The 57,671-nt window shown below is 30.2% G+C and carries 57 protein-coding genes (2 of these 57 running past the window's edge); 24 read left to right on the top strand and 33 right to left on the bottom strand.

Translation table 11 applies throughout. The features are described 5' to 3' along the window. Together H0I30_RS02395 and H0I30_RS02390 are read right to left on the bottom strand one after the other, a co-directional pair. Positions 1-1,690: the 5' portion of an ATP-dependent DNA helicase RecQ gene (locus tag H0I30_RS02395; RefSeq protein WP_218772718.1), read on the bottom strand. Its footprint begins 194 nt before the window's first position; the window shows 1,690 of its 1,884 coding nt (coding positions 1-1,690); the start codon lies at positions 1,688-1,690; the stop codon falls past the left edge of the window. Positions 1,691-1,694: 4 nt separating this feature from the next. Further along, complete coding sequence (locus H0I30_RS02390) at positions 1,695-2,225, bottom strand: AAA family ATPase (protein ID WP_218772717.1); 531 nt, start codon at positions 2,223-2,225, stop codon at positions 1,695-1,697. Between the two features lie 118 nt (positions 2,226-2,343). Here H0I30_RS02390 and H0I30_RS02385 point away from each other — a divergent pair, with 118 nt between their 5' ends. From H0I30_RS02385 to H0I30_RS02360, 6 genes are all read left to right on the top strand, one after another. Next, positions 2,344-2,625 carry a DUF493 family protein gene (locus H0I30_RS02385; RefSeq protein WP_218772716.1) on the top strand — a complete coding sequence of 94 codons (282 nt, stop codon included), beginning with the start codon at positions 2,344-2,346 and terminating at the stop codon, positions 2,623-2,625. A 1-nt stretch (position 2,626) separates the two neighbouring features. Further along, complete coding sequence (locus H0I30_RS02380; protein ID WP_218772715.1) at positions 2,627-4,231, top strand: peptidylprolyl isomerase; 1,605 nt, start codon at positions 2,627-2,629, stop codon at positions 4,229-4,231. Between the two features lie 3 nt (positions 4,232-4,234). Then, the gene (locus H0I30_RS02375) at positions 4,235-5,092 is read left to right on the top strand and encodes a hypothetical protein (protein ID WP_218772714.1); all 858 of its coding nucleotides are present in this window, start codon (positions 4,235-4,237) and stop codon (positions 5,090-5,092) included. Beyond that, entirely contained in the window at positions 5,055-6,434 is a 1,380-nt protein-coding gene (locus H0I30_RS02370) for a peptidylprolyl isomerase (RefSeq protein ID WP_255554322.1), read from the top strand. The genes H0I30_RS02375 and H0I30_RS02370 overlap by 38 nt, the downstream gene beginning before the upstream one ends. A 107-nt stretch (positions 6,435-6,541) precedes the next feature. Continuing rightward, complete coding sequence (locus tag H0I30_RS02365) at positions 6,542-7,495, top strand: MoxR family ATPase (RefSeq protein ID WP_218772713.1); 954 nt, start codon at positions 6,542-6,544, stop codon at positions 7,493-7,495. Continuing rightward, positions 7,495-7,947 carry a DUF4440 domain-containing protein gene (locus tag H0I30_RS02360; protein ID WP_218772712.1) on the top strand — a complete coding sequence of 151 codons (453 nt, stop codon included), beginning with the start codon at positions 7,495-7,497 and terminating at the stop codon, positions 7,945-7,947. Before H0I30_RS02365 ends, H0I30_RS02360 begins: the two co-directional genes overlap by 1 nt. Before the next feature lie 79 nt (positions 7,948-8,026). Here H0I30_RS02360 and H0I30_RS02355 read toward each other — a convergent pair whose 3' ends face one another. Together H0I30_RS02355 and H0I30_RS02350 are read right to left on the bottom strand one after the other, a co-directional pair. Continuing rightward, the gene (locus H0I30_RS02355) at positions 8,027-8,914 is read right to left on the bottom strand and encodes a 3-hydroxybutyryl-CoA dehydrogenase (RefSeq protein ID WP_218772711.1); all 888 of its coding nucleotides are present in this window, start codon (positions 8,912-8,914) and stop codon (positions 8,027-8,029) included. 15 nt (positions 8,915-8,929) lie between these two features. Next, the gene (locus tag H0I30_RS02350; RefSeq protein ID WP_218772710.1) at positions 8,930-9,895 is read right to left on the bottom strand and encodes a Gfo/Idh/MocA family protein; all 966 of its coding nucleotides are present in this window, start codon (positions 9,893-9,895) and stop codon (positions 8,930-8,932) included. 197 nt (positions 9,896-10,092) lie between these two features. Here H0I30_RS02350 and H0I30_RS02345 point away from each other — a divergent pair, with 197 nt between their 5' ends. Next, complete coding sequence (locus H0I30_RS02345; protein ID WP_218772709.1) at positions 10,093-10,734, top strand: protein-L-isoaspartate(D-aspartate) O-methyltransferase; 642 nt, start codon at positions 10,093-10,095, stop codon at positions 10,732-10,734. A 55-nt stretch (positions 10,735-10,789) separates the two neighbouring features. Here H0I30_RS02345 and H0I30_RS02340 read toward each other — a convergent pair whose 3' ends face one another. The 11 genes from H0I30_RS02340 to H0I30_RS02290 all read right to left on the bottom strand — a co-directional run bounded on the left by H0I30_RS02340 (position 10,790) and on the right by H0I30_RS02290 (position 19,039). After that, positions 10,790-10,951, bottom strand: coding sequence for a hypothetical protein (locus H0I30_RS02340; protein ID WP_218772708.1), 162 nt, complete (start codon positions 10,949-10,951; stop codon positions 10,790-10,792). A gap of 19 nt (positions 10,952-10,970) precedes the next feature. Continuing rightward, positions 10,971-11,831 (bottom strand): substrate-binding domain-containing protein, encoded by an 861-nt coding sequence (locus H0I30_RS02335; RefSeq protein ID WP_218772707.1) that lies wholly within the window; start codon positions 11,829-11,831, stop codon positions 10,971-10,973. Continuing rightward, a complete protein-coding gene (locus tag H0I30_RS02330) occupies positions 11,831-12,700 on the bottom strand; it encodes a nucleoside phosphorylase (RefSeq protein WP_218772706.1) in 870 nt (289 codons plus the stop codon). Before H0I30_RS02330 ends, H0I30_RS02335 begins: the two co-directional genes overlap by 1 nt. Further along, complete coding sequence (locus tag H0I30_RS02325; protein ID WP_370624051.1) at positions 12,701-13,645, bottom strand: DUF1835 domain-containing protein; 945 nt, start codon at positions 13,643-13,645, stop codon at positions 12,701-12,703. It lies immediately after the preceding gene. 145 nt (positions 13,646-13,790) lie between these two features. Further along, positions 13,791-14,114, bottom strand: a complete 324-nt coding sequence (locus H0I30_RS02320; RefSeq protein ID WP_218772705.1) for a translation initiation factor — start codon at positions 14,112-14,114, stop codon at positions 13,791-13,793. A gap of 4 nt (positions 14,115-14,118) precedes the next feature. Beyond that, the gene (locus H0I30_RS02315) at positions 14,119-15,066 is read right to left on the bottom strand and encodes an isopenicillin N synthase family oxygenase (RefSeq protein ID WP_218772704.1); all 948 of its coding nucleotides are present in this window, start codon (positions 15,064-15,066) and stop codon (positions 14,119-14,121) included. A 60-nt stretch (positions 15,067-15,126) separates the two neighbouring features. Further along, positions 15,127-15,825, bottom strand: coding sequence for a DUF6048 family protein (locus H0I30_RS02310; protein ID WP_218772703.1), 699 nt, complete (start codon positions 15,823-15,825; stop codon positions 15,127-15,129). After that, positions 15,806-16,285 carry a DUF6452 family protein gene (locus tag H0I30_RS02305; protein WP_218772702.1) on the bottom strand — a complete coding sequence of 160 codons (480 nt, stop codon included), beginning with the start codon at positions 16,283-16,285 and terminating at the stop codon, positions 15,806-15,808. The genes H0I30_RS02310 and H0I30_RS02305 overlap by 20 nt, the downstream gene beginning before the upstream one ends. Before the next feature lie 7 nt (positions 16,286-16,292). Next, positions 16,293-17,744 carry a 23S rRNA (uracil(1939)-C(5))-methyltransferase RlmD gene (rlmD, locus tag H0I30_RS02300; RefSeq protein WP_218772701.1) on the bottom strand — a complete coding sequence of 484 codons (1,452 nt, stop codon included), beginning with the start codon at positions 17,742-17,744 and terminating at the stop codon, positions 16,293-16,295. Between the two features lie 105 nt (positions 17,745-17,849). Next, positions 17,850-18,545: an OmpA family protein gene (locus H0I30_RS02295; RefSeq protein ID WP_218772700.1), complete on the bottom strand. Its 696-nt coding sequence runs from the start codon at positions 18,543-18,545 to the stop codon at positions 17,850-17,852. Positions 18,546-18,562: 17 nt separating this feature from the next. Then, positions 18,563-19,039: a lipocalin family protein gene (locus tag H0I30_RS02290; protein ID WP_218772699.1), complete on the bottom strand. Its 477-nt coding sequence runs from the start codon at positions 19,037-19,039 to the stop codon at positions 18,563-18,565. A gap of 255 nt (positions 19,040-19,294) precedes the next feature. Between H0I30_RS02290 and rocD the strand changes: the two genes are divergently transcribed. Beyond that, positions 19,295-20,575: an ornithine--oxo-acid transaminase gene (gene rocD, locus H0I30_RS02285; RefSeq protein ID WP_218772698.1), complete on the top strand. Its 1,281-nt coding sequence runs from the start codon at positions 19,295-19,297 to the stop codon at positions 20,573-20,575. A gap of 402 nt (positions 20,576-20,977) precedes the next feature. On the opposite strand, the gene H0I30_RS02280 is transcribed toward rocD, so the two are convergent. Then, positions 20,978-23,950, bottom strand: a complete 2,973-nt coding sequence (locus H0I30_RS02280; protein WP_218772697.1) for an ATP-binding protein — start codon at positions 23,948-23,950, stop codon at positions 20,978-20,980. A gap of 295 nt (positions 23,951-24,245) precedes the next feature. Then, positions 24,246-24,962 (bottom strand): RDD family protein, encoded by a 717-nt coding sequence (locus H0I30_RS02275; RefSeq protein ID WP_218772696.1) that lies wholly within the window; start codon positions 24,960-24,962, stop codon positions 24,246-24,248. Between the two features lie 118 nt (positions 24,963-25,080). Here H0I30_RS02275 and H0I30_RS02270 point away from each other — a divergent pair, with 118 nt between their 5' ends. From H0I30_RS02270 to H0I30_RS02245, 6 genes are read left to right on the top strand one after another with little or no spacing between them, the layout of a single operon-like run. Further along, positions 25,081-26,058 (top strand): stage II sporulation protein M, encoded by a 978-nt coding sequence (locus tag H0I30_RS02270; RefSeq protein WP_218772695.1) that lies wholly within the window; start codon positions 25,081-25,083, stop codon positions 26,056-26,058. After that, positions 26,051-26,902, top strand: a complete 852-nt coding sequence (locus H0I30_RS02265; RefSeq protein WP_218772694.1) for a hypothetical protein — start codon at positions 26,051-26,053, stop codon at positions 26,900-26,902. Before H0I30_RS02270 ends, H0I30_RS02265 begins: the two co-directional genes overlap by 8 nt. 52 nt (positions 26,903-26,954) lie before the next feature. Further along, positions 26,955-27,641 (top strand): DUF4129 domain-containing protein, encoded by a 687-nt coding sequence (locus tag H0I30_RS02260; protein ID WP_218772693.1) that lies wholly within the window; start codon positions 26,955-26,957, stop codon positions 27,639-27,641. A gap of 4 nt (positions 27,642-27,645) precedes the next feature. After that, a complete protein-coding gene (locus tag H0I30_RS02255) occupies positions 27,646-28,878 on the top strand; it encodes a DUF4350 domain-containing protein (protein ID WP_218772692.1) in 1,233 nt (410 codons plus the stop codon). An 11-nt stretch (positions 28,879-28,889) separates the two neighbouring features. Beyond that, a complete protein-coding gene (locus H0I30_RS02250; RefSeq protein ID WP_218772691.1) occupies positions 28,890-29,891 on the top strand; it encodes a MoxR family ATPase in 1,002 nt (333 codons plus the stop codon). A gap of 2 nt (positions 29,892-29,893) precedes the next feature. Continuing rightward, positions 29,894-31,225 carry a DUF58 domain-containing protein gene (locus H0I30_RS02245; protein WP_218773455.1) on the top strand — a complete coding sequence of 444 codons (1,332 nt, stop codon included), beginning with the start codon at positions 29,894-29,896 and terminating at the stop codon, positions 31,223-31,225. Between the two features lie 32 nt (positions 31,226-31,257). Here H0I30_RS02245 and H0I30_RS02240 read toward each other — a convergent pair whose 3' ends face one another. The 3 genes from H0I30_RS02240 to H0I30_RS02230 are packed head-to-tail and all read right to left on the bottom strand — an operon-like array spanning position 31,258 to position 32,230. Continuing rightward, positions 31,258-31,590 carry a CCC motif membrane protein gene (locus H0I30_RS02240; RefSeq protein ID WP_218772690.1) on the bottom strand — a complete coding sequence of 111 codons (333 nt, stop codon included), beginning with the start codon at positions 31,588-31,590 and terminating at the stop codon, positions 31,258-31,260. Between the two features lie 17 nt (positions 31,591-31,607). Beyond that, positions 31,608-31,901: a DUF2752 domain-containing protein gene (locus tag H0I30_RS02235; RefSeq protein ID WP_218772689.1), complete on the bottom strand. Its 294-nt coding sequence runs from the start codon at positions 31,899-31,901 to the stop codon at positions 31,608-31,610. Positions 31,902-31,906: 5 nt separating this feature from the next. Further along, on the bottom strand, positions 31,907-32,230 hold the full coding sequence (locus H0I30_RS02230; protein WP_218772688.1) for a YbaB/EbfC family nucleoid-associated protein: 324 nt from the start codon (positions 32,228-32,230) through the stop codon (positions 31,907-31,909). A gap of 73 nt (positions 32,231-32,303) precedes the next feature. On the opposite strand from H0I30_RS02230, the gene H0I30_RS02225 reads away from it, so the two are divergent. From H0I30_RS02225 to H0I30_RS02210, 4 genes are all read left to right on the top strand, one after another. Next, the gene (locus H0I30_RS02225) at positions 32,304-34,466 is read left to right on the top strand and encodes a S9 family peptidase (protein ID WP_370624053.1); all 2,163 of its coding nucleotides are present in this window, start codon (positions 32,304-32,306) and stop codon (positions 34,464-34,466) included. Positions 34,467-34,582: 116 nt separating this feature from the next. Beyond that, positions 34,583-35,581: a PLP-dependent cysteine synthase family protein gene (locus tag H0I30_RS02220; RefSeq protein ID WP_218772687.1), complete on the top strand. Its 999-nt coding sequence runs from the start codon at positions 34,583-34,585 to the stop codon at positions 35,579-35,581. A 75-nt stretch (positions 35,582-35,656) separates the two neighbouring features. Next, positions 35,657-36,055, top strand: a complete 399-nt coding sequence (locus H0I30_RS02215) for a heme-binding protein (protein ID WP_218772686.1) — start codon at positions 35,657-35,659, stop codon at positions 36,053-36,055. A 162-nt stretch (positions 36,056-36,217) separates the two neighbouring features. After that, the gene (locus H0I30_RS02210; protein ID WP_218772685.1) at positions 36,218-36,895 is read left to right on the top strand and encodes a class I SAM-dependent methyltransferase; all 678 of its coding nucleotides are present in this window, start codon (positions 36,218-36,220) and stop codon (positions 36,893-36,895) included. 69 nt (positions 36,896-36,964) lie between these two features. Here the strand turns inward: H0I30_RS02210 and H0I30_RS02205 are convergent, their stop codons facing one another. Together H0I30_RS02205 and H0I30_RS02200 are read right to left on the bottom strand one after the other, a co-directional pair. Further along, on the bottom strand, positions 36,965-37,594 hold the full coding sequence (locus tag H0I30_RS02205) for a hypothetical protein (protein WP_218772684.1): 630 nt from the start codon (positions 37,592-37,594) through the stop codon (positions 36,965-36,967). A gap of 50 nt (positions 37,595-37,644) precedes the next feature. Next, the gene (locus H0I30_RS02200) at positions 37,645-38,934 is read right to left on the bottom strand and encodes an exo-beta-N-acetylmuramidase NamZ domain-containing protein (protein WP_218772683.1); all 1,290 of its coding nucleotides are present in this window, start codon (positions 38,932-38,934) and stop codon (positions 37,645-37,647) included. A 138-nt stretch (positions 38,935-39,072) separates the two neighbouring features. Here H0I30_RS02200 and H0I30_RS02195 point away from each other — a divergent pair, with 138 nt between their 5' ends. Continuing rightward, positions 39,073-40,308 (top strand): FtsX-like permease family protein, encoded by a 1,236-nt coding sequence (locus tag H0I30_RS02195; RefSeq protein WP_218772682.1) that lies wholly within the window; start codon positions 39,073-39,075, stop codon positions 40,306-40,308. Between the two features lie 753 nt (positions 40,309-41,061). Then, the gene (locus H0I30_RS02190; protein WP_218772681.1) at positions 41,062-42,423 is read left to right on the top strand and encodes a pyridoxal-phosphate dependent enzyme; all 1,362 of its coding nucleotides are present in this window, start codon (positions 41,062-41,064) and stop codon (positions 42,421-42,423) included. Between the two features lie 583 nt (positions 42,424-43,006). On the opposite strand, the gene lipA is transcribed toward H0I30_RS02190, so the two are convergent. From lipA to H0I30_RS02160, 6 genes are all read right to left on the bottom strand, one after another. Further along, the gene (gene lipA / locus H0I30_RS02185; protein ID WP_218772680.1) at positions 43,007-43,876 is read right to left on the bottom strand and encodes a lipoyl synthase; all 870 of its coding nucleotides are present in this window, start codon (positions 43,874-43,876) and stop codon (positions 43,007-43,009) included. A 40-nt stretch (positions 43,877-43,916) separates the two neighbouring features. Further along, complete coding sequence (locus H0I30_RS02180; protein WP_218772679.1) at positions 43,917-45,137, bottom strand: Nramp family divalent metal transporter; 1,221 nt, start codon at positions 45,135-45,137, stop codon at positions 43,917-43,919. 85 nt (positions 45,138-45,222) lie between these two features. After that, positions 45,223-45,786 (bottom strand): RNA polymerase sigma factor, encoded by a 564-nt coding sequence (locus H0I30_RS02175; protein ID WP_218772678.1) that lies wholly within the window; start codon positions 45,784-45,786, stop codon positions 45,223-45,225. 110 nt (positions 45,787-45,896) lie between these two features. Continuing rightward, positions 45,897-46,106, bottom strand: coding sequence for a membrane or secreted protein (locus H0I30_RS02170; protein WP_218772677.1), 210 nt, complete (start codon positions 46,104-46,106; stop codon positions 45,897-45,899). Positions 46,107-46,191: 85 nt separating this feature from the next. Beyond that, entirely contained in the window at positions 46,192-47,199 is a 1,008-nt protein-coding gene (murB, locus tag H0I30_RS02165) for a UDP-N-acetylmuramate dehydrogenase (RefSeq protein ID WP_218772676.1), read from the bottom strand. A gap of 4 nt (positions 47,200-47,203) precedes the next feature. Beyond that, complete coding sequence (locus H0I30_RS02160; protein WP_218772675.1) at positions 47,204-48,394, bottom strand: pyridoxal phosphate-dependent aminotransferase; 1,191 nt, start codon at positions 48,392-48,394, stop codon at positions 47,204-47,206. A gap of 259 nt (positions 48,395-48,653) precedes the next feature. On the opposite strand from H0I30_RS02160, the gene H0I30_RS02155 reads away from it, so the two are divergent. Next, complete coding sequence (locus H0I30_RS02155) at positions 48,654-49,889, top strand: aspartyl protease family protein (protein WP_255554323.1); 1,236 nt, start codon at positions 48,654-48,656, stop codon at positions 49,887-49,889. Between the two features lie 51 nt (positions 49,890-49,940). Here H0I30_RS02155 and H0I30_RS02150 read toward each other — a convergent pair whose 3' ends face one another. Continuing rightward, entirely contained in the window at positions 49,941-50,348 is a 408-nt protein-coding gene (locus H0I30_RS02150) for a DUF1573 domain-containing protein (RefSeq protein ID WP_218772673.1), read from the bottom strand. Between the two features lie 187 nt (positions 50,349-50,535). Here H0I30_RS02150 and H0I30_RS02145 point away from each other — a divergent pair, with 187 nt between their 5' ends. Continuing rightward, positions 50,536-53,175, top strand: coding sequence for a valine--tRNA ligase (locus H0I30_RS02145; RefSeq protein WP_218772672.1), 2,640 nt, complete (start codon positions 50,536-50,538; stop codon positions 53,173-53,175). Positions 53,176-53,247: 72 nt separating this feature from the next. On the opposite strand, the gene H0I30_RS02140 is transcribed toward H0I30_RS02145, so the two are convergent. Beyond that, the gene (locus H0I30_RS02140; protein ID WP_218772671.1) at positions 53,248-53,976 is read right to left on the bottom strand and encodes a head GIN domain-containing protein; all 729 of its coding nucleotides are present in this window, start codon (positions 53,974-53,976) and stop codon (positions 53,248-53,250) included. Positions 53,977-54,026: 50 nt separating this feature from the next. Between H0I30_RS02140 and H0I30_RS02135 the strand changes: the two genes are divergently transcribed. Then, the gene (locus tag H0I30_RS02135; RefSeq protein WP_218772670.1) at positions 54,027-54,683 is read left to right on the top strand and encodes a lysoplasmalogenase family protein; all 657 of its coding nucleotides are present in this window, start codon (positions 54,027-54,029) and stop codon (positions 54,681-54,683) included. Here the strand turns inward: H0I30_RS02135 and H0I30_RS02130 are convergent. Genes H0I30_RS02130 through H0I30_RS02120 form a run of 3 tightly spaced genes read right to left on the bottom strand, consistent with a single transcriptional unit; the run spans position 54,673 to position 56,816 of the window. Then, positions 54,673-55,746 (bottom strand): hypothetical protein, encoded by a 1,074-nt coding sequence (locus H0I30_RS02130; RefSeq protein WP_218772669.1) that lies wholly within the window; start codon positions 55,744-55,746, stop codon positions 54,673-54,675. The two genes, H0I30_RS02135 and H0I30_RS02130, sit on opposite strands and share 11 nt — an antisense overlap. Further along, the gene (locus H0I30_RS02125; RefSeq protein ID WP_218772668.1) at positions 55,730-56,260 is read right to left on the bottom strand and encodes a hypothetical protein; all 531 of its coding nucleotides are present in this window, start codon (positions 56,258-56,260) and stop codon (positions 55,730-55,732) included. The genes H0I30_RS02130 and H0I30_RS02125 overlap by 17 nt, the downstream gene beginning before the upstream one ends. Beyond that, positions 56,250-56,816 (bottom strand): RNA polymerase sigma factor, encoded by a 567-nt coding sequence (locus H0I30_RS02120; protein WP_218772667.1) that lies wholly within the window; start codon positions 56,814-56,816, stop codon positions 56,250-56,252. The genes H0I30_RS02125 and H0I30_RS02120 overlap by 11 nt, the downstream gene beginning before the upstream one ends. 199 nt (positions 56,817-57,015) lie before the next feature. On the opposite strand from H0I30_RS02120, the gene H0I30_RS02115 reads away from it, so the two are divergent. Next, on the top strand, positions 57,016-57,671 hold the 5' portion of the coding sequence (locus H0I30_RS02115; RefSeq protein WP_370624057.1) for a hydroxymethylglutaryl-CoA lyase. The gene runs 202 nt beyond the window's last position; 656 of the gene's 858 nt are visible here — the first part of the coding sequence; the start codon lies at positions 57,016-57,018; its stop codon lies beyond the right edge, outside the window.

The following is a 57,671-nucleotide window of genomic DNA, read 5'->3' as shown; positions in this document are numbered from 1 at the left end:
CATCGCAGATACCGCATTCTTTACTACTAGTTTCATTAAAGTAATGTAACAACTGTACACTTCTGCAAACTTCATTGTTTTTAATAAACGCTAATAAATCATCATTTTTTTGTTTTTTTTGACCTAAATACAAACGGATGTTTTTAGAAACACGGTTTACGGTTGTATCATCTTCTCTAGGATGCAGAAAAAACAACTCTGAATTATTGGTTGCTTGGTTGTATTCAAGCATTTCTTTTTCAGCCATTCGTTCTAATTCCTCAATAACACTCAACGAAGTAATGCCTACTTTTTTAGCGATATAAAACTCATCAATTTTCACCAGGTTTTCAAAAACACCACCATACAAACGTAATAATATTTGGACAAAGTTTTTGGAAGACAGATTTTGCTGAGAATATAACAACACTTGTTTGCTTGAAACAGAAAATTGAATGGTAGATTTTTGTTGAAAATTAGAATTCAATTCTATGATTCCGTTACTATTTAATATCTGTAAAGCGTTATAGGTTTTATTAGCAATTAACTTGTATTTACTACAAAATTCTAAAAAGTTAAAATCGAAAGCAGTTTCGATAAGTTCTCCTTTGGCAATTTGAAAATGTTGATATAATTTTCGATGCACCAATTTTATATCTTCAATAACAGGTAGCGATTTTTCTAATAACTCTTTACTAAGTTTAATATCGTTATCATTTGTTAAAACAACCGAAAAAGCTTTGTTACCGTCTCGTCCGCCACGACCGGCTTCTTGAATATAATTCTCTATAGATGCGGGAAGATTTAAATGAATAACAACCCGAACATTGGGTTTGTCTATTCCCATACCAAAAGCATTTGTAGCAACAATAATTGGTGTTTTTTCTGTCATCCAACTATCAAAAGAAAGTTGTTTTTCTAAACTTGTTAATCCGCCGTGGTAAAAAGTACTTTTAAAACCGTTGGCATTTAAATAAGCACAGATTTCTTTAGTTTTAACTCTAGAGTTTACATAAACAATTGCTGGTGCTTTCGTTTTAGTAAAAATCTGATGTAATTTACGGAGTTTATCATCCGTCTTAAAAATTTGATACGCTAGATTTTCTCTGTAAAAAGACTTTTTAAAAACCGTAGGATTCTCTAAATCTAAAGAAACTATAATATCATCAATAACTTTTTTGGTGGCTGTTGCTGTTAAAGCAATAATATTTGTTGTTGGATGTAGTTCTTTTAAAATAGCAATATGCTGATAAGAAGGACGAAAATCGTGTCCCCATTCAGAAATACAATGCGCTTCATCAATTGCAATTAAATTTACATCTAATTGCTTTATTTTTTCTTGAATAAAACGAGATTGTAAGCGCTCGGGAGAAACATATAAAAATTTTATTTTTCCGAAACGGATATTATCAAAAAGTGTAATAATATCATCTTGTGAGCTTCCCGAAGGAATTACGGTAGCTTTTATACCTTTTGTAACAAGACTTTCTACTTGGTCTTGCATTAATGCTATTAATGGCGAAATAACAATACAAACACCATCATTTATTAAAGCCGGAATTTGAAAACAGATAGATTTACCACCACCTGTGGGTAATAAAGCGATGGTATCTTTTTTTTCTAATACAGCAGCTATAATTTCTTGCTGAGGAACTCTAAAAGAACTGTGACCCCAGTAATGTTTTAATATGTTTGTAGATTCTTCATACATCGTTTTATAACGATTGTAAAATAAAATCGCAGCGTTTTTTTATGGTATCAAAAGGAACATCTATAATTTCATATCCTATTTCTTGATATGCTTCTTTTAAATAGGTATCAATCTCTACAGCCTGTTCGTAGGTTTCGTAGCGCTCGTTGTCCGATTTATAAATTTTCTCCCAAGGGGCACACATAAACACTTTTGTATATAAGTATTTATTGCTTTTTTCTTTATAGATAGGCGGATACTCACTTGCTAAATAATTCATATACGCATGTACATCAGGAATTCCTCTGTCGAAAAACACAATATCATTTGGGCATTTTTCAGCTTCTAAATATTGCTGTTCTCTACCTTCTAATAGCATTTGACTAAAAAGTAAAGGTTGTTCTAAAAACAATTGATCTATTCCTTCTTTTTGAGCCTTTAAGGTAACTTCTCTCGAAATTTCTGGCATACAATGATAACCACGTTTTATAAACTCTCTTAAAATTGAAGATTTGCCTGTTCCGGGTCCTCCTATTAAAACTATTTTTTGTTGCATGGTGCAAAAATATAAGTTTCAAATTATAAATGTAATAAATAGTGTAATTTTGTCATTCATTTTTAAGATTATCTTATATACACGATAATTATTATCAGAAAAAGTTTAATAAAACAATATGTCAGATAGAGAAGCATTTTATATCAAGTTAAAAGGTCAGTTAGAAGATACCACAACATTTCCTAGTAAATATTTATATAAATTTATTGTGCCAACAGATGGAAATCAGGTAGAAGAGGTAAAGAATTTATTTAATAAAGGAGGTGCTGTTATTGAAACAAAAAAATCTAAAACAGGTAAATACAACAGTCTTTCTATTTTTTTAAATGTAAAAAACGCAGAGGAAGTAATTGCGTATTATAAAAAAGCAGATGTTATAAAGGGGATAATTTCATTATAAAATGAGTAAGTTTTTTTCGTTTTTTTTCGTTTTGGTTATAATTAACAATTCTTTTGCTCAAAAAGACAAAGAATTGTTTCGTATAAATAATTCGCCAGTAATGGTTTCGGAATTTAAACAAGTCTATGAAAAAAACTTAGGAATTATAGTTGATAAAGAATCTAAAAATATAGACAGTTACCTAAAGCTATATATTAATTATAAGCTAAAAGTTAAGGAAGCTTATATTTTAAAATTAGATACTTTAAAAAGTTACAAAAGGGAATTAGAAGTTTATAAAAATCAGTTAATAGCTCCTTATTTACTAGATGAAGCGTTTTTATCAAAACTAATAAAAGACGCGTATTATCGTAAAATAAATGAAGTTAAAGCAAGCCATATATTAATTAAGTTTCCTAAAAATGGTATCAAATTTGATACACTAATGCTTTATAAAAGAATTGAAGAAGTTAGAAATAGGATTTTAAACGGAGAATCTTTTGAGGAAGTCGCAAAAGAAGTTTCAGAAGATCCATCGGCTAAGATTAATGGAGGTGATTTAGGTTATTTTTCTGTATTTTCAATGTTGTACCCGTTTGAGGAAGCGGCTTATAAAACTCCCTTAAATCAAGTTTCTAAGCCTTTTAAAACAAAATACGGCTACCATATTTTAAAAGTTACTGGGAAGAGACTTTCTAAAGGATCGTTTGATGTTGCTCATATTTTGGTCAAAAATTCAAGTAATAGTAAAGAAAAGATAGATTCACTTTATAAAAAACTTAAATTTGGTAGTTCTTTTAATGTGGTTGCTAAAAAATACTCTGAAGACAATGCAACTGCTTTTTTAGGAGGGAATTTACCTAGGTTTGGTACAGGTGATATGGTGTCCGTTTTTGAAAACAAGGTTTTAGAAATTAAAAAATTAGGCGATTATACAAAACCTTTTAAAACCAAATTTGGATGGCATATTGTTAAGCTCATAAAAAATCATCCTCTAGGTTCTTTTGATGAACTAAAAGAGGAGTTAACTAAAAAAGTTAGAAACTCTAGTAGAGCAACTTTATCAAAACAAGTAGTTTTAAGTAGGTTGAAGAAAGAGTACAAAATTAAAGAGTCAGAAAAAGCATTAGCTGTTTTTTTAGTGTCAGAAAATGATGAAATTAATCAAGATAACCTGAATAGTGTTTTATTAACTATCAATAAAAAGAAAATATTTGTAAAATCGTTTTATTATTATCGTAAAAAGAATAAAAGTTTACCAATAAAAACAGTTTATGAAGATTTTATAAATTATGAAGTTTTAACGTATTTTAAAAATGATTTATTACATACAAAACCGGAGTTTAAGCAGGCTTTTTTAGAATACAAAGAAGGATTGCTTTTGTTTGAATTATTACAAGAAAAAATATGGAATACATCTTTAAATGATACTATTGGTTTAAAAGCGTTTTATAAATTAAATAAATCAAAATATAAAAACAAATCATTTACTGAAGTAAGAGGATATGTAATTACTGATTATCAAAAACAGCTAGAAGCAGACTGGGTAAAAGAGCTACGAGAAAAAAATAAAATAGAAATAAAAGAAAAAGAATTACAAAAGTTTAAAAAAATATACAATCAATAAAAAGTGAAGAAAATAATCCTTTTATTAATAATAATACTTGTTGTTTCATGTGATTTTTTTAGTTTAAAAACTAAAAGAGTAGAACAGCATAGGCCTATTGCTACCGTTTATAATAAAAACCTTTACAAGAAAGATATTGCTGATTTAATTCCCAAAGGTATTACCAAAAAAGATAGTATGGTAATCATAAAAGGCCTTATAAATTCTTGGGCAAAGAAAGAATTATTACTAGCTAAAGCAGAAGAAAATATATCTGGTGTTAATAGTGGTAAGATAGAAAAATTAGTAAATAATTATAAGAAGAGTTTATATATAAATGGCTACAAAGAGCGTTTAATAAAACAGCAATTAGATACGGTTGTAAATCAAGAAGAAATAGAGTTGTATTATCAAAAAAATAAAGAAAACTTCAAGTTAAGCGAAGAACTTTTGCAATTTGAGTATATTCATTTTGGTAAAGATTTTTTAGATAAAGAAGAAACCATAAAAAACTTTAAATCTTCAGATGAAGTAGAGCGAGAAGATTTAGAAAGATATTTATTAAACTTTAAATCTTATAGGCTACAAGATTCAACTTGGGTACCATTTTCTTATTTACAGAAAAAAGTTCCGGCTCTTGAGTCAAAAACTGATCAAAAACTGTTAAAAATATCTAAATACATACAAAAAGAAGATAGTTTAGGAGTATATTTGGTCGCTGTAAAAAGTATGTTGCCAAAAAATGCAACAGCACCTTTGTTATTTGTAAGTCCGAGGATAAAACAAATAATTTTACACAAACGAAAATTAGAATTAATTAGAGAGATAGAAAAAACGTTGATAAATGATGCAATTCAAAACAAAAACTTTAAAGAATACTAGTATTTTATTTACCTTTTTCTTAGCTAGTTTAGGTGCCATAAATGCACAAGAAACTAAAATAGATGGCGTAGCAGTAGTTATTGGTAAAAATATTGTTTTAGATTCGGATATAGATAAATTTAAGCAAGAAGTTGAGCAAAGAAGCGAGGGTAAGATTACGATTTCTAATTGTGAAATGTTAGAAGACTTAATGGAACAAAAATTGCTTGCCCATCATGCAGTTATTGATAGTGTTGTTGTTACGCAATCAGATATTGATAGTAAAGTCGCAAGAAGTATAGCTTACTTTACTAATGAGTATGGTAGTGAAGAAAAAGTGGTTAAAGCATATGGTTTTAATGATATTGAAGATTTAAAGAAAGAATTGGAAAGAGTACAAAAAGAAAATCTTCTTATCGAAAAAGAACAGCAAAAAATTACGCAAGATATTGATGTTACTCCAGAAGAAATACGAGTTTATTTTAAAGGATTGGCAGATAAAGAAGAATTACCAGAAATACCAGCAGAGGTAGAGATAGCTCAATTAGTTTTAAAAGCAGAACCAACTAAAGAAGAAATCGAACGTATTATTAACAAGCTTAATGAAATTAAAAAGCAAGTTGAAGGAGGCGCAAGTTTTAAGTTAAAAGCAATTATAAATTCAGACGATCCTAGTGCTGCTCAAAACAGCGGTAATATGGGGGTAATAACAAAAGAAACTGGTTTTGTAAAAGAATTTAAAGAAGTAGCTTTTTCATTAGAAGAAGGTCAAATTTCAGAGCCATTTAAATCTCCTTTCGGATACCATATTGTTTTATTAAATAAAATAAGAGGTAATGGTCGTGATGTTTCTCATATATTAATGCAACCAGAAATTTCTGATGCTAAATTAAATGAAACAAAAGAAGCTATCGAAAAGATTGTTAAAGATGTAAAAGATGCTACGATAACTTTTGAAGAAGCTGTAAAAGAGTATTCAGAAGAAGAGGAAACAAAAAATAATGGAGGTTTGTTAATAAACCCATATACACAAGAGACTACTTTTGAGTTAACAAGAATGGCACCAGATTTATTTGGTAGAATTAGTGAACTTAATAAAAGTGATTTGTCTGATGTTTTTTACGATGAAACTCGTGAAGGCGAAAAAATGTATAAAGTAATCTTATTGAAAGATAAAACGGAAACACATACAGCCGACCTTGTAGAAGATTATGTAAGAATGCAACAGTTTGCATTAGCAAAGAAAAAAGAAGAAACAATAGCAAAGTGGACTAAAGAGAAAATTCAAGAAACGTATATAAAATTAGGAAGCGATTATAAAGATTGTACTTTCGAGAAAGATTGGAAAAAAGAAAACAAATAAGAACTAATAATTTTAGTATATTGTGATTCCCGCGTTTAGCGGGAATCTTATTTTATAATAGTTTGTAAATTAAGATTTTTTGAAAAAGAACATTTAAAATTTAATTCATGTCAGACGTTACTGCTGTAAATAATTTAGTAAAAAAGTTTAGTCAATTACAACAAGAAATAGGTAAGGTTATAATAGGGCAGCAGGAAGCTGTAAATTACACCTTATTGTCTGTTCTTTGCGGAGGTCATTCTCTTTTAATAGGTGTGCCCGGTTTGGCAAAAACTTTGCTAGTAAATACCATTTCTGATGTATTAGGTTTGCAATTTAGCCGTATTCAGTTTACACCCGATTTAATGCCTTCGGATATTTTAGGAAGTGAAATTTTAGATGAAAACCGTCAGTTTAAATTTATAAAAGGACCCATTTTTTCTAATATTATTCTAGCGGATGAAATTAACCGTACGCCACCTAAAACACAAGCAGCTTTGTTAGAAGCAATGCAAGAAAAATCGGTTACCATTTCGGGTAATCATTACAAGCTAGATTTACCTTTTTTTGTGTTAGCGACACAAAACCCTATTGAACAAGAAGGAACGTATCCTTTACCAGAAGCACAGTTAGATCGTTTTATGTTTTCTATTCATTTAGAATACCCAACATTTGAAGAAGAGGTTGAGGTTGTAAAAAGTACCACGTCAACAAGTAGCCAAAAGGTAACTTCAATTTTATCATCACAAGAAATTATAGAATTGCAAAAGTTGATTAGAAGAATACCTGTAGCTGATAATGTAGTAGAATATGCAGTTGGTTTGGTCGGAAAAACACGTCCGAAATCAGATAAATCAACAGAACTAATTAAAAAATATATCGATTGGGGTGCAGGACCAAGAGCTTCACAAAACTTAATTTTAGCAGCAAAAGCACATGCTGCGATAAACGGAAAATTTTCTCCAGATATTGCAGATGTTCAAGCAGTTGCTATTCCGATATTATCACACAGAATCGTTAAAAATTATAAAGCAGAGGCTGAAGGAATCACAATTAAAGAAATTATTAAATCATTGTTTTAATGAAGAAATTACTTGTATTTAGTGTGTTGTTTTTAGCTATAATAATTTCTTGTAAAAGAGAAGTAGTTACAGTTAATGTATCAGAAGAAATAGAGAAAAAAGAGATTTTAGCAATAATGAAAACTCAAGAAGAAGCGTGGTCTAATCACGATTTAGAAGGTTTCATGCAAGGGTATTGGAAAAGTGATTCTTTAAAGTTTTACGGAAGTAATGGAATTACTTTTGGCTGGGATAAAACCTTAGCGAATTATAAAAAAGGCTACCCAACAAAAGACTATTCCGGAGAGCTTAAGTTTAAAGTTAACGATATTTCAAAGATAAATAACGATGCTTATTTTGTAATGGGAGCATATCACTTAACAAGAAAAGTAGGCAATGCAAACGGAGTGTTTATGATTATTTTTAAAAAGATAAATGGTGAATGGAAAATTATAGCAGATACTTCTTGTTAAGAAGTTAAATACTTTAAAAATCAAAAAAAGAGGCAATTTCAATTGAAATTGCCTCTTTTTTATGACGCAAAAATATTTTTTATGAAAACATCTTTGCTACTTTTTCAGCTTTTCTACTTTCGCTATAATCGTAAAAACCTTCACCAGATTTACTTCCTAATTTACCAGCATTTACCATGTTCACTAGTAAAGGACAAGGAGCATATTTAGGATTTTTAAATCCGTCGTACATTACATTCAAAATCGACAAACAAACATCTAAACCAATAAAATCAGCTAATTGTAAAGGTCCCATTGGGTGCGCCATACCTAACTTCATTACAGTATCAATTTCAGCAACACCAGCAACACCATTGTATAATGTTTCGATAGATTCGTTAATCATTGGCATTAAAATACGGTTAGCTACAAAGCCAGGGTAATCATTTACTTCAACAGGTATTTTACCTATTTTTTTAGTTAAATCAACCGTAAAATTCATTACTTCATCCGTAGTATTATAACCTCTAATAATTTCAACCAATTTCATGATTGGCACCGGATTCATGAAATGCATTCCAATTACTTTCTCGGGTCTATTAGTAACTGCAGCGATTTGTGTGATAGAAATAGAAGAAGTATTGGTAGCCAAAATGGTATCTTCAGGACAAACTTCATCTAAGTTTTTAAATATTTTTAATTTTAAATCTACATTTTCAGTAGCAGCTTCAACAACTAAACTAGCGTATTGAACACCTTCTTTAATAGATGTATAGGTAGAGATGTTACCTAAAGTTGTATTTTTATCTTCTTCAGATATTTTTTCTTTAACAACCATTCTATCTAAATTCTTAGTAATAGTTGCTAAACCTTTATCTAAGGCAGTTTGAGATATATCAATAAGTTGAACATTGTATCCAAATTGAGCAAATGTATGCGCAATTCCGTTACCCATAGTTCCTGCTCCAATTACAGCGATATTTTTCATTTTTAGTGTGTTTTATTATTTTTTAAAGCAATCAATTATCATGTGAGCAACGCGTAAAGCTTCGGTTCCTTGACTTAATGATACGATTGGTGTTGTGTTATTGTTTATTGCATCAGCAAACGATTCTAACTCGTCTAAAATAGCATTGTTTTCAACGACCTCAGGATTGTCGAAATAAATTTGTTTTTTTACACCTTCAGCATTTTGAAGAATCATTGCAAATTCATCAGGATTCTCAGGAACATCTTTCATTTTAACCACTTCTGATTTTTTCTCTAAGAAATCAACAGAAATATAAGCATCTCTTTGAAAAAAGCGACTTTTACGCATGTTTTTCATTGAAATTCTACTAGAAGTTAAGTTTGCTACACATCCGTTTTCAAACTCAATACGCGCATTGGCAATATCTGGTGTGTCAGAAATAACTGAAACTCCGCTTGCATGTACGTTTTTTACTTTAGATTTTACTACCGATAAAATAACATCAATATCATGAATCATTAAATCTAAAACAACAGGCACATCAGTTCCCCTAGGATTAAATTCGGCTAATCTATGTGTTTCGATAAACATTGGTGTATCTATCATATCTTTTACAGCTGTAAAAGCAGGGTTGAAACGTTCTACATGACCAACTTGACCACGAATATGGTTTTGACTAGCTAAAGTTCTAATAGCTTCAGCTTCTTGTAAAGTGTTTGTAATTGGTTTTTCAATAAAAATGTGTTTTCCTTTTTCAATTGCTTGTTTGGCACAATCGAAGTGAGATAATGTTGGTGTAACAATATCTACAACATCTACAGCATCTATTAACTCATCAACAGAGTCAAATAATTTATATCCAAATTCTTTTGCTACTTTTTTAGCGTTTTCAGTATAAGAATCGTAAAATCCTACCAATTCATATTTTTCGGATTGTTGTAACAAACGCAAGTGAATTTTACCTAAATGACCTGCACCTAAAACTCCAGCTTTTAACATAGTATGTTTAATTTTGTATGGTCATTTTTAATAAAAGAAGTAGTTCTTACAAGAAGATTACTTAACAATTTAATCTATAAATGCCATTGTTTTTAACCTATTTTGCTTTTCTGTTTTCACTAGAAAAGCAATGCAAACAAAGATACACTTTTATACAGATTTATTACTATTTTTGAATTATTGAAATTTTACCATTTGTGATAGATACTACCAAACACCAAGGACTTAGAAATCAATTAGCGATTGTTTTACAAACAAAGGGGATTGAAGATGAAAACGTGTTAAACGCCATACGAAAAATACCGAGACATCTTTTTATAGATAGCAGTTTCGAGGCACACGCATATCAAAATAAAGCATTTCCTATTGCTGCAGATCAAACAATTTCTCATCCTTATACAGTTGCATTTCAGTCTCAGGTTTTAAAAATAAAACCAGGAGATAAAGTTTTAGAAATAGGAACAGGATCAGGGTATCAAACAGCTGTTTTATTAGAGTTAAAGGCAGAGGTTTTTACCATAGAACGACAACATGAGTTGTTTAAAAGAACGTCAAGATTTTTACCTAAAATAGGATATCGTCCAAAACGATTTATTTTTGGTGACGGTTATAAAGGATTGCCAGAAGAGGCTCTTTTTGATCAAATTATTGTTACAGCAGGAGCTCCGTTTGTGCCAAAAGCTTTATTAGGACAAATAAAAGTAGGAGGTAAGTTGTTGATTCCCGTGGGAGATAAAGAGCAAATAATGACTTTATTTGTAAGAAAATCACCAAAAGAATTTGAGAAATATGAATTGGGTGATTTTAAATTCGTACCAATGTTAGAAGAAAAAAACTAAAAAATCCGCCTAAGAAAAGCGGATTTATTGAATTTGAATAAAAAGAAACATCAAGTTACTCAGAAATTTCTGTTGTATCTGCAACAATAATTTCTGATTGATGTTGGTTTTGTTTTGTTTGATTATTTTTTGCTAAACCACAAGGATTTGTACTTCCGCAAGAAGAAAAACCTATTAAACTAACGACACAAATTGCAATAAATACTACTTTTTTCATTTTTGTTGTTTTATAAAAATCAAATATACATATTTCTAATTAACTCACCAGAGTCTTTCTTCGAATCAATAACGTTAAACCCAATCATTTTATTTTGTATTTGGGTAATTAAATCTTCAGAGATAGGTTTACCGTCATTCCATTCGGTTATAGATAACCATTCTTGAATGTCTTCTATCTTCTGTTCGTATCTGTGCGCCAAAGTTTCATCTATATTATGAATGTCTTTAAAATCATCAGTACAATTATTAATGATATTTAAAACATTTTTAACTTCTTCAAAATTATTTTCTAAAACTTCGTTGCGAACTGCCACTACAAAACATGGCCAAGGTGTAGGGCAATCTCCTAGGCGTCTAAAAGTATTGTTATCTACTAAAGGTTTTGTGGTAAAATGCTCCCACATAAAGTAATCTGCATCTCCCTTCGTTAGTGCATTAATACCACCTTGTAGGTCGCCAACAACTTTAAACTTTAGGTTATCAATATCCCAACCGTTATTGTGTGCGTTTACGATTGCCATTAAATGAGAACCAGATCCAAAACGGCTAATTGCTACAGTGGCATTTTCTAAATCAGCTATTTTTTTAAATTTTGATTTATCACCAACATGAATTCCCCATATTAAAGGGCTCTTAACAAAGGTTTGTGTTATTTTAGAAGGATTACCATTAATGATATCTTTAATAATTCCTTCGGTTAATACAATAGCAATATCTACTTCGCCAGAGCGTAGGGCTTTGCACATTTGCCCTGTACCACCAGGAAAATCTTGCCAACGTAAATTAATACCTTGGTTTGTAAATTCTTTATTTTTTAAAGTAATATACCAAGGATAATTAAAGTGTTCTGGTACACCACCTACTTTTAAGTTTAGCATTATCCTACTAATTTATCTAATGTATATGTAATTAAATCGGCCACCACTTTACCAGGGTCTTCACTAAAAGTACCATTAGCTCTGTTTGCAATTATAGCATTCATAGAGGCCGCATTATGGCCTAATAATTTTGATAGACCATAAATAGCAGAAGTTTCCATTTCTAAATTGGTAATTCTGTTTTCATTATGGTTAAAGCTATCTATTTTTCTATTTAAATCTCCATCTTGTAAAGGTAAACGTAAAATACGACCTTGTGGCCCATAAAAACCTCCAGCGGTAGCTGTGATTCCTTTAAAAACGATACCAGACATTAATTTATCTTCTAAGCTTTTTCCGTTTGAAACAACCAGTGGATATGATTTTTTAGTACTCCAGTTAGTTTGCGCAATAAAAGCTTGCTCAATTTCTGGATGCGCTATTTCTGCTGTTTGATATGATAACAACATTCCGTTTAAATCGATCGCATGAGAACTTAATAAGAAACTATTTACAGGAATATCATCTTGTAAAGAGCCCGAAGTTCCGATACGTGTAATATTTAATTGCGTATGTGTTTCTTTTATTTTACGTGTTTTTAAATCGATGTTAACCAAAGCATCTAATTCATTTAAAACAATATCAATATTATCAGGACCAATTCCGGTAGAAACCACGGTTAAGCGTTTTCCTTTATAGGTTCCTGTAGTTGTTTTAAATTCACGTTTTTGAGTTGTAAACTCAATGGTGTCAAAATGTTGTGAAACTTTATCTACACGATATTGATCGCCAACAAAAATAATATCGTTAGCTAGGTGTTCTGGTCTTAAATTTAGATGATATATGCTTCCATCAGGATTTAAGATAAGCTCAGAATTTTGAATATTCATTTATGATGTGATTTTTAGCAGCTTATTTGTAGTGTTTACATATAAGTAGCTGTATTTTTTAGCCCCGCCAAGATACGAAAAATCAGAACGTATTTTGCCATAATAATTTGTTTGTTGATGCAATACTTTTTTACCTATTTTATTTAGTTTAATAGGGTTAAAAGAAGTGAACATGTTTTTTAATTGATCAATTTTATTGAAATATTGAGAATCGGCAAATCCGTAGTTTTCTTGTTTGATTAATAGCTTGTTAACCAATTGTGTTTTGCTTTCAAATTGATTGTTGTTTGCCGTTTTTAAAATACTATTTTCAATATGATTTAAACCATTTTCAATTGATGGAAAGCGAAGTAAATGGTTTTTTATGGCTTCTTCTAAGTAGCTAAAAGTATTATTTTTGTCGAGTTTATAAATGTTTTCTAACTGTAACGGACTATCAGAACAATATAATTGCCAAATATAATCGGCATATTCAATGTCATCTTTCGTTAAGGTAATCTTGTTTTTATAGTGTTCTTGTAGTTGATTTTTTGAGAGTTCTGATAAGCTTACTAACTTTTTTTGAGTATTTAATTTTCCGCTACAAACTAATGATATTTGTCGTCCTTTTCGGTAATGTTTTAACCAGCTAATTACAGCAAGCATGTTTACTTGACAAAATAAATCATGCTCAAACCAAAGTATAATTTCGTCTTGAGCTTTTTCGTTACAAAGGTTGCGATATTCTTTTAAAGTATTATCGATAAACTTTTGTTTTGAAACTTTATAAGATGTTTTTAGAAACTCGAAACGTATTTTCCAGAAACTTTCACTACCAACATCGGCAGTAGTTTTTCCTTCACATAGCATTTCTCGCCATGTAATAACTTTACCTTCAAAGTTTAATTCTTCAAGTCTTTTAGTAGTAAAGTCTCCGTTTGTAATATGTAATTTAGGGGAAATCATATTTAATGGGATTTTAGTTGAGTATTTAATTTTCTATATAATAACGCTCATTTGATAACGTTATTGTTAATTGGTTGATTTTTTAATACTTAGCTAATATAAAAGCAAAAAAGTCAAGAATTTAAATTCTTGACTTTTTTTACTTTTAACCTCCAACGCGTTTTACATTAAAGCCTTTATCTTTTAAAATTTGCATTATTTTATCACGATAATCTCCCTGAATAATTATTTTATCGTCTTTAAAACTGCCACCAACACTTAGCGTTGTTTTAATTTCTTTTGCTAATTTTTTAAAATCTTTCGTAGCACCAGTATAACCATCTAAAATTGTAATAGGTTTTCCTTTGCGTTTCTCATATTTACAAAGTATTGGATCCTCTTGTAACCAAATTTCTGATTTCTCTTCTTTTTTTACTTCCGTTTCTTTATGTTCTGGAAATAAATTTTTTAATTGATCGTGTAAATCCATTGTACTATTTTTTCAACCCTAATTCACGTAAACGCTCATCTAAAAATTCACCAGCAGTAATATCATCAAATTTCTTCGGGTTGTTTTCATCGATACAATTTTCTAAAACATCTAATTTCATTTCAGAAATAGGGTGCATAAAAAACGGAATTGAGTATCGAGAAGTTCCCCAAGATTCTTTTGGCGGATTGGTAACTCGGTGAATAGTCGATTTTAATTTATTGTTACTGTGACGTGATAGCATATCGCCAACATTTATCATTAATTCATCAGGTTGTGCAACAGCATCAATCCAATCTCCTTTATGATTTTGAACTTGTAATCCTTTTCCTTGAGCACCCATTAATAAAGTAATTAAATTAATGTCTCCATGGGCAGCAGCTCTTTCAGCTCCTTTAGGCTCTGATTGAATAGGAGGGTAGTGAATAGGACGTAAAATACTATTCCCATTCTTTATATAATTATCAAAGTAAGTTTCTTCTAAGTCTAAATGTAATGCTAAAGAACGCAATACGTATTTTGCTGTTTTTTCTAACATTTGATAGGTTTGTTTACCTACTTCGTTAAATTTTGCAAGTTCCTCAACCGTTACATTATCAGGATATTCGTTTGCATATTTAGAAGCAGCATCTACATATTGTCCAAAATGCCAGAATTCTTTTAAATCTCCTTCTTTTTTTCCTTTAGCACTTTCTTTACCAAAAGATACATAACCTCTTTGGCCGCCAATACCCGGAATTTCATACTTTTCTTTTACGTTTGTAGGTAAGTCGAAAAAGTTTTTTATTTCAGTATATAAATTATCAACTAATTCATCGTCTAAGAAATGACCTTTTAAAGCCACAAACCCTATATTCTCATAAGCGTCACCAATTTCATTGATGAATTTTTGTTTTCTGCTTTTATCATCAGATAAAAAGTCTGCTAAATTTACGCTTGGAATTTTATTCATTGTTAATAAGTTTAATTATTCAGAGTGTAAAGTTAATGAAATCAACTGTAAGCTCTAAAATTACTTATTAACAAAAGGTATTAAATATGAGATTGTGTAATTGAAACCAAAACCAGTGTTGCTTTCAAATACGCGATTAAAACCTGGAGCATACAAGGTTTTAAAGTTCTTCTGATCATCTAAACTTAGCATTATTTTATAAGAAAAGCCTGCGCTTAAAAATAAATTTTTAAAAGTCTCAACCTTTATACCTAATTGAAATTCAGTCCAATGAGCAGTTAAACCTGTTTCTGTAATAGGAGTTTCAATAGTGTTAGACGGAAAATAAGTGCTTCCTACATTTGATTGATAGCTGTTTAAAGTCTGATCGAAAAGAGCAAAACCATAACGCATACCTACATAAATTTCGTTATTCATGTCTAACCAGTTTTGGTAGGCATTAAAATTTGCACCAAGTCTTATAAAGCTTCCTTTTGATGTTGATTTAGTAAAGTCTTCAAAGGTTATTTCCTCTTCATAGCCAAGCTCGGTAGCTATATACCATTTTTTAGAAACACGATAATCAGCGACCAATTCTAAACCGCTATAACTTTTATCAACGATTGCTAATACAGGTCGGCTAATATCAACACCTAAACGTAATCCGTAACCAGTTTTATATGTTATACTATCTTTTTTCGCTTCTGATATTTCTTTTTTTTGTGAATACCCATTTGCATAAATAACAATCAAACAGAGACTAATAATATACTTGTACATGCGCGTTTGTTTGATTATTAATATTTGAAATTGTTGAAGTAGATAAATTATTTATCCAACCTGTGTGTTCTAGATTTACATCTTTAAATACAACTCTAAAACCACAAGAACGAGAAATATAATCATCTTCAGAATCATATTTTATAGTAAGTGTTGCTGTTTGGTTTGTAGCTTTACTACCATCAATATTATTCATTTTAAGTGTGTAAACAGTTTCTTCAGATAAAGAATTTAACGGAATAGCAATACTATCTGTAGTTCTATTTGTAAAAAGGCTGTCTGTTTTTCCTTGGGCTATTATAGAAAAACGTTCCACTTGTTTTAGTTGAAATACATCGTCTTTATCATAAAAGCGCAAAACTAAATTAGGTGTTATAGAATCTTGAACACAGAAATCATCCTTTTCACAAGATGAAATTCCTATCAAACAAGTAAATATAATAAAGAGGTATTTTTTCATTTAAGATTTATTTTTCAAATAAAACAACGGTTTCTATATGTGCTGTATGTGGAAACTGATCTACTAAACTAATTTTTTTAATAAAGTAACCTGCCTGCATTAGTTGTTCCGTATCACGTGCTTGCGTTGCTGGGTTACAAGATACATAAACCATTCTATCTGCATTTAAGTTGATGATTTTGGTTAATGTTTTCGGAGCAATACCTGCACGAGCTGGATCTAAGATAATTGTTCTAATTTTATTCTGATATTGTGGGTGTTCTTTTAAGAATTTACCAACATCGGCAGCATAAAATTGTAAACCTTCTATGTTGTTTCGCTTTGCATTTTTCTTAGCATCTTCAATTGCTGATGCAACAATATCAACACCAACTATTTTTGCATTTTCGCTTTTTGATGCTAAAATTTGACCAATAGTTCCGGTACCACAAAAAAGATCCATTACCACAGTATTGTCTATAGCCTCTTTATTTTCTAAAGCATAATCAACAACTTTTGTGTATAATTTTTCGGCAGATTTAGGGTTTGTTTGAAAGAAGCTTTTCATACTAATTTCAAAATTTAAACCTAATAATTCTTCTACAATTTTATCTTTTCCGGTAACTAATTCTATACTTCCAGATGTAGCTATTGTTCTATCACCAACTTCATCATTTATAGTATGTAATAAACCGGCTAAACGATCACCAAAAATATCTTTTAACAATGCAACAAAAGCTTGCATATCAAATTTAGGTAAGTCGTAAGATGTCGTTACTAAATTAAATAGTAACTCGCTTGTTTTGTGAGATTTACGAACTACAAAGTACCTAAAGAAACCTTCTTTTTTAGGTCCGTGCCAAGGAGTTAAACCGGTTTTTTCACAGTATTCTCGAATTACCTTTAAATTATCCTCAACTTGAGCGTCAAATAATCCAGAATCTTTATCTAAATTATCTCCCATCCACCAAACTCCGCGACGTTTAAATCCTAAGGTAAAAAAGTCAGCATCTGTTTTATTTTCTCTGTCGTAACCAATAGCCGAAAAACCATACTCCATTTTATTTCGATAATGAAATACATTTGGTGAAGTAATAAATTCATCAAACAAGTCCTCAATATTTTCAACTTTCCCTATTCTTTGAAATAAGGATAAGGTGCTTTCTTTTTTATATTGATGTTGTAAATCGATTGGTAATTGAATATACGGAGCACCAGGAATGTCTTGAAACGGAACTTCAACTTCATTTTCAGAAGGTTCTAAAACATCAATTAATTTTGCTTCGGCATATTTTTTACTCGATTTACCAATTTGAGCTTTTACTAATTGCCCTGGTAATGTGTTAGGAACAAAAACAACAAAGCTTCCTTCTTCAGAATGAATTCTCGCAATTCCTTTTCCGCCGAAGGCATAATCTTCAATTTTTAATTCTAAAACTTGATTTTTTTTAACAAACTTATTTCGTTCTCTACGTGGCATTGTAAACTATAATTTATGGATTGCAAAATTATGAAAAGATATGGTTTGTTGATACAAAAAAGACTACTCATTTGAGTAGTCTTTTTTTTGAAAGAAATATGTTGTTTAATTTCCTGCTTCTTTTTTAGCTTCTTTAACCATTTTTTCATTTGCTAAAATCGCAAACTCCACACGTCTGTTTTTACTTCTACCTTCAGATGTTTCATTAGAAGCAATAGGGTCTTGAATACCTAAACCTTTGGTTTCGAATCTTGTGATGTCAATTCCCATTTGTGATAAATAGTTTTTTACAGAACTAGCTCTTCTTGCTGAAAGCGCCTGATTATATTCTGCTTTACCAGTAATATCTGTGTAACCATAAATAACAATGTTTGTGTTTTTATAGTTATTAAAAACAGGTACTAATTTATTTAGGTTTGCTTTAGCTGATGTTGTTAAGGTAGATTGATTGGTGTTAAATCTAACAGCATTTTCACCTAAGGTTAACATAATTCCTTCACCAACTCTTTCTACTTCTGCACCAGGTAATGCTTTTTCAATTTCACGGGCTTGTTTATCCATTTTATTACCGATAACTCCACCTGCAACTCCACCAATAACGCCACCTAATACGGCACCTAATTCAGAATTTTTTCCGCTTCCTACATTGTTACCAAGAACAGCACCTAAAAGAGCTCCTGCAGTAGTACCAATAGCAGCACCTTTTTGAGTGTTGTTGGCATTTTTAACTGAGTTACAAGAAGTAATAACACTACTAGTTATAACTAATGCGAATAAACTGTATATAATTGTTTTTTTCATGATGTAATTTTTTTAAATTATTTTCTTTGAAATGAATATTTTATATTTTTAATCTCGCTAGCGACATTAATTTTATCAACTAGATCGAAACTTGTTTCTGTTACATTATTAATACTTAACACAAAACCAGTGTTAACTTTTTTTGCCTTGTGGTCATTAATTATTTTTAAAACAAATTCACCACTTTTATTAATATACCAAGTTATTGGAGAATTAAATTCTCTACAAGAAGTAGCTTGATTATTAAGGCTCATTTGACCTTTATTGTTATTAGAAACAAAGCTCCAATTACTACCAATAAAACATTTAGAATCTTCTATATTAAATGAATTTACTTTTAAATAGTCTGAACCAGGAAAGTTAACTGAAGTCATTATCCAATCTCCTTTAAGCATTCGCTCCGTTTTTCCATCTAACTTAGTATTTACGACTGAAGTAGATTTACAGCTAATAAATAGCACTGAAGCTACTAAAATTGTTAAAATTTTTTTCATGTTCTGTGTTTTTAAATATGATACAAATTTAAAGCTATTTTATTGTTATCAGTGATTCATCTAAAATTAACTTTAACTCATTTAAGATACTTTGATTCTTGTAAAGTCGCTAAAATTTAATAGTTTTGTTTTTTAGGGATGATTTCTTTCCCACGCTGCTTTTTCAAAGTTTATAAATATAAGGTTATACAATACTATTGAAAGAATAAAGGTAGAACAGGAATAGTTTTTTATGAATTAAAAATTATTTTAAAAATGGCTGTTTTAGACCAATTAACTTCGCAACAAGCGATTGAATTAGAGAGTAAATACGGAGCACATAACTACCACCCGTTACCAGTAGTACTTAGTAAAGGTGAAGGTGTACATGTATGGGATGTTGAAGGTAAAAAGTATTACGACTTCTTATCTGCATATTCTGCAGTAAACCAAGGACATTGTCATCCAAGAATTGTTGGAGCAATGGTAGAGCAAGCAAAAACATTAACCTTAACTTCTCGTGCATTTTATAACGACATGTTAGGTAAATATGAAAAATTTGCTACCGAACTTTTTGGTTTCGATAAATTATTGCCAATGAATACAGGTGCAGAAGCGGTAGAAACTGCTTTGAAATTATGTAGAAAGTGGGCATATGAAGTAAAAGGTATTGATGAAAATGATGCACAAATAGTAGTTTGTGAAAATAACTTTCACGGGCGTACAACAACTATCATCTCTTTTTCTAATGACCCTGTAGCGCGTAAGAACTTTGGACCTTACACAGATGGGTTTATTAAAATAGAATATGATAACTTAAAAGCTTTAGAAGAAGTTTTAGAAAGTGATAAAAATATTGCAGGTTTCTTAGTAGAGCCAATTCAAGGTGAAGCAGGTGTATATGTGCCAACCGAAGGATATTTAGCAGCGGCAAAAGCATTATGTGCTAAGCATAATGTGCTTTTTATTGCTGATGAAGTACAAACAGGAATTGCAAGAACAGGTCGTTTATTGGCTACTTGTGGTAATTGTTCATGTGCAGATAAAAATTGTTCTGGTGAACCAGAAATAAAAGCGGATATTTTAATTTTAGGAAAAGCACTTTCAGGAGGCGCTTATCCAGTTTCTGCTGTATTAGCAAATGATAACATTATGAATGTTATTAAACCAGGAAACCATGGTTCTACTTTTGGTGGTAATCCAGTTGCAGCGGCTGTTGCTATTGCTGCCTTAGAAGTTGTTCAGGAAGAAAATTTAGCAGAAAAAGCATATACTTTGGGTGAGATTTTTAGAACAGAATTGTCTGAGTTTGCAAAAGGTAATGATTTAGTAAAATCGGTAAGAGGTAAAGGGTTGTTAAATGCTATTTTAATTAACGATACTGAAGATAGCTCTACTGCTTGGGATATTTGTATGAAATTACGTGATAACGGTTTATTAGCAAAACCAACACACGGAAATATTATTCGTTTTGCGCCACCTTTAGTAATGACGGAAGCGCAATTAATGGAGTGTATCGATATTATTAAGACAACAATTTCTGATTTTAAAAAATAATTTTTTAGAATCTTAAAAATATAAAAAAGGAACGATTTTGATCGTTCCTTTTTTTTGTGTTCTTGTTTTCTAAAGGATAAAATAGGTCTTATAATTAAAGACAAAACTGAATAAATAGACTTAGCCCCGATTGTAGTGTTTGTTTGAGCTCCTCGCAGAGAGCGAGCACGGAAAGCGGGAAATAGCTTCCAAAAAAATATAAGAGCTTTATAGTCTGTTTAAACTTTAATTAAAGTGTTTTTTTAATATTCAAACGTCATGCTGAATTTATTTCAGCATCGCATAAAGTTAATAAATAAGCTAAGCTAAATTAGGATGCGAAACTGAAATAAATTCAGTTAGACGGATTCGGTTTTCAGCTATAAAATGTTTTTAAATGAAATTTAAACAGGTTCTTAAATATTACTTCTCCATTTCGTACACGTTTAAATGCTTTTTTAAAATACCAGAAGGAGTGTTTTTCGTTTCATCAAAAATTTGGGTATCACCAAATAAAATAAAACTTTCTTTGGCTCTAGAAACGGCCACATTTAACATGTTTGGCTTGTTGTCTTTTTCAAAAAACATAGTGCCTTCATCTTCGTTAGAATATACAGAACTGAACAATATAATGTTTCGTTCAGCGCCTTGTAGAGCATGTACGGTACCTAGCTTAATGTTATTTACCTTAAAACCAGCTTCGGTTAAAGCTTTAGATAATTCGCCTTTCTGACTTGCAAATGGCGTGATAATACCTAAAACACTTTCGATAGTTTCAATATTATAGGCTTCTTGTATCTTTTCTTTATTTTGTTGTAACCAGGTGATAATGGCTTTTACTTCGTTTATATTGCAACGACTGTTAAATTTACGTTCACTAAAGCCTTCTACATGGTACGCCATCATTGATGGGAAAACTTGAGTGTCTTTAGCTTTTCCTTTCATAGGTTTTAAAATACCGTTGTAAGCAAGTTCGTTACAAAAACTAATAATTTCATCGTTACATCTTCGGTGTTCTAATAACACCAATCCTTGTTCTTTTTCAGTAGCTAAAGGTGTTTCGAATTCACAGGCATTTTGCGCCATTTTCATAATGCTACCACTCGATGCTAAAAAGCCCATTTTTGTTAAATAATCTTCATCATTTTCATTTTGAAGCATGTTTAAACTTGTTAAATTACCAACGTCAATTTTTTGAGGAATAGACCAAATAGGTTCAATTTGCTTTAAATCGCCTATCACAAAAGCTTTTTGAGCCAATGAAAATACAGGGATACTAACTTCGGGAGTTACCTGACCAGCTTCATCAATAATTAAAAGATCTAAAAAATTGTATAAAGGAAGATATTCGAAAATAGGTTTTCCGTTTTCATCTTCTCCTTGAAATTGACTGTATAAAAAATGACTCGGTGCCATATAAAAAGTAGCCACAAAACAAGGTGTTAACATTGCTCTGCGTTTCCATTTATTCTTAATAGCATTTTCTCCTGTTCCTTTTTCGGTATTATTTTCAAAGGCATCTTTTGTAGCTAGTAACCAACGCGCTTCCCAATAATGAACTGCTAATAAAAAAGCTTTATGACGTAACTCCATATCAATCTCATCATAAAAAAAACGTTGCGAATTGTCTTTAGAGCTGATTTTTTCATATTCATTGGTCCACATTTGTTCTTCTGATACAAAAGGAAATCCTTTAATTTTATTTTCAGCTTTCCAGTTTTTTAATTTTAGATTTGCTTGTAGCGCTAAATTTAAATTAGCGATGCATTCTTTAATAAAAGCAATTGTTTTATCGTTACTAGAAATGGTATCTTCAGTGATTTTAAAAATAAAATCCTGACTGTTTTCAGCAATATCGGTTTTGAAATATTTTTTTACTTGATCAATAAAATCGGCTTGTTTTGTGGCTGATTTTAAATTGGTAAGTACAGTTCGCCATTCTTTAAGACTACCTATTTTAAAAGCGTCTTTTTGAATATAATCTGTTTCGTTTAAAAGAATGTTATTAATGTAATTGATTGAAGTTATGTAATCGGCAGAAAACTGAACTCCGTCAATTAATGTATCTTCAATGGTAATGATCTCGTTTTGTAATGCATCGCAAACATCTTCTAAAGAATTTGTTTCTGCATTAAAATAATTGCAATAGTTTGTTAAAAAGTAATATTCGGCTTCGTTTAGGTATTTTTCATCTTCTAGATTGCATAAAGTGCCTTCATTACCAAACATATTTCCTTTTAAGAAATTGATATTTTTTAAGGCTTTTTCACTTTTAGAGTTAGAAGGCAAATAGGTTGCGTATCCGTTAAAATCAGGAATCCAACGCGCTGCTAATTCTTCCATCGAGCTTTCAGAATTAACAAAACTATCAATAATATTGGTAACTGCTTGGTTGTTGTTAGAACAAGCTAAAATTACAGGAGCATCTTGCCCTGCAATTGCCGCTTTTACAAATTCGGTTGCTACTAAACTTTGTAAAAGTGTTGTTTTTCCGGTTCCTGGAGGTCCGTTTACTGCAGTAACAGCATTTTCTTCGGCGGTTAAATAAGAGAGCAACGTTTTACGCTGACTTACAGATAACGGGAACTCATTAGACATTTGACCTAAATGCAAATGATTGTAATTTAAAAAACCAGTATCGGTAACAGCTTCTATTCTTTTTTTTGCAGTAGGATCTATTATTTTTGATAAAATTGGTAATTCTTCTTCGTTCTTCAGCAAGTTTTCATATAAAAACAGAATACTCTTTGCTGTTGAAATTTTAGAACTGATGGCAAAATAAGTAAGTTGATATTGTGTGTTATATCTTTCTGCTTGATAGTTATTTAAATTACTGTTGGTTATTGCCGAAAAAATATCATTTATATAATCCCAATATTCCCCCCACGAAACAACGTCTTCTTCATATTCAGTTTCTGGAGATTCAAGTTCTTTGGCATCTAAAATAGTGTCTATTTCAGAAAAAATAAAATCATTTTTAACATCGGCAACTGGCGTTAAATAATTACGAACAATTAAAGGAAACAATTCTTTAGGAGCCGATAATTGCCCTGAGCGATTTACAACGGCAACAATCCAAAAAGGATGAATGTGACGTTGCTTAAATTTAAGATTATCCGTTTGGTATTCTAAATGAAAAGGAGAAATAAGTATTTTGGTTTCTTCAACTTTATACCACTTATTACTATCTTTTTTGGTGATTCCTTTTAAACGATTAATACGTCGTTCTTCTACATCTAGTAATTCATTTGCTTGTTTAGAGTTGATGAGCGCATTACTTAAATCTGAAGATTGTTGGTGAAATAAATTCTTGATTTTAGAAATATCAATAGCTAGGTTTTCACTATCAGATAAGCTGTTTTTGTAATATTGTAACCAGTTTTTTTCGTTTTCCATGCGCTGAATAAATCCTGAATTTATAGATTGATAAGGAAGGCGAAAGTAGTATAATTATCAACTTGAAAATTACTAGGCTTCGTCTTTTTATCAACCAAAAAATCAACAAGTTTTTAACTGATTCGTATTTAATGAAATAACAAATTGTTTTTTAAAGCTGAAAAACATCTAAATTATTTGTTCGAGTGCAGTCGAGAAATTACAGGTTCTTAAAAAAAAAATAGGTTTCGACTGCGCTCGACCTGAAAGTAAATGAAGTAAAGTTGAATACTTTTATCTAATAGTAAAATTCTATTTACTGTTGCGCGTAATAATGATAATCTTTAATAACGGTATCTATAAAATCCATCGGGTTTTGATCAGTAGTAATATTCGTTAACTCCTTAACTTTTATATGTAATTTCATGATTACTTGATGGTTCCTTTTTCTTTTAGCGTTGTTGTACACTTTTTTGATGGTGTGAATATCGCTATCGGAAAGTAAAGTAACCTGTGAGTAAACAGGTGCGTAATTATCGTCAACATCATTTGCGATAGTATCTTTTAAAGTAATTCTTTTCTTTTCAGAAATAACAGTAGTTGATGCAGCTATATCACCTAAACGTTGTCCTTTTCCGTTTAAAAGAATGGTTAAAACAGCCACAGATCCACCAGCTAAAGTAAAATCTACAATACGCAATAACCAGCGTATTAAATAGCTGCCAAATGTTGGTTTAGATCCATCTATTTTTACAACTCTGGTGCTATTAAAATATTTACCAGGTGTTTGTCCGTTCATTAAAACTTCAAAAAATAAACTGTAAAAAAAAGCAGGTAATCCTAATAGCATATATATGCTCATGTATTCCATACTAGGAGCCATATTTAACATTGCCATTATAAAAAACAGGATAATGTAATAACCAGCAATAAATAAAGCGTCTATTAAGTAAGAACCAATTCGGGTAGTAATATGTGCTACATTTTGATTTATTGAAATATTTTGAGCAGTTTCTATTTGAAAATTATCCATGAATTAGTTTTTCAATTTTTTATTGATTGTTCTTTCAACTTTTTTTAGTTTAGCGAAGATAAAAATATTCTATGATTAGAGATGTTTCTCTTAAAATTTGCTTTAATTTTTTTTCTGAATGAGAGAAGCTGCCTTTGTAAAAAAAAATAAAGAGAAGTGGCAATTGTTTGAAGATGCTTTGTATAAGAAAACAAGCCTTTCTCCAGATAAATTATCTGACTTATATGTTGAGCTGACGGACGATTTAAGTTATGCCAAAACCTTTTATCCGAACGGAAATACAGTAGTGTATTTAAATTCGATAGGATCTGTAGCGCATCAAAAAATTTATAAAACTAAAAAAGAAAGTAAAAATAGGTTCATCAGTTTTTTTAAAACTGAGTTTCCGTTGTCGTTTTACAAACATCAAAAACAGTTATTCATAGCTTTTGGTGTATTCGCTTTTTTCAGTTTGGTTGGTGCTTTTTCTTCTGCTAATGATGTTGATTTCGTTCGCCTTATTTTAGGAGACAGTTATGTAAATATGACGTTAGAGAATATTGAAAAAGGAGACCCGATGGCAGTGTATAAAAAAGCCAACGAAGTAGATATGTTTATTGGCATAACCATAAATAATATAAAAGTAGCCATGTTTGCTTTTGTTTTAGGAATGCTGTTTTCTGTAGGAACTTTATATATAATGATGCAAAACGGCATTATGTTAGGTTCGTTTTTGTATTTCTTTTATGAAAAAGGATTGCTATGGGAATCGTCTCGTACAATTTGGATTCACGGTACCATAGAAATATCAGTAATTGTAATTGCAGGTTGTGCAGGCTTGGTGTTAGGAAACGGATTGTTATTTCCAGAAACCTATTCTCGATTAGAATCTTTTAAAAGAAGTATGAAAGACGGATTAAAAATTATGGTAAGTACGATTCCGTTTTTTATTATCGCCGGATTTTTAGAAGGTTTTGTAACGCGCCATACCGAAATGCCAGATTGGCTAGCAATCACTATTATTTTAGCATCCTTAGCAAGTATTATATTTTACTACGTAATATACCCAATTCAACTACATAAAAAATCAATTATCAATCAACCAACTTATGAATAAAGAATACATACAATTTAAAAAAGAAAGAGATTTAGGCGCTATTATTACCGATGCTTTTAAGTTTATACGATTAGAAGGAAAACAATTCTTTTTAACAATCTTAAAAACAGCAGCAATTCCTATTTTAATAGCAGTAGCAGCAATGATATATTATATGATGTCTATGTCGTCATTAATGTCTGAAGATGCAAGTGGAGCTATAGGAATGTTTGCTGCTATTTTAATAATGATGGTTGCATATTTAGTAGCATTTGTATTTATCAATTTAGCAGGTATGCACTATATAAAATCATATATTGATAATAACGGAGCTGTAGATCAAGAAGAAATTTCACGCAATACCAAAGAACGTTTTTGGTCTTTTATGGGGTTTGGTTTCTTATCTGGAATTATACTTTTTATTAGTGTAATGTTATGTGTTTTTCCGATGTTTTATACTTGGACGGTCTTATCTTTAGGAGCGTCGATTTTAGTTTTTCAAAATGAATCAGCAACTGGTACAATCGGTAAATGTTTTAGTTTTGTAAGCGGACATTTTTGGGAAACTTTCGGAGTTGTTTTTGTGGTAGCACTTTTAGTAGGAGTTTTAGGTTATATTTTTCAAATACCGGCAGCTATATATCAAATTATACAAATGGGAATAGGAATGAGTAACGAAGATCCAACAGCTATATTTGGTTTATTTAGTGATCCTATTTACTTGTTACTGAATTTAATTTCTATCGTAGGGCAATTAATGTTTTATGCTATCACTTTAGTAACTAACGTGTTTTTATATTTTGATATTAACGAACAGAAAAATTTAACAGGAACCATTGAAACAATTGATAGTTTAGGTCAATAATATTTTGAAACAACTCCTCTTTAACATACTATTCTTACTATTTTCTCTTCAGATGTTTGCACAAACACCTGAAGAGAAAACAGTTCAATTCGACACTGAATTTATCGAACAGAAAAAATTCGATAACAAAAAAATTGAATCTTATAAAAAGCAAGATGCTTTTATATATGTTGTAGAAAAACGCGAACCTACTATTTTAGAAAAAGCGTGGAATTGGTTTAAACGAACAATCAAAAAAGTATTGTCTTATCTTTTTGATGATATTTCGCCAGCCGTGGGTTTTTTAAAATGGATTTTAAACGTTTTACCTTATGCAATTGCAGGTTTAGTATTGTTTTTAATCATTAAATTTTTCTTAAAGGTAAATGCACGTAATATTATTGATGGTAAAAAAGCACAATCTATTGTAAACTTATCTGATGAAGAATCGCTAATAAAAGAAAAGGATTTACTTGCGTTAATTAAAACAGCAATAACCAGTGGTAATTTTAAATTAGCAACGCGTTACTACTATTTATTGTTACTGAAAACATTATCAGAGAAAGAACTGATTTCTTGGCAACAAGAAAAAACAAATGAAGATTATATAAAAGAATTAGCCACAAATAAAAGTTTGTATAAAGAGTTTGAAACACTAACCCATTTATACGATTATGTTTGGTATGGCGAGTTTTTAATTGATAAAGAAAAGTTTTTAAAAGCAGAAACGAACTTTAAAAAAGTGATTGCTAAAATTTAATAAGTTGGATAAAAAACTAAAAGTATATATTGGTTTGTTGGTATTTATACTGCTTGGTATTGTATATATCGAGTCGATAAAACCAAAAGAAATTAATTGGTTTCCGAGTTATGATGCGAAACATAAAATTCCGTACGGAACCTATGTGTTGCATAAACAAATGCCAGCATTATTTGCTGATAAAAAAGTAAGAGATGTTTATCAATCTCCGTATTTATTTTTAAAAGACTCCACCAATAAAGGGACTTATTTTTTTGTTGATGGAAATCTGAATTTTGGTAAAGAAGAGTTTAATGAATTACTAAACTTTGTAGAAAAAGGAAATGATGTTTTTATAGCGACCAATGGTATACATATTGACACACTTAATGTTAAAACAAAACAATTAAGTACTACAGCTTTTGAAGAAAAAGTATACCAAAAACTCGTAAATAAAAATTTAGATACTAGCGAATACCATTTCGATAGAGATTTTTCGAAAGCCTATTTTTCTAAAATAGACACATTAAAAACAACTATTTTAGGCGAGTTGTTAATCAGAAATGAAAAAGATTCCGTTGTAAGTCGTAAACCAAATTTTATTAAAACTAAATTCGGAAAAGGTACTTTTTACTTGCATACATTTCCGGAAGCATTTACGAACTACAACATGCTTTTAGATACTAATTACACCTATGTAGCAAGTGTATTATCGTATTTGAATGTTAATAACAATAATAGTTCAAGTGGACAAAACTCAGGAACTAGTAATAAAGCTACAATTCTTTGGGATGCGTATTACAAAACAGGAAAAAGCGGAATTTCATCACCAATGCACTACATTTTAAGCTCAAAACATCTTAAATGGGCGTATTACATGGCGTTAATAGGCGTGTTGTTTTTTGTTGTTTTTAAAGGAAAAAGAAATCAGCGATTTATACCTGTAATTACACCTTTAAAAAATCAAACTTTAGCATTTACACGCACGATAGCGAATATGTATTATGAAAAATCAGATCATAAAAATATAGCTGCACATAAAATAAATTACTTTTTAGAATATATAAGAATTACACACCGATTATCAACCTTAAAAATTGATGCTTCTTTTTATGAAAAATTAGCAAGCAGAAGTGGTAATTCATTAGAAAAAGTAGAGGGATTATTTAAAAAGATTGATAGTATAAAGGCTAAAGATAAAATTTCAGAAGAAGAGTTGATTGTGTTAAATAATGCAATTGAAGAGTTTAAAGCATAAAAAATAAAAGTATGAATACAGAAAATACTCCAGCAGAAGAAAACGAACTATTTTCAAGTAGAATAGACTTATCTAAATTAAAAGAAGCTGTTGGTAAAATAAAAGAGCAACTAGCGAAAGTAATCGTTGGTCAAGAAGATTTTATAGAATTGTTATTGGTTTCGTTGTTGGCAGACGGACATGTATTGATTGAAGGTGTACCGGGAGTAGCAAAAACAGTAACCGCAAAATTATTAGCAAAAACAATAGCAACCGATTTTAGTAGAATTCAGTTTACACCCGATTTAATGCCTTCGGATGTATTGGGAACGTCTATTTTAAATATGAAAACATCAAATTTCGAATTTAAAAAAGGGCCAATTTTTTCTAATATTGTATTGATTGATGAAATAAACAGAGCGCCTGCAAAAACGCAAGCAGCATTGTTTGAGGTGATGGAGGAAAAGCAAATTACGATGGATGGTGAACGTTATATTATGAATCCGCCATTTATGGTTTTAGCAACACAAAATCCTATAGAGCAGGAGGGAACATACGCATTGCCAGAAGCACAGTTAGACCGCTTTTTATTCAAGATAAATGTTGGATACCCGAATCTAGAAGAAGAAATAAAAATTATCACTGCTCATAATGACAGAAAAGGAGCATTGCCACAATCTAAAATTGAACCTGTTTTAACAGAAACGGATTTATTAGAATACAGAAGCAAGGTTTTTGAGGTATTGGTAGAAGAAAAAATTATAAAATACATTGCGCAATTAATTTCTAATACACGTAACAATACACATTTATATTTAGGAGGTTCACCAAGAGCAAGTATTGCTGTTTTAATGGCTTCGAAAGCTTTTGCAGCCATAAACGGACGTGATTTTGTGATTCCTGAAGATGTAAAAAAGAGTATTTATCCGGTATTGCGTCATCGAATTATGTTAACTCCCGAACGTGAAATGGAAGGGATGACAACAGACAAGGTTATTGAGATGATTGTTCAATCTGTAGAAGTTCCGAGATAGTGATTAAATTCTTTAAATCCATATACATTCACAGTCGCTTTTTTAGTTATATAAGCGTGCTTTCGGCATTATTTTTACTGTCGTTTTGGTTTCCTGTTATTTACAATGTAACATGGGTATTGGTATGGTTGTTTTTAATAACGATGTGTATCGATTTAGCTATCTTATATCGATTTAAAAACGGATTTTCATCAAAGCGCGTAGTTTCAGATAAGTTATCAAATTCTGATGAAAATGAAATTGCAATTACTTTAGAAAATAACTATCCGTTTCAGGTTTTTATTGCTGTGATTGATGAATTGCCAACGCAGTTTCAAAAGAGAGATTTCGATTACAAAACAACACTTCAATCCGCAGAGAAATCAACTTTTACGTATAGTGTTCGCCCAGTAGAAAGAGGCGCTTATAAATTCGGAAATGTACATGTTTTTGTTGCATCTACTTTGCAACTATTTTCTAGAAGATATACTTTTTCAGACGATAAAGAAGTAAAAGTGTATCCGTCTTATATTCAGATGAAGAAATACGAGTTTTTGGCGATGCACAATAACTTAACGGAATTCGGAATGAAAAAAATCCGACGTATCGGACAAACAATGGAATTTGAGCAAATTAAAAATTACATTCCGGGAGATGATGTGCGAAATGTAAATTGGAAAGCAACCGCTAAAAGAGGCGCCTTGATGGTAAATCAATATCAAGATGAAAAATCGCAACCTATTTATTCTATCATCGATTTAGGGCGTATTATGAAAATGCCTTTTGAAGGATTAAGTTTATTAGATTATGCTATAAACTCGGCTTTAGCTTTTTCTAATATAGCCTTGTTAAAAAACGACAAAGCAGGAATGCTAACGTTTTCTAAAAATGTAGAAAAAATTATAGCAGCGAGTAATAAAAAAACAAATTTATCGGTAATTAATGAAGAGTTGTACAATATTACAACCGACTTTACAGATGCTAATTTTGCTTTATTATATGCAACGATTAAAAGAAAAATTAACCAACGAAGTTTATTGATTTTATATACAAATTTCGAACATATATCAGCCTTAAAAAGACAGCTTCCGTATTTAAAAGCAATCGCTAAAAAACATTTATTAGTTACGGTTTTCTTTGAAAATACTGAGTTAGATAGTTTGGTAAAAGAAAACTCAGAAGACTTACAAAGTATTTATCATAAAACAATAGCCGAGAAATATACGTACGAAAAAAGACTAATTGTAAAAGAATTAGAACGGAATAGCATACATGCTATTTTAACGAAACCACAGCAATTATCTGTAAACGTAATTAACAAGTATTTAGAGTTTAAGGCAAAAGGAATGATATAAAAAAAGCGACCAATTTGGTCGCTTTTTTATGTTTATCTATTTTGTAATTCATTCATTCGTTCTTGCATTAATTCCGGGTTACTTAAAGCATCCCATCCGACTAAGTACAACGCATAAATGATTACAGCTATTACAACCAAGTTAAAAACGATACCAATAATACCTAATATTTTACCAATATTAGCATTACTAACCCCTTCGTATTCTCCAGGATTTTGATTGTTTAATTTTATAGCTTTTTGTCCTGTAATAAAAGCACCTATTCCTAGAGGTAATCCGATGATTCCATAACAACAACAAGTTATTATCGAACATATTCCAAGAACTAATGAAGTTGTAGCATTGGGTAATTTTTGTCTTTCCATAGTTTTTTTGATAAAATTTAAATTAGTTGATTCATTTTTATAAAGTAGCTTATCACAATAATAAGTACATTAATAACAGCTAAAATAAGTATAAATTTTTGCCCGTTTTTAACTTTATAAAAGAAATTTACAGCAACAAGCCCAGCAAATAATAACAACGTATAAATAGCAGGATACATTTTAAAAGCGGCAATAAATTCGCCATGAATTAATAAACTTAAAGCACGTTGTATGCCACAACCTAAGCAATCAACCCCAAAGAGTTTTTTGTTTAAACAAGGCAACATATATTCTTCTAACTGTAAATACATCCTATTTATTTAAACATATCCATTCCAGGAATATTTGGCATTCCGTCTTTGGCCGCAATCGCTAGTTCGTGTTCGTTAATATCACGCGCTCTTTTTAAAGCCTTGTTTAATGTTAAAATTAAATAATCTTCTAACTCTTCTTTATCTTCTAATAGAGATTCGTCAATCGAAATTGATTTTATTTCGCTATTAGCAGTTACTGTAATTTTTAAGCTTTCGTTGGCAGTAGTTTCATCAATTAAAACCGTATTTAAACGTTTTTTAGTTTCTTCTACTTTTTTTTGAGCATCTTTTAATTTACCCATCATTCCCGAAATGTCTCCAAACATCTATTCTTTATTTTTTAATTTATTAATAGCAAAAATAGTATTTTCACAAAGAAATTAACCAAACTAAATAAAAATGAAAAAATTAATGCTACCTGCTATAGCTTTTAGTCTTATTTTTGCTTCTTGCAAAAAACAAGAAATGAAGAAAGATATTATAGCTCCAGTTGCTGAAAAGCAAGCAACAACTTTAGAAAAACATGGAGACATACGTACTGATGATTACTTTTGGATGCGTTTAACAGATGCGCAAAAAAACGCGGATGTTAAAGATGAACAAACTCAAAAAGTATACGATTACTTAAATGCTGAGAACGCTTATTACGAAGAGCGTACCAAAGAAACAAAAGAGTTTCAAGAGCAGTTATTTGAAGAAATGAAAGGGCGTATAAAAGAAGATGACGAATCGGTACCTTATAAAAGCAACGGATATTTTTATATAACACGTTATGAAAAAGGACAGCAATATCCTATTTATAGCCGTAAGAAGGATAACCTAGAGGCAGCAGAAGAAATTATGTTTAACGTAAATACCGAAGCTAAAGGTTTCGATTATTTTCAGTTAGGTGGATTAAGTGTATCGCCAGATAATACATTGGCAGCTTTTGCTACAGATACGGTAAGTCGTCGTCAGTATTTTATCAGAATAAAAAATTTAGAAACAGGTAAACTGTATAAAGATATTATAGAAAATACTACAGGAGGAAGTGTTTGGGCAAACGATAATAAAACATTGTTTTATGCTAAAAAAGATCCTGTAACTTTAAGATCATCAAAAATATACAAGCATGTTTTAGGATCAGATTCTGCATTAGATGAATTAGTTTTTGAAGAAAAGGATGAAACTTTTGGTGCTTTTGTAACCAAAACTAAATCTAAAAAATATATTGTAGTAGGTTCTTATAGTACTGTTTCTACAGAATATCAAGTTTTAAATGCTGATAATCCGAAGGAAGAATTAAGAATGATTCAGCCTCGTGAGCGTGATTTAGAATATGACATTGCTCATTACGAAGATCATTTTTATATTAAAACCAACAAAGACGGAGCAACTAACTTTAAGTTGATGAAAACTCCTGAAGATAAAACGGAAAAAGAAAATTGGGTTGATGTAATTCCGCATAGAGAAGATACATTATTCGAAGATTTTTCAATTTTTAAAGATTATATCGTTTTAGAAGAAAGAAATAACGGGTTAAATAAAATACGTATTAAACGTTGGGACGATACAGCAGATTATTATTTACCTTTTGATGAGGAAACATATTCAGCAGGAGTTTATGGAAATCCTGAATTTGATACCGATATTATTCGTTATTCATACAATTCGATGACAACTCCTAGCTCGGTCGTTGATTTTAATATGAAAGATAAATCAAAAGAAATTAAAAAAGAGCAAGAGGTTTTAGGAAGTAAGTTTGATAAAGATAATTATGTAAGTAAACGAATTTGGGTTACTGCTCGTGATGGTAAAAAAGTAGCATTATCAATCGTACATCATAAAGATACCAAGTTAACAAAAGATACTCCGATTTTACAATATGCTTATGGATCTTACGGATATACTATTTCAGACGGATTCTCAACAACTCGTTTAAGTTTGTTAGATAGAGGTTTTGTATATGCTTTGGCACATATTAGAGGAAGCGAATATTTAGGTCGTGAATGGTATGAAGATGGTAAAATGTTGAATAAGAAAAATACATTTAACGATTTTGTTGATTGCTCTAAATATTTAATAGATCAAGGATATACTTCATCAGAACATTTATACGCCATGGGCGGATCTGCAGGTGGATTGTTAATGGGAGCTATTGTGAATATGAATCCAGAATTGTATAACGGTATTATAGCAGCTGTGCCTTTTGTAGATGTAATTTCTACGATGATAGATGATACGATTCCGTTAACAACAGGTGAGTACGACGAATGGGGAAATCCGAATGATAAAGAATATTACGATTATATAAAATCATATTCTCCTTACGATCAAGTTAAGGCTCAAAAATATCCGAATATGTTAATCACAACAGGTTTACACGATAGTCAAGTACAGTACTGGGAGCCTGCAAAATGGATAGCAAAATTAAGAGATGTAAAAACAGATGATAATATGTTGTTTATGCATACGAATATGGAAGCTGGTCATGGAGGTGCTTCTGGTAGATTTGATGCTTTAAAAGAAACAGCAGAAGAATATAGCTTCTTTTTAATGTTAGAAGGTAAGTTAGAAAAATAATTATATTTTTGCACTCAATTGAGTGTAAGCGTCATTACAAGAGTAAAGAAGCAATCTCATAACTTAAGATTACTTTGTCATTTATTCTTGTAATGACGTTTTTTTATTAGACAAAAATGGATAGAAATCAACATATCGCCAATAACATATTAGAATTGGTTGGGCAAACACCTCTAATTAAGTTAAATAGAATAACAAAAGATTTACCTGGTAGTTTTTACGCAAAAGTAGAAGCTTTTAATCCTGGGCAGTCTGCAAAAGATAGAATTGCATTGCATATTGTTGAAAATGCAGAAAAAAAAGGAATTCTTAAATCAGGCGACACTATTGTAGAAACCACTTCAGGTAATACAGGGTTTAGTTTAGCAATGATCGCTTTGGTAAAAGGATACAAGTGCATTTTGGCAGTAAGTGATAAATCATCTCAAAATAAAATAGATGTATTAAAAACAATGGGTGCTGAGGTGCATGTTTGCCCGGCAAACGTTGCTGCGGACGATGCTCGTTCTTATTATGAAATAGCCAAAAAATTACATAAAGAAAATCCAGGTTCTATTTACATCAATCAATATTTTAATGAATTAAATATAGAAGCGCATTATAAAACTACAGGACCAGAAATTTGGAAGCAAACGGAAGGTAAAGTCACTCATATAGTTGTGGCTAGTGGTACTGGAGGAACCATCTCTGGTACAGGACGTTTTTTAAAAGAAAAGAATAAAAAAATTCAGGTTTTAGGAGTTGATGCCATTGGGTCTGTAATAAAAAAATACCATGAAACAGGAACGTTTGATGAGAATGAAATTGCACCATATAAAATTGAAGGACTAGGTAAAAATTTAGTGCCAGGAGCTACCGATTTTGACGTGGTTGATGTGTATGAAAAAGTATCAGATAAAAATGCAGCCTTAAAATCACGCGAATTAGTAAAAGCAGAAGGTTTATTTTGTGGTTATACTTCTGGTGCAGTAATACAGGCAACAGCGCAATACGCTACCAAAGGTTTATTTGATAAAGATAGTTTTGTAGTCGTTATTTTACCAGATCACGGAATACGTTATATGGATAAAATTTATTCAGATAGTTGGATGATGGAGCAAGGTTTTTTAGGATAGAATTTTCAATAACCAATTAACAATAAAATTAGTTTAGCTTTGTTGTATATACTAATACACTAAAAATTAAAAAATATGAATATTACATTAGAACAAGCAGAAAAAATTATAGCAGCAGCAAAATCTAAATCAGTAGCAATTGATACTAAAATGAACATTGCAGTTGTAGATGCAGGTGCAAATTTAGTAGCATTTGCACGTATGGATGGCGCTTGGTTAGGATCTTTAGATATTTCTATTAAAAAAGCAAAAACAGCTCGTTTCTTTGATATGAATACAGGAATTATTGGTGAACTATCTCAACCAGGAGCTCCTTTATATAATATTGAGCACTCTAATAACGGATTAATTACATTTCCAGGAGGTGTACTAGTTAAAGATGCTGATGGTACTATTATCGGAGCAGTAGGAGTTAGCGGAAGTTCAGTAGAAAATGATCATATAGTTGCAGACGCAGGAGCAAACGCTATTTAAAAAATAAATTACAGGATAGAAAAGGATAGCCATGGCTATCCTTTTTTTTGCAAAAAAATAGCATCTAAAAAAGCATTTTTATGATAACGGCAGAAAATCTAAAATGAAAATAATAGGTCTTCTTTTTAAAGAAGTACATTTGTATAATTGTGTACCTATTTTATGAATAATAAAGAAAAATCATTAAAAAAGAATAAAACCCCTTGGCCAACTAAAAAGGCGATGGACCAGGTTTATGAAATGAAACTTTGGGGGACTAATAATGCCGAGTTTTACTCTGGAGATGGTTCTCATCAATCTAATATTGTTATTCCTTATATAGATGCTGTAACTTCATTTTTAACTTCTTTTAAAGACCCAATAACAGTATGTGATTTGGGTTGTGGTGATTTTAATATAGGTAAACAATTAATGCAATACGCTAAAAAATACATTGCTGTAGATATTGTATCAGATCTTATTACTTACAATAAAGAAAGGTTTAAGGAAACTAATTTAGAATTTCAGTGTTTAGATATTGCGGTAGACAATTTACCATATGCCGATTGTGTTATTGTAAGACAAGTGTTACAGCATTTATCAAACAATGAAGTGCAAAATGTTGTTAAAAAGTTAAGTAACTTTAAATATGTTGTTTTAACAGAGCATTTACCAGAAGGAGATTTTATTCCGAATAAAGATATTATTTCAGGGCAAGGTATACGACTTAAAAAACAAAGCGGATTGAATCTATTAGAACCACCATTTAACTTTAAAGTAAAAGCAGAAAAAGAGTTAGTAACTGTTGTTTTAGATAATAAAAAAGGTATTATTAAAACAAAACTCTTTAGAGTTTTTTAATGCATATTCAGTTAATTTTAAATTAAATGTTCTGAAGAGCCTTTTTAAAAATTATAAAAATAGATTTTCTTATAGGGGCACAGTAATACTCATGTTTACTTCCTCAAAAAAGTCAAGATATATATGAACATTTTCTTTATTTTTTTTATTGTATTGAGTATAGCTTTCAACTATTCCTGTTCCATTAAAATATGTGTTTTGAGAAAACTCAAAAGGATGAAGGCAGATATATCTAAAAACAGGAAATAAATTAAAAGGATAGTTTTTTATTTTAAGTTCTGCATTATTAATAACCTTACCTTTTTTATTTACTAATGACATTTTAACAACCTTTGATATACTATCTTTTGAAATAATACTAAATTTATGACGATATCCTTTTAAAGGTTCATGTATTTTAAATTTTATACTTTTTAAAAAAACAAATTGATAAGATTTTTCATTAAGAGAACTTATATTTTCAATTACTCTAAAACGGTGTTTTCTTGATCTTTTTAAATCTAAAATTTCGGCAGATATTTTATTGTTAATTTTGTCTATATTTAAAAAGTAGTAGTTGTTTTCTTTATTAGAATAAATACTTTTTTCTTTATAAAACCCATTCATAGATTTATATTTGGTTAGAATATTAAATTTATAATGCTGTGAAAAAGATAGAAGAGTGTTGAAAAATAATATTAAAAGTATAGTTTTTTTCATAGTAGTAAATCAAATATATCAAAAATTGAATTAGCTTTTTTTAAAGGTAATTATTTGTAAATTAAATATTTTTCTCTAATAATTTTAAAGCTTTCAAGATCATCAGTCCAAGTGGCTTTAATTTCTTCTTCAGTTAAACCTTGCTCAATTTGTTGTTGTAGTTTTTCTGTACCTGCAAGATTGGTAAAAAAAGTATTAAAAAAAGATTCTTTATAAGGATAACCTTGTGCATTTTTAAAACCACTATAATCTTTATAAAAAGTAAGCAGCCATTTTAAATCGATTGTATTTAAGCGCTCGTTGTCTGTTAAAGTATAACCGTAACAAACATTGTTTTGATGCTTCGGATATTTGCTTCCAAAATTTGGATTGGGTGTAAACGAAAAATCATTTTTTAAAGAGAATAACGGCGAACCAACAACCTGAAACTGCATTTCAGTACCGCGACCAACTGAAACATTTGTTCCCTCAAAAAAACACAAACTAGGGTATAGGTTTATACTTTTATCATTCGGTAAATTTGGTGATGGTTTTATAGGTAAACTATATTGAGTATTATGTGTATAGTTATTTAAAGGAATAACCGTTAAATCACATTGAATTCCGTCTTTCAGCCATTTTTCACCATTAATCATTTGTCCGTATTCACCAATAGTCATTCCGTACACAACAGGTACAGGATGCATGCCCACAAAGCTTTTATGTTTCGCTTCTAATGTTGGCCCGTCTATATAATGTCCGTTCGGATTTGGTCTGTCTAGTAAAATAACTTCAACGCCTTGTTCAGCACAAGCTTCCATAACGTAATGTAGTGAAGATATATAAGTGTAAAAACGTGCACCAACATCTTGAATATCAAAAACCACCACATCAATATTTTTTAATTGCTCTGGTGAAGGTTTTTTGTTTTTTCCATATAAAGAGATAATAGGTAATTGCGTTTTAGTATCAATACCATCCACAACAGTTTCACCCGCGTCTGCTTTACCGCGAAAACCATGTTCTGGGGCGAAAACTTTTTTCACATTAATATTGTTATACGTGTGTAAATAATCTACTAAATGATGCTGTACTAGTTTACTGCCCATCACATTTGGCGCTATTTCAGCTCTTTGTGATACTGTTAAAACAGATGTTTGATTGGCTACAATAGCAACACTCTTAACTTTTAACTTATTTAGATATAAATTTATTCTGTCGGCACCAATTTTTAATGGAGTCTCTATTTTAGTAATTTCTTCAGTTTTTGTACTCGCTGATTTTTGCTGTTTAGCACATGCTGTAAATAGAAAACTAACTGTGAATAAAAATAAAATAAGGTAACTAAAATTGTTTTTCATCTAAAAGAGTATTAAAATATAAAATTACCATTAAAAATCTTATTATAAGAAAAAGAGGAGATAATTTAAAATCAGGTGTTTCGTAATATCAGTTAAGTTATAATTAATTACTTTTGATACCGTTAAAAAAGAGAACTTTTGAATTTCGAATTATTTATAGCCAAACGAATCATTGCAGGTAAGGAGTATAAAAGTAGTATTTCATCGCCAATAATTAAAATTGCTACGATTGCTATTACTTTAGGTATTGCTATTATGTTAATAGCAGTATCAATAGCGGCTGGTTTTCAAAATAAAATAAGTGATAAAATGACCGGTTTTAAAGGTCACATTCAAATTGTAAATTACGATACTAATAATTCTGATATATCTACAGTTCCTATCAGTATAAATCAAGATTTTTACCCTGAATTTAAAAATATAGAAGGTATTAAAAACGTTCAGGTTTTTGGTAATATTGGTGGTATTATTAGAACGCCTACCGATTTTGAAGCGATTGTTTTTAAAGGTGTTTCTTCTGATTACGATTTTACGTTTTTTAAAGAATATTTAACCCAAGGACGATTACCAAACTTTAATCAAAATAGAAATAAAGAAATATTAATTTCAGAATCTATTGCAAACCGATTGCATTTTAAATTAAACGACACGATACAAACCTTATTTAGCGCAGAAAAAAGTAGGTTAAAATATAAAATGCGTAAGCCAATTATTGTGGGAATTTACAATACAGGTTTTGGGCAGTTTGATAAAACAATGTTAATTGGTGATATTAGAGAGGTGCGTCAAATTAATAGATGGAGCGATGATCAGATAGGCGGATTTGAAGTGTTAATTGATGATTTTAATCAACTAACAGCAAAAGGTAATGAAATATATAGTACGATAGGATCAACGTTAAACAGCACAACGATTGTCGAAAATTATCCTTTAATTTTCGAATGGATTAAACTTTTTGATAATAATGTGTGGTTTATTATCGGCATTATGATTTTAATAGCGGGTATTAACATGATAACAGCGCTGTTAGTTTTAATATTAGAGAGAGTGCAAATGGTAGGTGTTTTAAAGGCCTTAGGAAGTGCTAGTTTTAGTATTCAGAAAATATTTTTATACAATGCCTCTTATTTAATTTTAAAAGGATTGTTTTGGGGAAATTTAATAGGAATTTCAATCTTATTAATTCAAAAATATTTTAAAGTTATCAGCTTAGATCCCGAAACATATTCAGTAGCAACAATACCTGTCAGTATTAGCTTCTGGGCAATAATTCTATTGAGCTTAGGAACGCTTTTACTGTGTTTCTTAATGCTTATTATTCCGTCTTACATCATCACAAAAATACAGCCTTCAAAATCCATTAAGTTTGCTTAAAAACGATTTTTAATAGACACATTTATTTTAAAACATTTTTTTAGAAGCTGTTTCCCGCTTTTCGCACTCGCTCTCTGCGAGGAGCTCAAACAAATGCTACAATCGGGGCTAAACATATTTATGAAGTTATAAATAATTATTTCTCGATACAATTTCTCTTGCATCGAAATCACTCGAAGTGACAATAGAAAGAATAAAGAAGAATTAAAACTTATAATTCTCATTAAAATATTTTTTTCTTATAAATACTGATTTTTTAACGCACGATGTCAGTTCGAGTGTTTTTATGAAGCAAAGCGGAATAAAAAAGTATCGAGAACTATTTCAATAACAATTATTTCTCGATAAGATTTCTCTTGCATCGAAATCACTCGAAGTGACAATAGGAAGTAAAACAAAGAGTATAAATTTAAGGTTCTTATCAAAATATTTTTTACTTACAAATACTAATTTTTTAAAAAAGATGTCAGTTCGAGTGTTTTTATGAAGGAAAGCGGAATAAAAAAGTATCGGGAACTATTTTAGCAATAATAAATATAACAGCTAATTTTTTTTAATACAAAAACCTTAACAAATATGCTGCGTTAGTGATTGAATGGTCTGTTTGAGCTCTTTTTTATTTTAGTTAAAGTTAATTTGTGAAGGATGAACAAATTGGTATCGAGAACAAAACTAAAAAAAGCGAGTAATGAAAAGCACGACACTTGTGGAACGCCCAAAAAGAAATTACCTTTGCAACTGTAAAATTAAGAAATGAAATACGCAAAAAACATATTAGAAACTATAGGTAACACGCCATTAGTTCAGTTAAACTCTGTAACAAAAGAAATAGATGCTTTAGTTTTAGCTAAAGTAGAAACCTTTAACCCAGGAAACTCTATAAAAGATAGAATGGCGTTAAAGATGATTGAAGATGCAGAAGCAGACGGACGCTTAAAGCCAGGAGGAACTATTATTGAAGGAACTTCGGGAAATACTGGTATGGGGTTAGCTTTAGCAGCAATTATAAAAGGTTACAAATGTATTTTTGTTCTTTCTGATAAGCAATCTAAAGAAAAGATGGATATTTTACGTGCAGTAGGAGCTGAGGTTATTGTTTGTCCTACAGATGTAGAACCTACAGATCCTCGTTCGTATTATTCGGTTTCTAAACGTTTAGGGTCAGAAACTCCTAATTCTTGGTATGTAAATCAATATGACAATCCAAGTAACGCATTAGCACATTACGAGCAAACAGGACCAGAGATTTGGGAACAAACTGAAGGTAAAATTACGCATTTAGTGGTTGGAGTAGGAACAGGAGGAACAATTTCTGGAACAGCTAAGTATTTAAAAGAAAAAAATCCGAATGTGAAAGTTTGGGGTATCGATACTTATGGTTCTGTATTTAAAAAGTACCATGAAACAGGTATTTTTGATGAGAATGAGATTTATCCGTATATCACTGAAGGAATCGGAGAAGATATATTACCAAAAAATGTAGATTTTTCAGTAATTGATGGCTTTACAAAGGTTACAGATAAAGATGCTGCGGTTTATACTCGTAAAATAGCAAAAGAAGAAGGAATCTTTGTTGGTAACTCAGCAGGTTCGGCAATAAAAGGAATGTTACAATTAAAAGATCATTTTAAGAAAGATGATGTAGTGGTTGTTATATTTCATGATCACGGAACGAGGTATGTAGGAAAGATGTTTAATGATGATTGGATGCGTGAGCGTGGTTTCTTAGAAGAAAAAGAAGTGGCTACCGCAAAAGATTTAATACAATCACATATTGATAAGCCTTTAATAACGGTACAAACAGAAGAATTGGTTTCTCATGCTATTGAAAGAATGCGTGATTTTAAAATATCACAAATTCCGGTAAGTGATTCAAAAGGTATTGTAGGTTCTTTAGATGAATCAGTTTTATTACATGCTTATATAGAGGATAAAAATATTGCAGATACGCCTATAAAAGAAGTAATGGAAGCAATGTATCCTATTGTAAAATTAACAGCTTCTGTAGATGAGGTTTCTAAGTTAATAACAAAAGAAAATCAAGCTGTATTAGTCGATTTAGAAAATGGTAAACATCATATTATTACTAAATACGATATTATAAACGCTATTTAATATTACGTTGTTTTTATAACAACGAAATCCCACTCATACGAGTGGGATTTTTGTTTTTCAAATAATTCAAATAATTTACACAATGAAAACAGTTTACAAAGCTGTCTTCAAATACTCTTTTACAAGTATTGTGCCATAAAGTGTTTTTCGTAATTTTTGTAGCTAAAGAATGCTGTTTTTATTATTAATTAACATTTTTACTTGTTTTGTTTGTGATATATTTAAAATAAACACTATCAAGATATAGTTTTATTGATGAAGTTAATTAAGTATTGATTTATTAGCAATTAGCTTTGGGGTTGTTAGCTTATATATTTTTGAAGAAAAAATAAAACTTTATGAAAAGGAGTTAGTTGTAATAAAAAAGTCATAAAAACAAAAATTCCATTCATACGAATGGAATTTTATTAATCAATTAATTCAAATAATTTACACAATGAAAACAGTTTACAAGGCTCTTTTCATATACTTGTTTAATAAGTACTCTGCAAAATTAAATATAAAACTAAGTAAATTCTTTAAATTTTAAATATTTGACATTTTTTTAACTTTAAAAAGTTAAAATGTTAAGGAATCATTAAAGTTAGCTAGCATGTTTGTGCGCCTTATAAGAAGATCTTACTAAAGGACCACTTTCTACATACATAAAGCCCATTTCTAAACCTAAAGTTTCATATTTTTTAAACTGCTCTGGAGTAATAAATTCTTTAAGAGGTAAGTGTTTTTTACTAGGTTGTAAATATTGCCCAATAGTAATTACATCTAAACCTACACCACGTAAATCTTTCATGGTTTGAATAACCTCCTCTTCGGTTTCCCCTAAACCTAGCATAATTCCAGATTTAGTTCGCATTCCGTTATCTTTTAAATATTTTAAAACACTTAAACTACGATCGTATTTTGCCTGTATACGAACTTCACGCGTTAATCTACGAACAGTTTCTACATTATGAGAAACTACTTCAGGAGCAACCTCTATGATTCTGTCGATTTGTTTTTCGTTTCCTTGAAAATCAGGAATTAATGTTTCTAAAGTTGTATTCGGATTTGCTCTACGAATAGCATTTACAGTTTCTGCCCAAATAATAGAACCACCATCTTTTAAATCGTCTCTATCTACCGAGGTTAAAACAGCATGCTTAATACTCATTAATTTAATTGAGCGTGCTACTTTTTCAGGCTCATCCCATTCAACAGTTTCTGGTCTACCGGTTTTTACACCACAAAAACCACAAGAACGAGTACATATATTTCCTAAAATCATAAAAGTAGCCGTTCCTTCTCCCCAACATTCTCCCATGTTCGGACAGCTTCCACTAGCACAAATTGTATTCAATTTATACTTGTCCACTAAACTTCTTAATTCCGTGTATTTTTTACCTACAGGTAATTTTACACGTAACCATTTTGGTTTTTTTACTCTTTCTGGTAATGTTACAGATTCGTTTGCCATTGTAATAAAAATTGAAAAGCAAATTTACGAAGAAAAAGCGTTATAAATTGACTAAAAACCAAATACTAAATCCCACTAAAAAAATCATACCAACAATACTTAAAATGCGTAAAGATAATTTTGGTTGATTTTTCTTAGGTGTATGTTTACTGGTAATAAGCATGTAATTTAAAATAGCATAAAAAGGTGCTGTTAAAAAAGATAAAACAGTGGCTACTTTAACTAAAAAGCCCATGTCTGCTAAAAAGTATTTTAATATGATAAAAGTACCAGAAGCTAATAAAACTAACCAAAACCAATAACTGAGCTTAATTTTTTTGTTAAATAACAAGTTTGATGTTTTTGCCATGGCTCTTGGTGATGCATCTAAAGTTGTTAAAGTAGTGCTGAACATGGTTGTAAAGGCTGCAATACCTATAAATAAATAAGAGTATTCACCTAAGTTTTTAGTGTATAAGTTTATTAGTTGTGAAGCAAAAATAGTTCCTTTGCTAGAAAAAGATTCTCCTGATTGATACATAACAAATGCGCCAAGCATCACAAAACAAACTCCTAGAAAGAATGTTGCAATGTAACCTACATTAAAATCGAAAATAGCATGTTTTGGTTTAATTTGCTCAAATGTTGTTTTACTCTTTTCTACAGTCCATAAAGAATGCCAAATAGAAACATCTAAAGGGGCAGGCATCCATCCTAAAAAAGCAATTAAAAAGGTAATTTGTGCCGTTCCACTTGGTATTATTTGTTGAAAATTAAATCCTTTTTGTGTACTAAATAAAGCTACGTTTACTGCAATAATGGTACTTATGATTAGTATAATTATAATATATTTTATTAAATTATCAAGTAATTTATATTTCCCAATTCCTAAAAGAACAATACTAATCCCCGTTATTATTACAGACCATACTACGAGGTCGTTGGTAAAACCAAAAATAGTAGAAGCCAAACTAGCAGTAACAATTGTAACTGCTGTTTGAATGGTAAACATAGTCGCAAAATTTAAAATGTAATAACTGATTAAAACACTTTTACCTAATTTTTTATAACCATCTAAAAGAGTTTCGCCTGTAGCAGCGGCATAACGCGGACCATACTGAAAGAAAGGATATTTAAAAATATTTACAATTAACAATGCCCAAAGTAATCCAAAACCAAAATCGGCACCAGCTCTTGTTGATTGTACTAAGTGAGACACACCTATAGCTGCACCAGCAAATAAAAATCCTGGACCAAGTGTGTTTAAAATAGATTTTTTCATGTAAAGATGCTGGGGATATTTTTGTAAAAGTCTTTTTAGTAGAGATTATATTTTTATATAATTTGAAAACTAAAATTATGGTAAGTTAAGACTTCTTTATTATTTCAGCTAATAATTTTTTAGCTCTCAGTAATTTAACCTTTACGTTGTTAATAGGTTCACCAATATTCTCAGAGATTTCTTTATAACTAAGTTCTTGAAAAAAACGCAAATTTATAACCTCTTGGTATTTTGGTTTTAACTTTTTTATATCTCTTAAAAGTTTTGCTAAATTTTGTTCTGTAATAATTTTATCTTCAGGAGAAGGTGCGTTGTCTATAATTCGAAAAGCAGCTTCTTCTTGTTCTTTAGTTGTTTCTGTTAAAAGAGATGTTTTTTTCTTTCTTAAAGAATCAATATATACGTTTTTAGAAATACTAATCAACCACGTTTTAAATTCATAGGCTTCATTAAAAGTAGTTATTTTATCAAAAGCTTTAGAAAAAGTACGAATAGTAATATCTTCAGCATCATTGTCATTTTTTATTTTAGACAATTGGTAATGGTATACAGAGCTCCAAAAGGTATCCAACAAAAAATTAAAAGAAATTTGATTACCTTCTTTAGCTAGCTGAATGTTTTTTAAAACTTTGTCTTTATTTATTTCCAATATATAGGTCTAGAAATTGTATTTGATAAATTTAATCATTTAGCGCAATACCAAAAAAATGTTATGTTTAAGCTAAAAAAAGCTGTAAGGACAATAGTAGAATAATTTATTTAATCTTTTTTGTGTTCGGGCTCTGCACAAGTATCAAACTGATCAGGTGTTTTTCCGCAAAACCCACAAGCTTCACCACTCTCGTTAAGCATAGGGTTTTGACTAGCACAAGTACCAGCAAACTCTCCGTCTTTTTTTGCCCAAATTTTTATAGCGATTCCTGCAAAAGCTATGGCCAATAATCCGATAGTAACAAAGAGTAGTTTCATTTTATATAATTTAGTATTGCAAAGATACGAATTCCCTTTTTTAGAGAATTGCTTTGTAAAAATAATTTTAAAGTAACTGATTTAATTAAATAATATTTACTTCAATTTCTAAATCTATAGAGAATTTATTTTTAATAGTACTCTGAATTTCTTGAGCTAATTCATAAATTTCGCCACCAGTTGCGCCTCCGTAATTAACAAGTACTAAGGCTTGTTTTTCATGTACACCATATGCACCAAAACGTTTTCCTTTAAATCCGCTTTTTTCAATTAACCAGCCTGCAGGTACTTTTACAGTATCTTTAGATATTGGGTAATTTGGAATTTCGGGAAACTCTTTTTTTAAATTTAGAAAATGAGCTCTAGATATTACGGGGTTTTTAAAAAAACTACCGCTATTACCTATTTTTTTAGGGTCTGGTAATTTTGATTGACGAATAGTAATAATTGCATCAGAAATATCTTTAATAGTAGGATTTTTAATATTTTTTAAAGATAATTCCGTTTCAATAGCTCCGTAAGTGGAGTTCAGTTTATGCTGGTTTTTAGTAAGTTTAAAACTAACAGCAGTAATAATGTATTTTCCTTTTTGGATGTTTTTAAAAATAGAATTTCGATATCCAAATTCACATTCAGTATTCGAAAACTCAATTAATTTTCCTGTTTGTATTTCAATAGCTTCTAAACGTGTAATTGTATCTTTTACTTCTACACCGTATGCGCCAATATTTTGAATAGGACAAGTACCTACATTACCAGGAATTAGAGATAAGTTTTCAAGACCTCCATAGTTTTGAGAAACACACCATAATACAAATTCATGCCAATTTTCACCAGCATTTACGGTTAGGTAAATATCATTGTTGCTTTCTCTATCAATAGAAATTCCTTTTATATTAATGTGTACAACAAGCTTATCAATATCTTTAGTTAGCAACATGTTGCTTCCTCCAGATATTAAAAAAACATCTTTTTCAATTTTTAAAAGCTGCTGTAGACTATAAAAAGAATCAATAGAAACAAAACGTTTGGCATTTACATTAATACCAAACGTATTGTATTCTTTTAAAGATATGTTTTCTTGAATGTTCAATAAATTATTTATTGTATTGCTTTAAAGCAGTTTTTAAAATTTCTACAGAACGTATTAAATCTGTTTTATTTAATACATAAGCGATACGAACTTGGTTTTTACCTTCTCCTTCGGTTGAATAAAATCCGCTTGCAGGTGCTACCATAATGGTTTCGTTATTATTATTAAAATCTTCTAATAACCATTGTGAAAACTTATCAGTATCGGCTACAGGTAATTCAGCAACACAGTAAAATGCTCCTTTAGGATTGGCAATTTTTACTCCGTCGATTTTTTGAAGTTCAGAGATTAAAGTGTTTCTACGATCTTGATATTCTTCAATAACTTCATCAAAATAAATTTGAGGAGTTTCTAAAGCTGCTTCACTAGCTAATAAAGCATAAGTAGGCGGACTTAAACGTGCCTGAGCAAACTTGATAGCTGTGCTAATAAACTCTTCGTTTTTAGAAACGATACAACCAATTCTTGCACCACACATACTATAACGTTTAGAAACAGAATCGATCATAATAGCGTTCTGCTCTAAGCCATCTAAAGACATTATAGAGTTGTGTTTTACACCATCGTAGGTAAACTCACGATATACTTCATCAGCAATTAAAAATAAATCGTGTTTTAATACAATTTGCTTTAATTTTTCGATTTCTTCTTTGCTGTATAAATATCCTGTTGGGTTTCCTGGGTTACAAATTAAAATTGCTTTTGTTTTTGAAGTAATCAATTTCTCGAAATCTTCAATAGCCGGTAAAGCAAAGTTGTTTTCTATTTTAGATATAACAGGAACAACTGTTACTCCAGATGCAGTAGAAAATCCGTTATAATTGGCATAAAAAGGTTCTGGTATAATAATCTCATCACCTGGGTCTGTAATACTACCAATACTAAATAATAAAGCTTCAGAACCACCAGTGGTAGCTACAATATTGTTAGCATTAACGTGTATATCATTTTTAGCATAATAATTCGCTAATTTGGTTCTGTATTCTTCAGAACCTTCAGAGCGCGCATATGATAAAACCTTAATAGTATTGTTTTTAACAGCATCAAGTGCAACTTGAGGCGTGTTTATATCGGGTTGACCTATGTTTAAATGAAAAACTTTAGTTCCGTTTTTTTTAGCAGCTTCAGCAAAAGGCACCAATTTACGAATTGGTGATTGAGGCATAATGCTTCCTTTTCTAGAAATATGTGGCATTGTAAATAGAATTAGTTGTTTAAAAGGCAAATTTGCGAATTATTTTTCATTTAAAGAACTAGTAGTGCATGAAAGTTAAAGGTTAAAAAAATCATAAAACAATAAAATTATAAATTGAAGATTGTATATTTAAGATTAATCATTAACACCCTTCTGTTTGAAAAAATATATACTTTTTATTATCGGTTCTTTTTTTTGTTACTCTCTTTATTCTCAAGCTAAGTTTCAGTTTTATGGGCTGAACAAGAATAAGCAAGAATTGTCATTTAAATTAATAAATAATTTAATTATTATTCCCTTAGAAATAAACGGACATAAATTATCTTTTATTTTAGATACAGGTGTAAATAAAACCATTTTATTTAATTTATCTGAAAAGGATAGTGTTGGTTTAAATAATGTAGAAAAAGTATCGATAAGAGGTTTGGGAAGCGGAGAACCAGTAGAAGCTTTATTATCTAAAGGAAATGATTTTAGAGTTAAAAACATATTAAGTTCAAACCAAGAGTTATATGTTGTTTTAAATGATGCCTTTAGTTTATCAGCAAAAATGGGAACGACTATTCATGGTATTATAGGTTACGATTTATTAAAAGATGTTATTGTTAAAATTAATTACAATAGCAAAAGAGTTACTTTTTATAATCCGAAAACCTATAAGAAATCTAAATGTAGAAAATGTGAAATTTTTCCATTACAATTTTATAGAAACAAACCATACATAGATGTTAAAGCAAGAATTGATACTATAAAAAATAGAGAGATAGCTGTAAAGTTATTGATAGATACAGGAGGTACGGACGCTATGTGGTTGTTTGAAGACACTAAAGAAGTTATTAAGACTCCAATAAAACACTTTAAAGATATTTTAGGAGAAGGAATTAGCGGAACTATTTATGGAAACAGGAGTAAAATACCTCATGTTTCTTTAGGTAAGTTTTTAATAAATAAACCTACAGTTTCTTTTTTAGACGCTACATCAACTTTTAGTGCACGTCAATTTAAAGAAAGAAATGGAAGTATAGGTGGTAATATTTTAAAGCGATTTAAAATTTGGATAAATTATCCGAATAAAACAGTTACGTTAAAAAAGAGTGCATCATTAAAAGATGGTTTTTATTATAATATGAGTGGTTTACATTTAATTTATGCCGGCCAAGAATTAGTAAAACAAAAAAGAAAAACAAAAGTGATGGATTCTTATGGGAATAATCAATCGAATAAAAATAATATTATTTCATTTGTAGATACTTATTATTATAAATTTAAGTCGAAGTATAAAATAGATAGAGTTGTAAAGGGGTCTCCAGCTGAAAGAGTTGGTCTTTTAAGAGGTGACGTTATAAAGTCTATAAATGGTAAAAAAGCTTATGAGTTTGAGTTAAGTGAGATTTTACATATCTTTCAAACAAAGCCTAATAGAAAGATAAAGATGAAAATAGAAAGGTTAGGAGTGAATTTAAATTTTGAGTTCAGATTAGAAAAAAGGATATAAAAAAAGCGTCAATTTTTAAATTGACGCTTTTTTTATATTTAAAAGGATAGTTTATTCAATATCACTCATTATTGTCTTTGTTTTTACAGGAACTACATCTTTAGAAATAAACCCCTTAATTTTAAGCATTGTTCTTGATTTCTTAGCATTAGAGATTACAGTAATAGCTTTAGAAAAACCACCTGCTCTTTTAGTGTCATAAGAAACTTCAATTTGTCCTTTTTGTCCTGGCATAATTGGTGCTTCAGGTTTTTTAGGAACAGTACATCCACAAGTAGACTTAATATCTTTAATAATTAAAGGAGCATCACCTACGTTCGTAAACTCAAAAGTACGTGTTCCTTCAGAACCAAGACCTACTTTACCGTAGTCTATAGTTTCAGTTTCAAATTTAAATTCTTGAGCGCTTACTGTTAATGTGATAAAACAAACAGCAATAATTGATAAAATTGTTTTCATAATTGATAAATTTAATTTAGGGGCTTAAAAGCACCACAAATTTAGGGTTATTTTTTTAGTTTTAAAAAAATCTACATCTTATTTTCTGTACCTCAGAGATAGTTGTATTTTTGCTTAATTGAATTTCAAAAATAATGCCAAAAAAGCACAAAGCTTACTAATTTGGTTATAAAGATATAAAAAACAGATGAATATTCCATCAAAATATAATTCTAAAGAAGTAGAAGGGAAGTGGTATGACTACTGGATGAAGCATAATTACTTTCATTCTGAAGTAGATGATAGAGAGCCATATACAATTGTAATTCCGCCGCCAAACGTTACAGGAGTGTTGCACATGGGGCATATGTTGAACAATACAATTCAAGATGTGTTAATTCGTCGTGCACGTTTACAAGGTAAAAATGCTTGTTGGGTTCCTGGTACAGACCACGCATCTATTGCTACCGAAGCAAAGGTTGTTGGTAAGTTAAAAGAGCAAGGAATTGATAAAAATGATTTAACTCGTGAAGAGTTTTTAGCGCATGCTTGGGAATGGAAAAATGAATATGGAGGAATTATTCTTGATCAATTAAAAAAATTAGGAGCATCTTGTGATTGGGAACGAACTGCTTTTACAATGGATCCGGCGTTGTCTGAATCTGTTATTAAAGTTTTTGTTGATTTATACAATAAAGGATTAATTTACCGTGGTTATAGAATGGTAAATTGGGATCCTGAGGCTAAAACAACACTTTCTGACGAAGAAGTTATTCATATAGAAAAACAAGGAAACCTTTATTATTTAGAATATCAAATAGAAGGATCTGAAGATAAATTAACGATTGCAACAACGCGTCCGGAAACTATTTTTGGAGACACCGCTATTTGTATCAATCCAAACGATGAGCGTTTTACACATTTAAAATGTAAAAAAGCAATTGTTCCGCTTTGCGGAAGAGTAATTCCGATTATTGAAGATGAATATGTAGATGTTGAGTTCGGTACAGGTTGTTTAAAAGTTACGCCTGCACATGACGAAAATGATAAAGTTCTTGGAGATAAGCATAAATTAGAAGTAATTGATATTTTTAATGATGATGCTTCTTTAAATTCTTTCGGATTACATTATAAAGGACAAGATCGTTTTGTAGCGCGTACAGCTATTGTAAAAGAATTAGAAGAAAAAGGGATCTTAGTGAAAACTGAAGTTCATACCAATAAAGTAGGAACATCAGAAAGAACAAAAGCTGTTATTGAACCAAGATTATCGGATCAATGGTTTTTAAAGATGGAAGATTTAGCAAAACCTGCTATTGAAGCTGTTTTAGGAGAAGATAGTGAGGTTACTTTATATCCGAAGAAATTCGAAAATACTTACCGTCATTGGATGGAAAATGTGCGTGATTGGAATATTTCACGTCAATTATGGTGGGGACAGCAAATTCCTGCTTATTTCTATGGTGACGGAAAAGAAGATTTTGTAGTTGCAACAACTATTGAAGAAGCTGTGAAATTAGCACAAGACAGAACTAAGAATACTTCGCTGTCAGCATCTGACTTAAGACAAGATGAAGATGCTTTAGATACTTGGTTTTCTTCTTGGTTATGGCCAATGAGTGTTTTTGACGGGATTAATAATCCAGAGAACGAAGAGATTAAATATTACTATCCAACAAACGATTTAGTTACCGGACCAGATATTTTATTCTTTTGGGTTGCACGTATGATTGTTGCAGGTTACGAATATAAAGATGAACGTCCGTTTGAGAATGTTTATTTAACAGGATTAGTGCGAGATAAACAACGTCGTAAAATGTCTAAATCATTAGGTAATTCACCTGATGCTTTAAAACTTATAGATGAGTACGGAGCAGACGGAGTAAGAGTTGGTTTATTATTAAGCTCTGCTGCAGGTAACGATTTAATGTTTGATGAAGACTTATGTCAGCAAGGAAAAGGGTTTTCTAATAAAATTTGGAATACTTTCCGTTTGATAAAAGGTTGGGAAATAGATGCTAGTTTAGCGCAACCAGAAACAGCTAAGATAGGTTTAGAATGGTACGAAGCTAAGTTTCAAAAAGCATTAGTAGAAATAGAAGATCATTTTTCTAAATACCGTTTATCGGACGCATTAATGGCTATTTATAAACTAATTACAGATGATTTTTCTTCGTGGTTATTAGAAATTGTAAAGCCAGGTTATCAGCAACCAATTGATGCTAAAACATATGCAGAGGTAATAGAAGTTTTAGAAAATAACTTAAAAATATTACATCCGTTTATGCCATTCTTAACAGAAGAAATTTGGCAACATATTACTGAAAGAACTCCAGAAGAGGCTTTAGTAATCGCTTTATATCCGAAGTTAGAAACTGTAAATGACGATTTAGTTGATAATTTTGATTTTGCAACAGAAATTATTTCGGGAATTAGAACGATAAGAAAAGATAAAAATATTTCGTTTAAAGAAGCAGTGGAATTATCGGTTGTAAATAATGAAAAATATACTACTGATTTTGATGCAATAATACAGAAGTTAACAAACGCTTCTATAATTAATTATGTAACAGATAAGGTTGAAGGAGCTGCTTCGTTTAGAGTAAAATCGAACGAGTATTTTGTACCGATATCTTTAGAGAATATCGATGTAGAAGCTGAGATAATTAAGTTAAAAGCTGAGTTAAAAAGAGCTGAAGGATTTTTATTTGGAGTTCAGAAAAAATTATCTAATGAGCGTTTTGTGAGCAATGCACCAGAGCAAGTAATTGTTATCGAACGAAAAAAAGAAGCTGATTCATTGGCAAAAATAAAAACGATTAAAGCGAGTTTAGCTAGTTTAAGTTAAAACATATTTAGTAAAAAATAAAAAACCGCAAAGCTGCATGCTTTGCGGTTTTTTTTATAAATAAATTACAGATTAGTTTTTATCAATTACATCACCAGAACCAATTGAACTTGTATCAATGTTTTTAGGATTTCCTTTATAATAAACACTTCCAGAGCCAACAATGCTTGCTTTTATTTTAGAAGAAACGGTGGTTTGTACACTTCCAGATCCGGCAATGCTTGCTTTTAAACTATTTGTATCTAATTCATAAGCATTTACACTTCCTGATCCAGCGATAGAGCATTTAAAGTTATCAGTATTTCCTTTTAATTTAATATTACCAGAGCCACCAATTGATGTTTTTACGGTATTGGCATCAACATTAGCCGTAATATTACCAGAACCACCAATGTTAAATGATGCTTCATCTGATTTTATACGTTTTTTGACGTTTATATTACCAGAACCGCCCAGTGAAACAGCGTGAATGCTTTCAAAAGGAATTGTTACAACTAATCGTTCAGTGGTTTTAATATTTGTGTTTTCTTTAAATTGAACACTTAATTTACCATTTTTTACCATTGTTTCAATGTATGGTAATATATTTTCTTCTCCTTCTAGCGTTATTTTCCCTTGAGTTCCGTCGACTAAATTTACATCAAAAGAGCCACCAATACTTACTTTGTCAAAGTTTTTGATTGTTCTGGTTTTTGTGATAACGTTTCCATTTCCTTTAACTTTTTTAGAACTCCACCAACTTTGTGCATTGATAGATACTGATAATAAGACTATAATAATTGTAAAAAGTTGTTTTTTCATTTTATTGTTTTTTGAGTTATAATTAGTTACTTTTAAGTTTTTATAAAAATATGTCAAGAAGTTTTAAAGCATACAGCTTAGTTTATTTTTCAGCATGTTTGCTATCTTTATTTTTTATTGATACAGATAAATCAATTACAGAGATGGTTATCAAGGTTTTTTCGTTGATGTTTTTGTCATTTTTATATTTAAGCTCTTCTAAAAAAATAAATTATTTTTATGTATTCATATTAATGAATTCTATTGCTTCTGATGCATTTTTAATCTTCGATGATGATTTTATGATGTTTGGAATTTTATTATTATTAATAAATAGATTCTTATATATAATTCTTGCAAGAAAAGCATTGTTTAATACTTCGGTTAAAATTTTATTAACATATTTAATACCAAGTTTGCTTTTATTTATAACGATTTTTGTTTTGTTAAAACCTTATATTCAAGAAATATCATTGCCTTTTTTTTTAATGGGAATAACTTCTGCAATAATGATAGGACTGTCTTTTTTTAATTACTTAAAGGCAATGAATAAAAAGAATATGTTCTTTTTATTTGGTATTTTACTAATTGTCATTGCTGATATTTTAATAGCTTTTAATAAATTTTTAGATTACCATATTCTTCTTGTAATAGTTTACACTATAATGTATTACATAGCAAGATATTTAATTTGTTTATCAATGATAGATAAAAAATCTAGTCTTTAGTTTTTAAAGAAACTCCTCCATATTTAGATTTTATAATAATGGTTGATTTAGAATTATCGTTCCCATAAACACCTTCGTAATATTTTGATGTATGTTTTTTGATACTTTTATATAACTCAACCTTGCTTTCAGGGTAATTAAAACCTGCATAATCTAAATCAATAGTGAAGTTAAAATTATTATCGTTGCTAGTACCTAGTTTAATACCAGCGTAGCTACCATCTATTATAATTTCTTCAAAGCCTTTCATGATGTTTTCTACTTTAATACCTCCAAATTCTGTATTAATTTTAAGTTTTTTTCTTAATGTTCCGATTGATATTCCGGCGTAATCAGAACTACCAGAAATATTTTTAACATCATTTACAGAAATACTACCATAATCGCTATTAAAGTTTAAATTCTCAGTATTTCCTATTTTAACAGTAGAATAATCAGCATTCACATTTAACGTTTCAGATTTATCTATTTTTAGTTTAGAATAATCAATATTGATACTCCCAGACTTTATGAAGTTAATTTCAGAACTACCACAATAATCAAGATTAATAGTATTCGAATCATTCAATAACTGATCTACATTTATGTTTCCGTAATCACAATTTAAATTAGCCTTCCCTTTAAGTTTATCTAATTCTATAGCACCATATTTATTATTTAAATCGGCATTATTGGTAATGGGCATTTTTATAAAATAATTAATTTTATAGTTAATATTATCATTATTTCCCCATAACCAATTAGATTTAATCGTTTCTATCTTAGTCCTAGCTTCCACTAAATCTTTAGAAGCTTCGAAAAGAACGTTTATCGAATTAAGTTTTTTGTCAACACTACTTAAATCGTTTCCTTTTACAGTTATTTTAACCTCAATTTCAATACGATTTTCATCCCAAGTTACTACGTTTATATTACCGTATTTGTTATTAATATATAGGGTTGCATTTTTATTAACGATAAAATCTTTACTTATCGTTTTACTTTTTTCGTGTTTTTTATCATTAGCCAACATTATAATTGGTAAAAGAATAAAAAGGAATATAAGTTTATATGATTTCATCATCTATGAGTTCTAATTTTGCAGGGTTTTTTTGTTGTTCTAATTGTAATAAAAGTCTTTCTAATACATTTAATCTTTGTTGATAATTACCAATCATTTTTTGAATAACCTGACGCTTATTTTCGTTTTTAGTTAATTCTTTAACAAGTGATTTATAATGGTCTTCTAGTTCTTCAATTTCATTTAAAGAATCTTCAATAATAGTTTCAGTTTCAATATTTCTATATTGCTCTAGTTCTTTTAATTCTTGATTTATTGTTGATACAAAAAAACTTTGTGCTTCTGCCATTTTGGGTGAAACATCTGCAAGATCGTAACTGTTTTGTTGTTGGCTATTACCAATATGAAAACCTAAAATTAGTACGATAGATGCAGCAATGCTAATCCAAAAAATAGGTGGTTTTTGTTGTTTTTTATGAGCTTCAATTTTTCTTTGAAAACGATCTGAATGACCAGAATGAGGTTCGAATATATCGAAATCATTCTCATCAAAAAACTGATGTAATTTATCCTCCATATGCTTGTTTTTTATTAGTATTAGCGAGTAATACTTGCTTTAATTTCTTTTTTGCTCTCGATATTGTGGTACGTACATTTTCGTTCGTATAATTTAAAATTTCAGAGATTTCTTCATAATCATAACCTTCAATTAAATTTAAAGTTAAGACAATTCGGTAATTCTCTTTTAGGTTTTGTAAACTCTCCATTACCTGTTTTACATCTAACGAATTATAATTAATTGGCGTTTCTTCAACTTCATAATCAGGAATTACATCCATCTTAACTTCTTCGTATCGGTTATTTTTTTTTAATTGAGTAAGACTTTTATTTACTACAATTCTTTTTAACCAAGCCCCAAAAGCAACTTCACCTTTAAAAGTATTTAATTTAGTAAAAGCAGTTAAAAATGCTTCCTGAATTAAATCTTCAGCCTCAAACTCGTCTTTTAAAATACGATAAGCACTATTGTACATTGCTTTATAATAGGCATTGTACACTTGCATTTGTGCATTGCTATCGCTTTTTTTACAGCGCTCGATTAGTTGGTTGATATGTGTTTTTTTAGACTCCAATGAAATCACTCTATACTAGAGACAATTTGGTTTTTGAATTGTGACAGTTATTTTGATAAAAATAAAATTTTATTCTAAAAATCATACAATAAAACTAGTAATAATCTGTAATTGAGTAAAATATATTTCTTGTAATTTTTAATATGTTAAAGAAAAATGAGGTTTAATAAACCGAATCAAAATATGTATATTTGGCATAATGATTGACAGTATAAAAATTATAGAATGTCCGCGAGATGCAATGCAAGGAATTAAAAGTCATTTTATTCCTACAGAAGCAAAGGCAAAATATATCAATTCACTTTTAAAAGTTGGATTTGATACTATAGATTTTGGAAGTTTTGTATCACCAAAAGCAATTCCTCAAATGAGAGATACTGCCGAGGTTTTATCAAAATTAGATTTATCAACAACAACAAGTAAGTTGTTAGCAATTGTAGCGAATGTTAGGGGCGCAAATGATGCTTCCCAGTTTGAAGAGATAGATTATTTAGGATATCCTTTTTCGATATCAGAAAACTTTCAAATGCGAAACACGCATAAAACAATAGATCAGTCTATAGATACGTTAAAAGAAGTGTTAGCGATAGCAAATAGAACTAATAAAGAAGTTGTAGCGTATTTATCAATGGGTTTTGGTAATCCTTATGGAGATCCTTGGAGTGTTGAAATTGTTGGAGAATGGACAGAAAAACTATCTAATTTAGGCGTTAAAATTTTATCATTATCAGACACTGTTGGTAGCTCAACACCTAAGGATATAGACTATTTATTTTCGAACCTAATACCTAGCTATCCGCAAATAGAATTTGGTGCGCATTTACATACAACACCAACAAAATGGCATGAAAAAGT

Source organism: Tenacibaculum sp. AHE14PA (assembly GCF_019278465.1).
Classification (GTDB): domain Bacteria; phylum Bacteroidota; class Bacteroidia; order Flavobacteriales; family Flavobacteriaceae; genus Polaribacter; species Polaribacter bernardetii.
Note: the sequence above shows the minus strand (reverse complement) of the source record. Positions and strands in the feature narration are given on the sequence as shown.

Coding starts and splice junctions, on each gene's coding strand:
- H0I30_RS02390 (WP_218772717.1), bottom strand. CDS start 2,225: ATGCAACAAAAAATAGTTTTAATAGGAGGACCCGGAACAGGCAAATCT.
- H0I30_RS02385 (WP_218772716.1), top strand. CDS start 2,344: ATGTCAGATAGAGAAGCATTTTATATCAAGTTAAAAGGTCAGTTAGAA.
- H0I30_RS02380 (WP_218772715.1), top strand. CDS start 2,627: ATGAGTAAGTTTTTTTCGTTTTTTTTCGTTTTGGTTATAATTAACAAT.
- H0I30_RS02370 (WP_255554322.1), top strand. CDS start 5,055: ATGATGCAATTCAAAACAAAAACTTTAAAGAATACTAGTATTTTATTT.
- H0I30_RS02365 (WP_218772713.1), top strand. CDS start 6,542: ATGTCAGACGTTACTGCTGTAAATAATTTAGTAAAAAAGTTTAGTCAA.
- H0I30_RS02360 (WP_218772712.1), top strand. CDS start 7,495: ATGAAGAAATTACTTGTATTTAGTGTGTTGTTTTTAGCTATAATAATT.
- H0I30_RS02355 (WP_218772711.1), bottom strand. CDS start 8,914: ATGAAAAATATCGCTGTAATTGGAGCAGGAACTATGGGTAACGGAATT.
- H0I30_RS02350 (WP_218772710.1), bottom strand. CDS start 9,895: ATGTTAAAAGCTGGAGTTTTAGGTGCAGGTCATTTAGGTAAAATTCAC.
- H0I30_RS02340 (WP_218772708.1), bottom strand. CDS start 10,951: ATGAAAAAAGTAGTATTTATTGCAATTTGTGTCGTTAGTTTAATAGGT.
- H0I30_RS02335 (WP_218772707.1), bottom strand. CDS start 11,831: ATGCTAAACTTAAAAGTAGGTGGTGTACCAGAACACTTTAATTATCCT.
- H0I30_RS02330 (WP_218772706.1), bottom strand. CDS start 12,700: ATGAATATTCAAAATTCTGAGCTTATCTTAAATCCTGATGGAAGCATA.
- H0I30_RS02325 (WP_370624051.1), bottom strand. CDS start 13,645: ATGATTTCCCCTAAATTACATATTACAAACGGAGACTTTACTACTAAA.
- H0I30_RS02320 (WP_218772705.1), bottom strand. CDS start 14,114: ATGGATTTACACGATCAATTAAAAAATTTATTTCCAGAACATAAAGAA.
- H0I30_RS02315 (WP_218772704.1), bottom strand. CDS start 15,066: ATGAATAAAATTCCAAGCGTAAATTTAGCAGACTTTTTATCTGATGAT.
- H0I30_RS02310 (WP_218772703.1), bottom strand. CDS start 15,825: ATGTACAAGTATATTATTAGTCTCTGTTTGATTGTTATTTATGCAAAT.
- H0I30_RS02305 (WP_218772702.1), bottom strand. CDS start 16,285: ATGAAAAAATACCTCTTTATTATATTTACTTGTTTGATAGGAATTTCA.
- rlmD (WP_218772701.1), bottom strand. CDS start 17,744: ATGCCACGTAGAGAACGAAATAAGTTTGTTAAAAAAAATCAAGTTTTA.
- H0I30_RS02295 (WP_218772700.1), bottom strand. CDS start 18,545: ATGAAAAAAACAATTATATACAGTTTATTCGCATTAGTTATAACTAGT.
- H0I30_RS02290 (WP_218772699.1), bottom strand. CDS start 19,039: ATGAAAAAAATTTTAACAATTTTAGTAGCTTCAGTGCTATTTATTAGC.
- rocD (WP_218772698.1), top strand. CDS start 19,295: ATGGCTGTTTTAGACCAATTAACTTCGCAACAAGCGATTGAATTAGAG.
- H0I30_RS02280 (WP_218772697.1), bottom strand. CDS start 23,950: ATGGAAAACGAAAAAAACTGGTTACAATATTACAAAAACAGCTTATCT.
- H0I30_RS02275 (WP_218772696.1), bottom strand. CDS start 24,962: ATGGATAATTTTCAAATAGAAACTGCTCAAAATATTTCAATAAATCAA.
- H0I30_RS02270 (WP_218772695.1), top strand. CDS start 25,081: ATGAGAGAAGCTGCCTTTGTAAAAAAAAATAAAGAGAAGTGGCAATTG.
- H0I30_RS02265 (WP_218772694.1), top strand. CDS start 26,051: ATGAATAAAGAATACATACAATTTAAAAAAGAAAGAGATTTAGGCGCT.
- H0I30_RS02260 (WP_218772693.1), top strand. CDS start 26,955: ATGTTTGCACAAACACCTGAAGAGAAAACAGTTCAATTCGACACTGAA.
- H0I30_RS02250 (WP_218772691.1), top strand. CDS start 28,890: ATGAATACAGAAAATACTCCAGCAGAAGAAAACGAACTATTTTCAAGT.
- H0I30_RS02240 (WP_218772690.1), bottom strand. CDS start 31,590: ATGGAAAGACAAAAATTACCCAATGCTACAACTTCATTAGTTCTTGGA.
- H0I30_RS02235 (WP_218772689.1), bottom strand. CDS start 31,901: ATGTATTTACAGTTAGAAGAATATATGTTGCCTTGTTTAAACAAAAAA.
- H0I30_RS02230 (WP_218772688.1), bottom strand. CDS start 32,230: ATGTTTGGAGACATTTCGGGAATGATGGGTAAATTAAAAGATGCTCAA.
- H0I30_RS02225 (WP_370624053.1), top strand. CDS start 32,304: ATGAAAAAATTAATGCTACCTGCTATAGCTTTTAGTCTTATTTTTGCT.
- H0I30_RS02220 (WP_218772687.1), top strand. CDS start 34,583: ATGGATAGAAATCAACATATCGCCAATAACATATTAGAATTGGTTGGG.
- H0I30_RS02215 (WP_218772686.1), top strand. CDS start 35,657: ATGAATATTACATTAGAACAAGCAGAAAAAATTATAGCAGCAGCAAAA.
- H0I30_RS02210 (WP_218772685.1), top strand. CDS start 36,218: ATGAATAATAAAGAAAAATCATTAAAAAAGAATAAAACCCCTTGGCCA.
- H0I30_RS02205 (WP_218772684.1), bottom strand. CDS start 37,594: ATGAAAAAAACTATACTTTTAATATTATTTTTCAACACTCTTCTATCT.
- H0I30_RS02200 (WP_218772683.1), bottom strand. CDS start 38,934: ATGAAAAACAATTTTAGTTACCTTATTTTATTTTTATTCACAGTTAGT.
- H0I30_RS02190 (WP_218772681.1), top strand. CDS start 41,062: ATGAAATACGCAAAAAACATATTAGAAACTATAGGTAACACGCCATTA.
- lipA (WP_218772680.1), bottom strand. CDS start 43,876: ATGGCAAACGAATCTGTAACATTACCAGAAAGAGTAAAAAAACCAAAA.
- H0I30_RS02180 (WP_218772679.1), bottom strand. CDS start 45,137: ATGAAAAAATCTATTTTAAACACACTTGGTCCAGGATTTTTATTTGCT.
- H0I30_RS02170 (WP_218772677.1), bottom strand. CDS start 46,106: ATGAAACTACTCTTTGTTACTATCGGATTATTGGCCATAGCTTTTGCA.
- H0I30_RS02160 (WP_218772675.1), bottom strand. CDS start 48,394: ATGCCACATATTTCTAGAAAAGGAAGCATTATGCCTCAATCACCAATT.
- H0I30_RS02150 (WP_218772673.1), bottom strand. CDS start 50,348: ATGAAAACAATTTTATCAATTATTGCTGTTTGTTTTATCACATTAACA.
- H0I30_RS02145 (WP_218772672.1), top strand. CDS start 50,536: ATGAATATTCCATCAAAATATAATTCTAAAGAAGTAGAAGGGAAGTGG.
- H0I30_RS02140 (WP_218772671.1), bottom strand. CDS start 53,976: ATGAAAAAACAACTTTTTACAATTATTATAGTCTTATTATCAGTATCT.
- H0I30_RS02135 (WP_218772670.1), top strand. CDS start 54,027: ATGTCAAGAAGTTTTAAAGCATACAGCTTAGTTTATTTTTCAGCATGT.
- H0I30_RS02130 (WP_218772669.1), bottom strand. CDS start 55,746: ATGATGAAATCATATAAACTTATATTCCTTTTTATTCTTTTACCAATT.
- H0I30_RS02125 (WP_218772668.1), bottom strand. CDS start 56,260: ATGGAGGATAAATTACATCAGTTTTTTGATGAGAATGATTTCGATATA.